Source organism: Pseudoalteromonas sp. SG43-6 (genome assembly GCF_014164365.1).
Taxonomy (GTDB): Bacteria; Pseudomonadota; Gammaproteobacteria; order Enterobacterales; family Alteromonadaceae; genus Pseudoalteromonas; species Pseudoalteromonas rhizosphaerae.
In genome coordinates this window covers 1-57,671 of record NZ_JACJEZ010000024.1, presented here as the reverse complement: position 1 = coordinate 57,671, position 57,671 = coordinate 1, and the positions used below count along the sequence as shown (strand labels likewise).

General features: G+C 40.4%; 59 protein-coding genes (1 of these 59 running past the window's edge). 31 read left to right on the top strand and 28 right to left on the bottom strand.

The genetic code is table 11. The features are described from left to right. The 17 genes from atpA to rpmH form a co-directional block, all read right to left on the bottom strand. On the bottom strand, positions 1-585 hold the 5' portion of the coding sequence (gene atpA, locus H5201_RS12020; RefSeq protein ID WP_145241685.1) for a F0F1 ATP synthase subunit alpha. 957 nt of this gene lie to the left of the window's left edge; 585 of the gene's 1,542 nt are visible here — the first part of the coding sequence; the start codon lies at positions 583-585; its stop codon lies beyond the left edge, outside the window. Between the two features lie 14 nt (positions 586-599). Next, positions 600-1,133 carry a F0F1 ATP synthase subunit delta gene (gene atpH / locus H5201_RS12015; RefSeq protein ID WP_145241687.1) on the bottom strand — a complete coding sequence of 178 codons (534 nt, stop codon included), beginning with the start codon at positions 1,131-1,133 and terminating at the stop codon, positions 600-602. A 15-nt stretch (positions 1,134-1,148) separates the two neighbouring features. Continuing rightward, on the bottom strand, positions 1,149-1,619 hold the full coding sequence (gene atpF / locus H5201_RS12010; RefSeq protein WP_145241689.1) for a F0F1 ATP synthase subunit B: 471 nt from the start codon (positions 1,617-1,619) through the stop codon (positions 1,149-1,151). A 52-nt stretch (positions 1,620-1,671) separates the two neighbouring features. Continuing rightward, positions 1,672-1,905 (bottom strand): F0F1 ATP synthase subunit C, encoded by a 234-nt coding sequence (atpE, locus tag H5201_RS12005; RefSeq protein ID WP_009838908.1) that lies wholly within the window; start codon positions 1,903-1,905, stop codon positions 1,672-1,674. 68 nt (positions 1,906-1,973) lie between these two features. Continuing rightward, a complete protein-coding gene (atpB, locus tag H5201_RS12000; protein ID WP_145241691.1) occupies positions 1,974-2,816 on the bottom strand; it encodes a F0F1 ATP synthase subunit A in 843 nt (280 codons plus the stop codon). Between the two features lie 15 nt (positions 2,817-2,831). Beyond that, positions 2,832-3,212 (bottom strand): ATP synthase subunit I, encoded by a 381-nt coding sequence (locus tag H5201_RS11995; protein ID WP_145241693.1) that lies wholly within the window; start codon positions 3,210-3,212, stop codon positions 2,832-2,834. Positions 3,213-3,354: 142 nt separating this feature from the next. Further along, complete coding sequence (locus tag H5201_RS11990; RefSeq protein ID WP_182784643.1) at positions 3,355-4,272, bottom strand: ParB/RepB/Spo0J family partition protein; 918 nt, start codon at positions 4,270-4,272, stop codon at positions 3,355-3,357. Between the two features lie 17 nt (positions 4,273-4,289). Beyond that, the gene (locus tag H5201_RS11985; RefSeq protein ID WP_145241697.1) at positions 4,290-5,075 is read right to left on the bottom strand and encodes a ParA family protein; all 786 of its coding nucleotides are present in this window, start codon (positions 5,073-5,075) and stop codon (positions 4,290-4,292) included. Positions 5,076-5,089: 14 nt separating this feature from the next. After that, the gene (rsmG, locus tag H5201_RS11980) at positions 5,090-5,710 is read right to left on the bottom strand and encodes a 16S rRNA (guanine(527)-N(7))-methyltransferase RsmG (protein WP_149983167.1); all 621 of its coding nucleotides are present in this window, start codon (positions 5,708-5,710) and stop codon (positions 5,090-5,092) included. 15 nt (positions 5,711-5,725) lie between these two features. After that, a complete protein-coding gene (gene mnmG, locus H5201_RS11975) occupies positions 5,726-7,615 on the bottom strand; it encodes a tRNA uridine-5-carboxymethylaminomethyl(34) synthesis enzyme MnmG (RefSeq protein WP_182784641.1) in 1,890 nt (629 codons plus the stop codon). A 428-nt stretch (positions 7,616-8,043) separates the two neighbouring features. Next, a complete protein-coding gene (locus H5201_RS11970; protein ID WP_182778859.1) occupies positions 8,044-8,493 on the bottom strand; it encodes a flavodoxin domain-containing protein in 450 nt (149 codons plus the stop codon). 637 nt (positions 8,494-9,130) lie between these two features. Further along, on the bottom strand, positions 9,131-9,919 hold the full coding sequence (locus tag H5201_RS11965; RefSeq protein WP_182784639.1) for an isocitrate lyase/phosphoenolpyruvate mutase family protein: 789 nt from the start codon (positions 9,917-9,919) through the stop codon (positions 9,131-9,133). A gap of 403 nt (positions 9,920-10,322) precedes the next feature. After that, positions 10,323-11,687 carry a tRNA uridine-5-carboxymethylaminomethyl(34) synthesis GTPase MnmE gene (gene mnmE / locus H5201_RS11960; RefSeq protein ID WP_145241707.1) on the bottom strand — a complete coding sequence of 455 codons (1,365 nt, stop codon included), beginning with the start codon at positions 11,685-11,687 and terminating at the stop codon, positions 10,323-10,325. A 126-nt stretch (positions 11,688-11,813) separates the two neighbouring features. After that, a complete protein-coding gene (yidC, locus tag H5201_RS11955; protein WP_182740441.1) occupies positions 11,814-13,448 on the bottom strand; it encodes a membrane protein insertase YidC in 1,635 nt (544 codons plus the stop codon). An 8-nt stretch (positions 13,449-13,456) separates the two neighbouring features. Continuing rightward, complete coding sequence (yidD, locus tag H5201_RS11950; protein WP_064668255.1) at positions 13,457-13,732, bottom strand: membrane protein insertion efficiency factor YidD; 276 nt, start codon at positions 13,730-13,732, stop codon at positions 13,457-13,459. Positions 13,733-13,858: 126 nt separating this feature from the next. Next, positions 13,859-14,284: a ribonuclease P protein component gene (gene rnpA / locus H5201_RS11945; protein WP_145241711.1), complete on the bottom strand. Its 426-nt coding sequence runs from the start codon at positions 14,282-14,284 to the stop codon at positions 13,859-13,861. Between the two features lie 7 nt (positions 14,285-14,291). Then, positions 14,292-14,426 (bottom strand): 50S ribosomal protein L34, encoded by a 135-nt coding sequence (rpmH, locus tag H5201_RS11940; protein WP_004335215.1) that lies wholly within the window; start codon positions 14,424-14,426, stop codon positions 14,292-14,294. Positions 14,427-14,933: 507 nt separating this feature from the next. On the opposite strand from rpmH, the gene dnaA reads away from it, so the two are divergent. From dnaA to H5201_RS11895, 9 genes are all read left to right on the top strand, one after another. Beyond that, positions 14,934-16,325 (top strand): chromosomal replication initiator protein DnaA, encoded by a 1,392-nt coding sequence (dnaA, locus tag H5201_RS11935; RefSeq protein ID WP_145241713.1) that lies wholly within the window; start codon positions 14,934-14,936, stop codon positions 16,323-16,325. A 13-nt stretch (positions 16,326-16,338) separates the two neighbouring features. After that, a complete protein-coding gene (dnaN, locus tag H5201_RS11930; RefSeq protein ID WP_149983170.1) occupies positions 16,339-17,442 on the top strand; it encodes a DNA polymerase III subunit beta in 1,104 nt (367 codons plus the stop codon). Between the two features lie 6 nt (positions 17,443-17,448). Beyond that, the gene (recF, locus tag H5201_RS11925) at positions 17,449-18,543 is read left to right on the top strand and encodes a DNA replication/repair protein RecF (RefSeq protein ID WP_145241717.1); all 1,095 of its coding nucleotides are present in this window, start codon (positions 17,449-17,451) and stop codon (positions 18,541-18,543) included. Between the two features lie 12 nt (positions 18,544-18,555). Further along, positions 18,556-20,982, top strand: coding sequence for a DNA topoisomerase (ATP-hydrolyzing) subunit B (gene gyrB, locus H5201_RS11920; RefSeq protein ID WP_149983171.1), 2,427 nt, complete (start codon positions 18,556-18,558; stop codon positions 20,980-20,982). A gap of 143 nt (positions 20,983-21,125) precedes the next feature. Continuing rightward, positions 21,126-22,028 (top strand): glycine--tRNA ligase subunit alpha, encoded by a 903-nt coding sequence (gene glyQ, locus H5201_RS11915; RefSeq protein WP_145241722.1) that lies wholly within the window; start codon positions 21,126-21,128, stop codon positions 22,026-22,028. 2 nt (positions 22,029-22,030) lie between these two features. Next, positions 22,031-24,100 (top strand): glycine--tRNA ligase subunit beta, encoded by a 2,070-nt coding sequence (gene glyS, locus H5201_RS11910; protein WP_182767839.1) that lies wholly within the window; start codon positions 22,031-22,033, stop codon positions 24,098-24,100. Positions 24,101-24,161: 61 nt separating this feature from the next. Continuing rightward, positions 24,162-24,611 carry a hypothetical protein gene (locus H5201_RS11905; RefSeq protein ID WP_182718510.1) on the top strand — a complete coding sequence of 150 codons (450 nt, stop codon included), beginning with the start codon at positions 24,162-24,164 and terminating at the stop codon, positions 24,609-24,611. Positions 24,612-24,813: 202 nt separating this feature from the next. Beyond that, positions 24,814-25,281: a DUF3015 family protein gene (locus tag H5201_RS11900; protein WP_149983174.1), complete on the top strand. Its 468-nt coding sequence runs from the start codon at positions 24,814-24,816 to the stop codon at positions 25,279-25,281. A gap of 37 nt (positions 25,282-25,318) precedes the next feature. Next, entirely contained in the window at positions 25,319-27,130 is a 1,812-nt protein-coding gene (locus H5201_RS11895; RefSeq protein WP_182718509.1) for a DUF4105 domain-containing protein, read from the top strand. Between the two features lie 30 nt (positions 27,131-27,160). On the opposite strand, the gene tusA is transcribed toward H5201_RS11895, so the two are convergent. From tusA to fadB, 3 genes are all read right to left on the bottom strand, one after another. Beyond that, positions 27,161-27,400, bottom strand: coding sequence for a sulfurtransferase TusA (gene tusA / locus H5201_RS11890; protein ID WP_182718508.1), 240 nt, complete (start codon positions 27,398-27,400; stop codon positions 27,161-27,163). A gap of 200 nt (positions 27,401-27,600) precedes the next feature. Continuing rightward, on the bottom strand, positions 27,601-28,770 hold the full coding sequence (gene fadA / locus H5201_RS11885; protein ID WP_149983177.1) for an acetyl-CoA C-acyltransferase FadA: 1,170 nt from the start codon (positions 28,768-28,770) through the stop codon (positions 27,601-27,603). 4 nt (positions 28,771-28,774) lie between these two features. Further along, the gene (gene fadB, locus H5201_RS11880) at positions 28,775-30,934 is read right to left on the bottom strand and encodes a fatty acid oxidation complex subunit alpha FadB (protein WP_182740622.1); all 2,160 of its coding nucleotides are present in this window, start codon (positions 30,932-30,934) and stop codon (positions 28,775-28,777) included. A 194-nt stretch (positions 30,935-31,128) separates the two neighbouring features. On the opposite strand from fadB, the gene H5201_RS11875 reads away from it, so the two are divergent. The 14 genes from H5201_RS11875 to H5201_RS11810 all read left to right on the top strand — a co-directional run bounded on the left by H5201_RS11875 (position 31,129) and on the right by H5201_RS11810 (position 41,737). Continuing rightward, positions 31,129-33,015 (top strand): transglycosylase SLT domain-containing protein, encoded by a 1,887-nt coding sequence (locus H5201_RS11875; protein WP_182784637.1) that lies wholly within the window; start codon positions 31,129-31,131, stop codon positions 33,013-33,015. 88 nt (positions 33,016-33,103) lie between these two features. Next, positions 33,104-34,426, top strand: coding sequence for a Xaa-Pro dipeptidase (gene pepQ / locus H5201_RS11870; protein WP_182740624.1), 1,323 nt, complete (start codon positions 33,104-33,106; stop codon positions 34,424-34,426). Between the two features lie 68 nt (positions 34,427-34,494). After that, a complete protein-coding gene (locus H5201_RS11865; RefSeq protein WP_182740625.1) occupies positions 34,495-35,109 on the top strand; it encodes a YigZ family protein in 615 nt (204 codons plus the stop codon). Between the two features lie 51 nt (positions 35,110-35,160). Further along, positions 35,161-36,612, top strand: coding sequence for a TrkH family potassium uptake protein (locus H5201_RS11860; RefSeq protein ID WP_182718503.1), 1,452 nt, complete (start codon positions 35,161-35,163; stop codon positions 36,610-36,612). A gap of 54 nt (positions 36,613-36,666) precedes the next feature. Then, entirely contained in the window at positions 36,667-37,347 is a 681-nt protein-coding gene (locus H5201_RS11855) for a flagellar brake protein (RefSeq protein ID WP_182740626.1), read from the top strand. Between the two features lie 452 nt (positions 37,348-37,799). Next, positions 37,800-38,012, top strand: a complete 213-nt coding sequence (locus H5201_RS11850; RefSeq protein ID WP_182718501.1) for a calmodulin — start codon at positions 37,800-37,802, stop codon at positions 38,010-38,012. A 77-nt stretch (positions 38,013-38,089) separates the two neighbouring features. After that, positions 38,090-38,308, top strand: a complete 219-nt coding sequence (locus H5201_RS11845; protein WP_145241750.1) for a calmodulin — start codon at positions 38,090-38,092, stop codon at positions 38,306-38,308. A 148-nt stretch (positions 38,309-38,456) separates the two neighbouring features. Further along, positions 38,457-38,669 (top strand): calmodulin, encoded by a 213-nt coding sequence (locus tag H5201_RS11840; protein ID WP_145241754.1) that lies wholly within the window; start codon positions 38,457-38,459, stop codon positions 38,667-38,669. 182 nt (positions 38,670-38,851) lie between these two features. Then, positions 38,852-39,445: a DUF998 domain-containing protein gene (locus H5201_RS11835; protein ID WP_182740627.1), complete on the top strand. Its 594-nt coding sequence runs from the start codon at positions 38,852-38,854 to the stop codon at positions 39,443-39,445. An 88-nt stretch (positions 39,446-39,533) separates the two neighbouring features. Continuing rightward, positions 39,534-39,953: a GNAT family N-acetyltransferase gene (locus H5201_RS11830; RefSeq protein WP_310736237.1), complete on the top strand. Its 420-nt coding sequence runs from the start codon at positions 39,534-39,536 to the stop codon at positions 39,951-39,953. A gap of 14 nt (positions 39,954-39,967) precedes the next feature. Then, positions 39,968-40,438: an OsmC family protein gene (locus tag H5201_RS11825; protein ID WP_182718499.1), complete on the top strand. Its 471-nt coding sequence runs from the start codon at positions 39,968-39,970 to the stop codon at positions 40,436-40,438. A gap of 506 nt (positions 40,439-40,944) precedes the next feature. Continuing rightward, positions 40,945-41,157 (top strand): calmodulin, encoded by a 213-nt coding sequence (locus H5201_RS11820; protein WP_145241758.1) that lies wholly within the window; start codon positions 40,945-40,947, stop codon positions 41,155-41,157. A gap of 84 nt (positions 41,158-41,241) precedes the next feature. Further along, the gene (locus H5201_RS11815; protein ID WP_145241760.1) at positions 41,242-41,454 is read left to right on the top strand and encodes a calmodulin; all 213 of its coding nucleotides are present in this window, start codon (positions 41,242-41,244) and stop codon (positions 41,452-41,454) included. A 67-nt stretch (positions 41,455-41,521) separates the two neighbouring features. Next, positions 41,522-41,737, top strand: a complete 216-nt coding sequence (locus tag H5201_RS11810) for an EF-hand domain-containing protein (protein ID WP_182740628.1) — start codon at positions 41,522-41,524, stop codon at positions 41,735-41,737. A gap of 63 nt (positions 41,738-41,800) precedes the next feature. Here the strand turns inward: H5201_RS11810 and H5201_RS11805 are convergent, their stop codons facing one another. The 5 genes from H5201_RS11805 to def all read right to left on the bottom strand — a co-directional run bounded on the left by H5201_RS11805 (position 41,801) and on the right by def (position 48,312). Then, positions 41,801-43,951, bottom strand: coding sequence for a TonB-dependent siderophore receptor (locus H5201_RS11805; RefSeq protein WP_259399464.1), 2,151 nt, complete (start codon positions 43,949-43,951; stop codon positions 41,801-41,803). A gap of 198 nt (positions 43,952-44,149) precedes the next feature. After that, on the bottom strand, positions 44,150-45,526 hold the full coding sequence (gene trkA, locus H5201_RS11800) for a Trk system potassium transporter TrkA (protein ID WP_064668279.1): 1,377 nt from the start codon (positions 45,524-45,526) through the stop codon (positions 44,150-44,152). 17 nt (positions 45,527-45,543) lie between these two features. Then, positions 45,544-46,833: a 16S rRNA (cytosine(967)-C(5))-methyltransferase RsmB gene (gene rsmB / locus H5201_RS11795; RefSeq protein WP_182740629.1), complete on the bottom strand. Its 1,290-nt coding sequence runs from the start codon at positions 46,831-46,833 to the stop codon at positions 45,544-45,546. Then, a complete protein-coding gene (fmt, locus tag H5201_RS11790) occupies positions 46,826-47,779 on the bottom strand; it encodes a methionyl-tRNA formyltransferase (RefSeq protein ID WP_182740630.1) in 954 nt (317 codons plus the stop codon). Before fmt ends, rsmB begins: the two co-directional genes overlap by 8 nt. 26 nt (positions 47,780-47,805) lie before the next feature. Then, positions 47,806-48,312: a peptide deformylase gene (def, locus tag H5201_RS11785; protein WP_145241766.1), complete on the bottom strand. Its 507-nt coding sequence runs from the start codon at positions 48,310-48,312 to the stop codon at positions 47,806-47,808. Between the two features lie 118 nt (positions 48,313-48,430). On the opposite strand from def, the gene H5201_RS11780 reads away from it, so the two are divergent. From H5201_RS11780 to hemF, 6 genes are all read left to right on the top strand, one after another. Continuing rightward, entirely contained in the window at positions 48,431-49,552 is a 1,122-nt protein-coding gene (locus H5201_RS11780) for a LysM peptidoglycan-binding domain-containing protein (protein WP_182718497.1), read from the top strand. Positions 49,553-49,581: 29 nt separating this feature from the next. Continuing rightward, positions 49,582-50,664 carry a DNA-processing protein DprA gene (gene dprA, locus H5201_RS11775; RefSeq protein WP_182740631.1) on the top strand — a complete coding sequence of 361 codons (1,083 nt, stop codon included), beginning with the start codon at positions 49,582-49,584 and terminating at the stop codon, positions 50,662-50,664. Positions 50,665-50,686: 22 nt separating this feature from the next. Further along, entirely contained in the window at positions 50,687-51,160 is a 474-nt protein-coding gene (locus H5201_RS11770) for a DUF494 family protein (protein WP_149983187.1), read from the top strand. A gap of 73 nt (positions 51,161-51,233) precedes the next feature. Then, positions 51,234-51,806: a type I DNA topoisomerase gene (locus H5201_RS11765; RefSeq protein ID WP_182718494.1), complete on the top strand. Its 573-nt coding sequence runs from the start codon at positions 51,234-51,236 to the stop codon at positions 51,804-51,806. Positions 51,807-51,843: 37 nt separating this feature from the next. Beyond that, entirely contained in the window at positions 51,844-52,410 is a 567-nt protein-coding gene (locus H5201_RS11760) for an L-threonylcarbamoyladenylate synthase (protein WP_182718493.1), read from the top strand. Positions 52,411-52,412: 2 nt separating this feature from the next. Continuing rightward, positions 52,413-53,330, top strand: coding sequence for an oxygen-dependent coproporphyrinogen oxidase (hemF, locus tag H5201_RS11755; RefSeq protein ID WP_182718492.1), 918 nt, complete (start codon positions 52,413-52,415; stop codon positions 53,328-53,330). A gap of 50 nt (positions 53,331-53,380) precedes the next feature. Here the strand turns inward: hemF and H5201_RS11750 are convergent, their stop codons facing one another. Both H5201_RS11750 and H5201_RS11745 read right to left on the bottom strand, forming a co-directional pair. Next, positions 53,381-54,982, bottom strand: a complete 1,602-nt coding sequence (locus H5201_RS11750) for a methyl-accepting chemotaxis protein (protein WP_182784635.1) — start codon at positions 54,980-54,982, stop codon at positions 53,381-53,383. Positions 54,983-55,081: 99 nt separating this feature from the next. Further along, entirely contained in the window at positions 55,082-55,519 is a 438-nt protein-coding gene (locus H5201_RS11745) for a group II truncated hemoglobin (RefSeq protein WP_145241782.1), read from the bottom strand. A 67-nt stretch (positions 55,520-55,586) separates the two neighbouring features. On the opposite strand from H5201_RS11745, the gene aroE reads away from it, so the two are divergent. Further along, positions 55,587-56,411, top strand: a complete 825-nt coding sequence (gene aroE / locus H5201_RS11740) for a shikimate dehydrogenase (protein ID WP_145241784.1) — start codon at positions 55,587-55,589, stop codon at positions 56,409-56,411. Continuing rightward, positions 56,408-56,662, top strand: a complete 255-nt coding sequence (locus tag H5201_RS11735) for a DUF1488 domain-containing protein (protein WP_182761701.1) — start codon at positions 56,408-56,410, stop codon at positions 56,660-56,662. Before aroE ends, H5201_RS11735 begins: the two co-directional genes overlap by 4 nt. Here H5201_RS11735 and H5201_RS11730 read toward each other — a convergent pair. After that, positions 56,659-57,192, bottom strand: coding sequence for a gamma carbonic anhydrase family protein (locus tag H5201_RS11730; RefSeq protein WP_182740636.1), 534 nt, complete (start codon positions 57,190-57,192; stop codon positions 56,659-56,661). The two genes, H5201_RS11735 and H5201_RS11730, sit on opposite strands and share 4 nt — an antisense overlap. Positions 57,193-57,671 lie beyond the last annotated feature (479 nt).

The following is a 57,671-nucleotide window of genomic DNA, read 5'->3' as shown; positions in this document are numbered from 1 at the left end:
GTACACACACTTAACGCCTGTGTCTTTTTGATTGATGATTGCATCGATTGCTAGTGCAGTTTTACCTGTTTGGCGGTCACCGATCACAAGTTCACGTTGACCACGACCCACTGGGATCATCGCATCGATAGATTTATAACCAGTTTGTACTGGCTCATCTACTGATTTACGTTCGATTACACCCGGTGCAATTTTTTCTACAGGTTCAAAACCGTCGTTATCTAAAGCGCCTTTACCGTCGATAGGTGCACCTAGTGTGTTTACAACACGACCAAGTAAACCAGCACCAACAGGAACTTCTAAGATACGACCAGTTGTGTATACTTTTACGCCTTCTGTAAGGTCAGCGTATGGACCCATTACTACTGCACCAATTGAGTCACGCTCAAGGTTTAGTGCGATAGCATAACGGTTGCCTGGAAGCTCAATCATTTCACCTTGCATACAGTCAGCAAGACCGTGGATGCGAATGATACCGTCAGTAACAGATACAATTGTACCTTCGTTACGAGCTTCACTTACAACTTCGAACTTCTCAATACGTTGTTTGATCAGATCAGAAATTTCAGTGGAATTAAGTTGCATGCTCTTCTTCCCAATTACGATTGTAGTGTAGTGGCTAAACGGTTTAATTTACCGCGAACAGTGCCGTCGATTACTGTGTCTCCAGCCTTAATCATAAGGCCACCAACAAGTGATTCGTCAACACTACAATTCAGCTTAACTTTGCGTGCGAAACGTTTTTCAAGTGCCGCTACCAGTGTTTCTTGCTGCGTTGCAGCAAGGGTTGTTGCAGAGGTGATGTCAACATCAATCTCTTTATCGTAATCTGCTTTAAAAGCAGAGAACAATTGTGCAACAGCTGGTAGGGCGGTCAAACGTCCATTTTCAGCCATAACCTTTACAAGGTTTTGACCGTATTCGTTGAGTTGCTCTGCACAAACAGAAATAACAATTTCTGATTGCTTATCAGCAGAGGCGCTTCCAGTTAGGAATTGAGCGACTTGTTCATTTTTCGCCACTTCTGAAGCAAAAAACAACATATCATTCCAACTCTCAACTACGCCTTTTTCAACGGCAAATTCAAAGGCCGCTTTAGCGTATGGGCGAGCGATTGTAGTCAATTCAGACATGCTCAGACCCTCCTATTAAAGCTCAGCTACAAGTTTTTCAACAATGTCGCTGTGCGCGGCTTCATTGATTTCGCGCTCTAGAATCTTCTGTGCGCCGATAACCGCTAAAGTAGCAACTTGCTTACGCAGTTCTTCTTTAACACGGTTACGCTCGGCTTCAATTTCAGAATGACCTTGAGCAATGATGTTTTCGCGCTCGTCGTGACCACGAGATGTCTCTTCGTCTACGATTTGCGTTGCACGCTTCTTAGCTTGCTCGATGATTTCAGCAGCTTGTGATTTAGCTTCTTTAAGTTCTGCAGTTGCTTTTTTACGAGCAAGTTCAAGATCTTTTTCAGCTTTATCAGAGGCCGCTAAACCATCTTCAATTTTTTTCTGGCGAGCTTCAATAGCACCGTTAAGTGGTGGCCACACAAACTTCATGCAGAACCAAACAAAAACGATAAATGCTATTAATTCGCCGAGTAGAGTAAGGTTTAAACTCACAACCACTCCTCCTTAGTCAATAGTTGATCGCGGATAAAGTATTTTTTCAATATTAAAGTGCGAACAACATGTATAGACCAATACCTACACCGATCATCGCGATAGCATCGATAAGACCCGCTACGATGAACATTTTAACTTGTAGTTGTGGTGCAAGCTCAGGTTGACGAGCAGCAGACTCAAGGAATTTACCACCTAAGTTACCAAAACCGATAGCAGTACCTAAAGCACCAAAACCGATAAGTAACGCTACAGCGATATATTTAAGACCTAGTACGATTTCCATTGTTTTCTCCGATTAATTTTCAAAGTTTAAAGTTTAAGTAAAAAAATCTTTATTGAACTGACGTCTGATTAATGATCAGTTGACGCCATGCTCAGGTATACAATTGTTAGCATCATGAAAATGAATGCTTGCAATACGATTACGAGAATGTGGAACACAGCCCATACGAAATGCAGTGGTAATTGGAATAAGCCAATCGCTGCAATCAGAATGAAGATCAATTCACCTGCGTATAAGTTACCAAATAAACGTAGTGCCAATGAGATTGGCTTAGCAAACAAGGTTACTAGCTCTAGTAACAAGTTTACTGGAATAAATAGTGCTTGAACCACTGGGTTCTTAACGTTAAACGGTTGTAATGTAAGTTCTTTAACAAAACCCATAACGCCTTTAACGCGAATCGAATAAAAGATGATAAGTGCGAATACACCTAAACCCATTGCTAACGTTAAGTTAAGATCGGTTGTAGGTACCACTTTCATATAAGTATGCGATTGACCGCTTGAAATAACATCCCAAGACTCACCACTAATCAATGCCGCAGCAGTTGGTAGGAAGTCAACAGGTATTAAATCCATTAAGTTCATCAAGAATACCCAGACAAAAATTGTCAGAGCAAGAGGGGCAATTAGTTTACTTTTACCGTGAAAGGTATCTTTCACGTTAGAGTCAACGAATTCTACGACCATCTCGATAAAGCACTGAAATTTACCAGGAACACCAAGCGTTGCTTTATTCGCAGCGCGCTTGAAGATCCATAGAAAGATCAATCCTAAACCGATAGACCATGCGAGGGTATCGACATTAAGTACCATCCACCAATTGTTAGGGTCGTCGGATAGACGCACCTGACCGTTGGTTAGGTGGTGCTTGATGTAACCCGTTAGAGTTAGCTCTTCACCTGCAGCCATGTTATATCCCAAAAGTTAATGATTAAAAAAAACTGGCGCGAACAATCCAACGAACATCACTAATATAAAACTACAAAAAAATGGCAAAAAGATTACCGGATACAGTTTAAATATCAGCGCAAACAAAAAGATTGTTAGCAAAAATTTTAATCCGTTGCCGCGTTTAAACGAGGCAAACACTTGTTTTGCTTTACTAGCACCCATATAACGGAATGCATAGATAACAAATACAAAATTAGGGAGCACCGCTACAGTGCCTCCAGCGATAGCTGAAAGGCCGGCATCTACTCCCCAACCAACAAAAATGATTACAGCAGCAACTAATGCTACAACACCCTGAAGACATATTAATTTTAATGCGGCAAGCCGATATGGCCTCGCTAACTTATTTGTCACGTTTAGTTAACCTTAGTGGCAATCTAATTGTCAGGGCATGAAAACTGGCGAAATTATACTGATTCCTACCAGTTTTGCAACTTGAGTCGGTGTATTGTGGTGCAAATTTGCGACGAATGTCTCTTTTTGGACATGATATTTATTAATGCTCGGAATTCTCTGCATTTATACGGCTTAAAATTCCATCTAACTCTTCTAAGTTAGTATACGAAATAACTAAGTTTCCTTTGCCTTTTTTGTTGTAGTTAATTTCAACTTTAGCACCCAAGTTTTCGGCTAATTGTTGTTCTAACTGTTTGACATCTGGATCTTTTTCGAAAGTTTCTTTTTTAGGGTCAGGTTCAATAATTGAACGAACTAATTTTTCTGTTTCGCGTACAGTTAAAGCCTTTGCTACAGCCAGTCGAGCAGCATCAGATTGTGCTTCACCTTCAAGGGCTAATAAACAACGCGCATGACCCATTTCAATATCGCCATGTTCCAACAATATTTTAACATCATCATTAAGGTTATTCAGTCGTAATAAATTAGTTACTGTCGTGCGTGATTTGCCTACGGCATCTGCCACTTGTTGGTGAGTTAATTCAAACTCAGTTAACAAACGGTGCAATGCAACCGCTTCTTCCATGGCATTTAGATCTTCGCGTTGAATATTTTCAATCAATGCGATGGCCACCGCAGCTTCATCAGGCACATCTTTAATGATACATGGTACTACGTCTAGCTTAGCTATTTGTGCAGCACGCCAGCGACGTTCACCAGCAATTATCTCATAACTGTTTTCTGCTACTGGACGAACTACAATTGGCTGAATAATCCCTTGCGATCGAATTGAGCTTGCTAGCTCTTCAAGCGCTTCTTCGGACATGTCTTTACGTGGCTGATATTTACCTGAGTGTAAAAACTCAATCGGTAGCTTTTGCAGTTCACTACTGGTTGGCTGAACAATTACATCCTGCTCACTCACGTTGGGTTGTTCAGTGCGGGCACTCGGTGCTGGTTTTGACGAGCTTAATAAAGCATCGAGTCCTCGGCCTAAACCGCGTTTTTTAGCAGACATGTTCTTTTTACCTCAAGTTAGGCGACGATTGGGGATATTTTTTCTTTTCTGCGTAACATTTCACCGGCAAGTGCTAAATACGCTTTAGCACCACTTGATGCCCGATCATAATACATTGCGGGTGCACCAAAACTCGGCGCTTCAGCTAAACGTACATTACGTGGGATCACGGTGCGGTATACTTTATCGCCAAAATGTTGTTTAAGCTGCTCAGATACATCATTGGCCAAACGATTACGCGGATCGTACATAGTACGTAAAATCCCTTCAATCTGTAGTTTTGGATTAACTAACTTGGCTAATTGCGTAATTGTGTCCATTAATGCGGTTAAACCTTCAAGCGCATAATATTCACATTGCATAGGCACTAAAATTGAATCCGCGGCCGCCATTGCATTCACCGTAAGCATGTTCAGTGATGGTGGGCAGTCGATAAAAATAAATTCATATTGATCAGATATTTTTTCAAGCGCATTGCGTAGTCGTACTTCTCGAGCATAAAGCTCCATCAGTTTAACTTCGGCGGCGGTAACATCACCATTGGCAGCAATTAAATGATATTCACCAGAGGTTTCTTTAGTAACAACTTCTTCAATTGGTTTATCTTCGATTAATAAATCATAAATTGTTGCCACATCGCCGTATTTGTCTACGCCGCTACCCATGGTTGCATTGCCTTGCGGATCGAGATCAATAAGCAACACTTTACGTTTAGTTGCAGCCATTGATGCCGCGAGATTAACTGCTGTGGTGGTTTTACCCACACCACCTTTTTGGTTTGCTATTGCGATGACTTTTGCCACAGTATCTCTGATCCCTAGTCTTTAGAAAGAATAATTAAATGTCTTTGCGCATCTAATTTTGGTACTTCCAAGGTGATTTTTTGCTCGAACTTAACACCTGCTGGTAAAGATTCTAGCTCTTCACTTGGAAATACGCCTTTTAAGGCAATAAACTTACCTGAATGATCAATCAAGTGCGAACACCAGTCAACCATATCTTGTAAAGATGCAAAAGCACGACTCAATACACCATCTAATTTAACACTTGGTTGATAATCTTCAACTCTAGACTGCACTGGGGTTACATTTTTCAGACCTAGCTCATGTTTTACCTGCATTAAAAAACGCACGCGTTTACCTAAACTATCTAATAAAATAAATTGTGTCTCAGGTAATGCAATAGCTAATACGATACCCGGAAGACCAGGACCCGTACCAACATCAATATAATGATGACCGGGTAGGTGAGGTGCAACAACTAAGCTATCCATAATATGCTTAATCATCATATCCTCAGGTAAACGCACTGAGGTTAAATTATAAGCTTTGTTCCATTTGTTGAGTAACTCAACATATTGAACCAATTGTTGCTGCTGTTTTTCAGTTAGCGCAATATCAGTTTGCGCTAACAAAGTAGTTAATTGTTGCTGTAACACAGTATTCCTTAATGACTACGCAATTTTACGTAGTAAGCCTTGCTTCTTCAGATAAACTAATAATAGCGAAATAGCAGCAGGCGTGATACCTGAAATACGTGATGCTTGACCGATTGTATCAGGACGCGCCTCAGTTAATTTAACAACCACTTCATTTGATAGACCCGATACGATCGAGTAATCATAATCTTTAGGCAAAATAGTTAACTCATGACGAAGTTGCTTATTGATCTCTTCTTGCTGACGAGCAATATAACCTGCGTACTTAGTGTGGATCTCAACTTGCTCTAACGCTGTTGCATGATCAAACTCAGATCCTAATCCTTCGATCGCCATTAGATCGTTATAACGGATCTCAGGGCGACGTAATAATTCTTCTAAACTTGCCTCTCGGGTTAATGGTGTTTTAAGTAAGCCATTAACTTGATCAATTACAGCGTGATCTTTATGGATCCAAGTTTCTTTGATCCGTTGAGATTCTTTTGCAATGATATCCATTTTTTCATTAAATGCTTGCCAGCGTTCATCGTTAACTAAACCAAGTTCACGACCTTTTGCTGTTAAACGAATATCAGCGTTGTCTTCACGTAGTAACAAACGGTATTCAGCACGACTAGTAAACATACGGTACGGTTCTTTGGTACCTAGTGTAGTTAAATCGTCGATTAATACACCGACATAAGCTTCATCACGGCGCGGTGTCCAAGGCTCTTTACCTTGTACTTGCAATGCTGCATTCATACCGGCAATTAAGCCTTGTGCACCGGCTTCTTCATAGCCTGTAGTGCCATTGATCTGTCCAGCAAAGAACAAACCATCAATAAATTTGGTCTCTAATGATTTCTTTAAATCGCGTGGATCAAAAAAGTCGTACTCGATAGCATAGCCTGGACGGCAAATATGTGCATTTTCAAAGCCAGTGATTGATTGCACAATCTCTAATTGCACATCAAATGGCAAACTAGTTGAAATACCATTTGGATAAAGCTCATAAGATGTTAGGCCTTCAGGCTCAACAAAAATTTGATGTTTGTCTTTATCTGCAAAGCGAACAATTTTATCTTCAATAGAAGGACAGTAACGTGGACCAATCCCTTCAATAACACCTGAGTACATAGGTGAACGATGTAAATTATTGCGGATCACATCATGAGTTTTTTCATTGGTGTATGTGATGAAGCAAGAAATTTGTTGTGGATGATCTAACTGCTTACCCATAAATGAAAACACCGGTGTTATAGCATCACCAGGTTGTTGTTCCATTTTACTAAAATCAACTGTACGGGCATCAATACGTGGTGGCGTTCCAGTTTTTAAGCGATCAACACGAAATGGTAATTCACGTAAACGATTTGCTAATGCGATTGAAGGTGGATCACCAGCGCGACCACCTTTGAAGTTTTCTAAGCCAATGTGAATTTGGCCACCAAGGAATGTGCCTACGGTTAATACAACAGAAGGTGCGCTAAAACGCAGTCCCATTTGAGTAACAACACCTGTTACTTTATTATTTTCAACAATCAGATCATCACATGATTGCTGAAAGATCTTCAGGTTATCTTGGTGTTGTAAAATATCTTGAATAGCAGCTTTATATAAAGCGCGATCTGCTTGTGCACGAGTAGCTCTTACTGCAGGTCCCTTTGAAGAATTTAAAGTACGGAATTGAATACCGCCTTTATCAATTGCTTGGGCCATTGCACCACCTAGTGCATCAATTTCTTTAACCAAATGACCTTTGCCAATACCACCAATTGCTGGGTTACATGACATCTGACCAAGGGTATCCATATTGTGAGTCAGCAGTAGGGTATTCATACCCATACGTGCAGCAGCTAACGCAGCTTCTGTACCTGCATGTCCACCACCAACAACAATAACATCAAAATTTTCGTGAAAAATCATTTCGGGATCCTACTTAATCAACCAGCAAACTTTCAAGGGGGAGCGTATTCTACCTATAAATTTACAGAAGATAAATGATTAAACTGTGGCCAAGATCTAAGTAAATGATCTCTAATAATATAAAGGATCTTTTAAAGAGATCTTTTATTACTGTTACTACTACTGAGCATGATTTCTGTTGATAAGGTTTAGTTTACTTATTAAAACATAAAGTTAGATCGGATCTAAAGGTGTTGATATGATCGGATCTAACTGATTATAAGCTCTGATCAAAAAGGCTCTTTATGCACAGGGGGTATTGGATCAGATCTTATCCAATGGATAACATAGTCTTAAAACGCAGTTAGATCATAGCTTATCCACAATTTGATATAAATACTCAGTAAATTGTGGGTAACTTTAAATTTGGATCTAAACTGTGATCTTAATTAAATACGGTTTATTTGCTCGATCCAGCTTGGTAACCAAGCTAATGCGGTGTCTTCTGGTAGTTCTTCATCAAGAATATTCAACTCTAAGCGCTCTGCTATACAGTGCGCGCCTTTACTTACTAAAAGTTGTTCTAGATTACGGCCTGCGAGGTTATAGGTATCATAACTGGTGTCACCTAAACCAATAACACTAAAATTTAATCCTTTTAAATCATTAACTTGATTAATATCTTCAACAAAGGATAAAAGGTTCTCAGGATAATCACCAGCACCATAAGTAGAAGTACACAATAACCAGATAGTATTTTCTTGGTTTATCTGTGAAAAGTTAGGTTGATCATGAACTTCTGTAGTGATCCCTTGAGTAACTAATTGCTCTGCTAGTTGCTCACCTACATACTCAGCAGATCCCATTTGGCTGCCTATAATGATATTAACGGAGTTCATAATTCTATTTGATCACACAACTGCTTACTTATAGGCTTATGATAACTGAGTTTACTCAGCAGTAAAGCCTTGAATGGAAGTTTGTATAAGTATTTAAAGTACGATTTTTGATGTTTCTTATTTTTAATTCGTAATTATTTGATATATATAAATAAAATAAAGTATTCCAATATGTAATCTTCTGATCAAGCTGTTGATAAAAAGTGGGAAAGCTGGGTAGTAACAACATAAGATCTTATTTTTATTTTACTAAGATATTGATTTTACGTTTTATGAGTGGTGAATTTTCGTTTCATTAAGAGTTTTAAAACGAGTGATCAGAATGTGGATAGATCGCCTGTTGATAACGATCGTTTTGGCTATAAATTAATTTATGAAATGCCAAAAAATATTTCAAGTAGGGTGCTAAATAAGTAATTAATGGCAATTAAAGTTGATTTAGTGGGTTTATTGCTCGATTTATACTGTTTTAGCTAATAAATTGAGTACTTTTTATATGCCTCTCAGTTAAAAATGATCAAAAAAGCCCAAATTGTGGATAACAATTTGAGCTTGTGCTGATCAATTTCTAAATTAGTTACTATTTTTATCACTAATTATGATTTTAATTTTGTATAAATAGCTTTTAAAACTCCGATTAGAATAAATGATCGCTACTTTTTGTGCTATTAAAAGTACTGCTAGCGGTAAAAATATAGGCTTTTGTGGCATCAAATAGTGCATTACCAAGCGTATATCTTTGCACGCCATGTGCAAATAATGAACTGCTATTACTACTATTATCGCAAAGAAAATCACTTTTTAATGGCTGTGCCATCACGTTAAGTGGCACCTTAAGTGTCGTTGTTATTTGCTTTATTGCTGTTAAATCGGATAATCCAGGGATAAAAATACCATCAACGCCAGCGTCTTGATAAGCCAAAGATCGAGTTATTACATGTTCAAGAGAAGCCATATTTTGGCTGTAGCAATCAGTTCTAGCATTGATAAATAGCTGTGAAAAACCATACTTTTTAAGTGTATTTTTAATCGCTTTAAGGATCTCTACTTGGTGTTCTAGGGAGCGTAACTGAGCTGTTTTTTTATCTGAATCCTCAATATTAATACCGACAGCACCTAATTTGGCTACGGCCAAAACATGCTGACAAATAGTGCTTACGTCATTACTGTAACCTGATTCAATATCCACGGAAACAGCAATATTAACAGCATCGATTATTGGTTTTAGCTGACTTATAAACTCCTCAAATGAGCATTGTTCGCCATCTTCTTGACCTCGAGATTGGGCCATCCCCCAACTTGTTGTGGCGATAGCAGCAAAACCAGCATCAGCTAATATACGAGCGCTTAATGGATCCCACGCATTTGGTAATAAAAATAATTGCTCTTGTTTATGTAATTGATGAAAGGTTTGGTATTTATTCATAATGATCTCAAAAGTGAATTTCATTATGACTATAAAAAGATTACGGTGACTACGCTGGCCAAGTTCGGCACTGAACGTAAATTTTAAGCTCGTTGTAAAAACCTAAAAGGCAGTGATAGCGACGGATAATTTAGAGCGGTTGGTTAAATAACGACTTGTATTTTTTATTGAATACAGCTAATACCAATCGTGTAAAGTTACTGACCATTTATAGCGACAGATAAATACAGTGATAACAAGGCGTAAATTTTGACATGTAGTTGTTCTAATTGAAAAAATTATAACGCAGTTAGCGCTTTATGTAGCTCGCTAGAATGGTTAAATATTTAAGTCGATTGGTATAATAATATACTGGTTTTTGAAGGGGATTAAGAGTGCTTATATAAGCACCCTTAGTTTTTAATTATTTACCGATACAAAATGAGCTGAAAATTTTGCCAAGTAGATCGTCAGAGGTAAATTCACCGGTGATCTCGTTTAAGTAGTTTTGTGTTAAACGTAGTTCTTCAGCTAGGATCTCACCGGCAATATGCATCTCTAATTGGTCTTTGCCAGTTTGTAAATGATGAGCTGCGCTATCGAGTGCATCCAAGTGACGACGACGGGCCATAAAGCCGCCTTCGGTAGCTCCCTGAAAACCTATACATGCCTTTAAGTGAGTACGAACTAACTCTATACCATCAGCATTTTTAGCACTTAAGCTGATCACTGGATATTGCTGGTTTTCGCTCATACCGACTTCGTCACCCGATAAATCGGCTTTATTTCGGATCACGGTTACGCCCATACCGGCAGGTAGTTTGGCCATAAACTCTGGCCAAATAGCATGTGGGTCAGTGTCTTTGGTATCAGTGCCATCAAGCATAAACAACACGCGGTCGGCTTGTTTTATTTCATCCCATGCGCGTTCAATGCCTATTTGCTCAACGCGGTCTGGGCTTTCGCGCAGGCCTGCAGTATCTATAATATGTAGCGGCATGCCATCAATGTGAATGTGTTCTCGTAGTACGTCACGGGTGGTGCCGGCAATTTCAGTAACAATAGCGGCTTCACGCCCTGCAAGTGCATTTAGTAAACTAGATTTGCCTGCGTTAGGGCGCCCAGCAATCACCACGCGCATACCTTCACGCATAATGCTGCCTTGTTTTGCTTGATTGGTCACATTGCTTAGCTGGGTGATAATGGCATTTAGATCACCAGAGACTTTACCGTCAGATAAAAAGTCTATTTCCTCATCGGGAAAATCAATGGCCGCTTCAACGTACATACGCAAGTGAATGACTTTTTCAACTAAGGTATCAATGTGCTTAGAGAACTCGCCCTGGAGTGATTGTAAGGCGCTTTTGGCTGCTTGTTCTGAAGTGGCATTAATTAAGTCAGCAATTGCTTCTGCTTGGGTTAAGTCCATTTTGTCGTTCATAAAGGCGCGCTCAGAAAACTCGCCTGGCTTTGCTAATCGTACACCTTCAATTTGGCTAATTTCTTTAAGTAGCATATCCAGTACTACAGGACCGCCATGGCCTTGTAGTTCAAGTACATCTTCGCCAGTGAAAGAGTTTGGCCCGGCAAAATAAATAGCAATACCTTGATCAAGTTGCTCGCCAGCAAGACTGTTAAATGGCACGTAATCGGCGTAACGCACCTTAGGGCAACGACCAATAATCTGTTCGGCGACGGTTTTTACTAAACTGCCAGAAACGCGAATAATACCAACGCCACCACGACCAGGTGCGGTTGCTTGTGCTGCAATTGTGTCTTGATTGATCATGCTAATAGTTTGCCAACTTAAAGAGTAATGGTATGGGCGTATTGTAACCTATGCAGTTATGACTGGCGAATAGCGGGCAATAAAAAAGGCGACCAATGGTCGCCTTAATTTAAGTAACTGAGCAAATTAGCCCCTGACTTTTATTCCTTGCTTTTCCATACCGCGATAGATGATCAGCATCTGTGCGATAGAGATAAGGTTTGATACTAACCAGTAAAGTACTAGACCAGATGGGAACCAAAGGAAGAACACTGAGAAGATAACCGGCATAAAGGTCATCATCTTTTGTTGCATCGGATCAGTTACCGTCATTGGTTGTAGCTTCTGAGTAATAAACATACTGGCACCAAATAAGATTGGTAGTACGTAGTATGGGTCTTTCGCAGATAAGTCAGTTAACCAAAAAATAAACTCAGCATGACGCAGTTCTGTTGATTCTAAGAATACATAAAATAGCGCTAAGAAAATTGGCATTTGCAGCAAAATAGGGAAACAGCCACCCATAGGGTTTACTTTCTCTTTGCGGTACATTTCCATGGTTGCTTGGCCGAATTTTTGACGGTCATCACCAAACTTTTCTTTTAATGCAGCCATTTTAGGCTGTAGGGCACGCATCTTAGCCATTGACGTATATTGCGCTTTGGTAAGTGGGTACATTGCTGATTTAACAATCACAGTAATGGCGATAATTGCCACACCCCAGTTACCTAGTATGCTATGTAGCCATTTTAATAGTATAAATAACGGCTGTGAGATAAACCATAACCAACCGTAATCGACAGTTAAATCTAAGTTCGGATGAATAGCTTCAAGTATATCCGACTCTTTCGGGCCCATATAGTAAGTTGCACCAAGAGTTGCTTGTTGGTTTGCTTGTACATTTATCGGCTCACCTTTAGCACCAATAATTGCTGCGTTGCCTTTAGCAATTAAGCTGTAAAGGGTATTTTGCTGTTCTTGCGAAGGAACCCACGCACTTACAAAGTAGTGCTGAATAAAAGCAATATAACCACCTTGGGTATTTATGCTAAGGTTTTTGTCGGCCATATCAGAAAAGCTATATTTCTCGTACTTTTCCTCAGCTGAACCATAGGCAGCACCTAAGTAGTTTTGGTCAACTAAGCTGCCTTTATCTTGTACTGTGCGTTTTACTTGCGTATACAGCTGTACTTGAATTGGCTCTGCGGTGGTGTTATTTACTGAGTATTCTAAAGCAACATCGTATTGACCTTTTTTGAATACATACGTTTTAGTAAAACTAACACCTTTGCTATCAGTAAATGTAAGTGGTACGCGAAGTTCGTCACCTGTTAAAGCAAATGTTTTTTGCTCCGTGTGATAAACCGGGCGACCTTCTGCAGATGCATCTGGGCCATTTAAGCCTATTAAACCACTCTGAGAGAAGTATTGTTTACCATCAAACTCACCAAGTAACATATAAGGCGTTTCGCTACCTTTTGTTTCTTCGTATTGCAGTAAGTCAGCTTCAACAATATCACCACCACGGGTGTCAATTTTAACTTTGAATACGTCAGTCGTAATTTCAATAACTGAACGTTTCGCGGTTGTTGCTGCAGTAGGTAATTCACCATCGGTTGATGATGGAACATAATCATCAGAGTCAGGGGAATTAGTTTGTAGTGTTTGTGTGTTGGCACTAGGATCGACTTTTGGTGCGTTGTAGTCTTTATTCCACTCTTGGAACAATAAAAACGATACAAGCATCAGGCCGATGAATAAAAACGTGCGTTGCGATTCCATAACAGCTCTTATTTCTCGTGTTGGTGGTTAATATGGGTTAATTTTTCAGGTACGGGATCATCCCCACCTGAATGTAAAGGATGACATTTTAATATGCGTTTAACCGCTAACCAACTCCCTTTTACAGATCCATGCAAATTAATTGCTTGAATAGCATAACTAGAGCAGGTTGGATTAAAGCGACAATGCGGACCTAACAGCGGACTAATCCACTTTTGATAACCACGAATTAATAACACTAAACAGCGCTTAGGAAAAGCAACAAGTGGTTTTAGTAACCTCATGATGTTCAAGCCTCTGCGTAATATTTAGTGAATGGATACCATGAATTTAAACGCCCAAAATGGAATTTTAAATGCATGATTAAAAGGTGAGCTAAAGATACCTTAATTAACCATGTAATTCTATTGCTATTGGCTCTGTTTATTGGATTTAGCCGATTTGTTGGGGCGTTTTTTAAACGGCGGTGGTTTTGGTGCACCAGGTTTACAGCGTTCGTTAATCTTGCGCCATAATTTAGTGAGTTGTTTAGTTAGCTCTTCATTTGACTGTTCATCAATACCACTTTTAACCATCAGCACAATATCGACATTATCAATAGTGTGTTGGTTTAAACGAAAACTTTCGCGAGCAAGACGTTTAATACGGTTTCGTTGGCAAGCTTTTTTAACCCGTTTTTTAGCGACAGTGAGTCCTAAGCGAGGTTTTGCTTGGTCATTGGGTTTTGCTAATAAGGTAAAGAAAGGAGTTGCGGCCCGAGCGGGTTCATTAAAGATGCGAGAGTAATGCGAGGGAGTTAACAGACGTAACTCCCTGCCAAAGTTAAAGTCTTCCACTTATATATTAAGCAGAAAGAACTTTGCGGCCTTTAGCGCGGCGACGAGCTAATACTTTACGGCCATTTACAGTTGCCATGCGAGCACGGAAACCGTGTGCACGTTTGCGTTTTAAAACGCTAGGTTGAAAAGTTCTTTTCATAACAATTCCATCCGATCGGTTAAAGGTTAAAACATCCTATGCAGGTCGCGATCCTGGCACAGGTGCCATTGCGAGCGCGAGATATTATCGATGAAGTGCCTTAAAGTCAACCATAATCGCATTTATAATAGAGGGGTGATAATAGATCTGTTGGCAGGATCTGCTAGGATCCTTATATTAAAGAAGTTTTCCACAGGCTCTGTATAAAAAGTGCATAAAAGCTTGGGGTAAGTAAAATAGATCACATAATTTGATCGCGATCCAAGCCCTTTTTTGCTATGATCATACTTTGAAGTTAAAAATAATTGCTATTAAAAATCAACGTCTTGCTTGTTTTTTTTAGCCAGATCATATTTTTCAAAAAAATCAATCTTGTACTTGTGGATAAAGTGCATTCATAATACTCGGTCTTGGGTTAATAAATTGCCTAAATAATAGTAATAAATGTATGATTTCCGGCCACTAAAGATGACCGGGAATAAATACTAAGTCTTTGGGAGTTTAACTGTGTATCTGTCGGTTTGGCAAAGTTGTTTATATGTATTGCAAGATGAACTGCCTTCGCAGCAGTTCAGTATGTGGGTAAGACCACTACAAGCAGAAAGTACCGAAGATACCCTGACGATTTATGCACCTAATCGCTTTGTGCTTGATTGGGTAAGAGAAAAGTACTTAAACCGAATTAATGAATTACTTGTTGAGATTTGTAAGGATGAAGCGCCAGAGTTACGCTTTGATGTAGGTAGTAAGCCAATCCACAATGCGCAAGTGATCGCGCCTGCAACAACTGGCTCTGCGACCCCGATGAATCAGCCGGCGGCAAAGCAGCAACCAAAAGCAGCTAAAGCTGTGGTTGAGCCTGCTCCTAAGTCTGGTTACAAATCAAACATTAAAGAAAACTACACCTTTGATAGTTTTGTTGAAGGTAAATCTAACCAGTTAGCAAAAGCTGCTGCGACGCAAGTTGCGGATAATCCTGGTGCAGCCTTTAACCCGGTATTTATATATGGTGGAACGGGTTTAGGTAAAACGCATTTATTACATGCGGTTGGCAATGGTATTATGGCAAATAAGCCAGATGCAAAAATTGTTTATATGCACTCCGAACGCTTTGTGCAAGATATGGTTAAAGCCCTGCAAAATAATGCTATTGAAGAATTTAAGCGTTATTACCGCAGTGTTGATGCTTTAATGATCGATGATATTCAGTTTTTTGCTAACAAAGAACGCTCTCAAGAAGAATTCTTTCATACTTTCAATGCATTACTTGAAGGTAACCAACAAATTATTTTAACCTCAGATCGTTATCCAAAAGAGATTGAAGGGGTTGAAGATCGCCTTAAATCACGTTTTGGTTGGGGTTTAACCATCGCGATTGAGCCGCCAGAGCTTGAAACGCGAGTGGCTATTTTGATGAAAAAAGCCCAGCAGAGTAAAATAAATTTACCTCACGAAGTGGCCTTTTTTATCGCTAAAAAATTACGTTCAAATGTGCGTGAGTTAGAGGGCGCGCTTAATCGTGTGATTGCTAATGCAAACTTTACTGGTCGACCAATTTCGATCGACTTTGTAAAAGAAGCATTACGTGACTTGCTCGCTTTGCAGGACAAACTGGTCACGATAGACAATATTCAACGTACGGTTGCTGAATATTATCGTATTCGCGTCTCAGACCTGCTATCTAAGCGCCGCAGCCGCTCTATCGCAAGACCTCGTCAAGTTGCTATGGCATTGTCTAAAGAACTTACCAATCACAGCTTACCTGAGATTGGTGATGCCTTTGGTGGCCGCGACCACACTACAGTATTGCATGCGTGCAGAAAGATTAAATCACTACGTGATGAAAGCCACGAAGTGAAAGAAGATTATCAAAACCTAATAAGAACATTGTCATCTTAGGGCTGACTTTATTATGCAAATAACTATATCAAGAGAACAATTTTTAAAACCTTTGGTGCAAGTATCTGGCGCAATTGAGCGCAAGCATACCTTGCCTATCTTATCTAACGTTTTGTTAGAGGTTGAAAATGGCGAACTTTCAATGACAGGCACAGACCTTGAAATTGAACTTGTCGCAAAGGTTTTTGTTGGCGATGATACCGCTGATGCAAAATTGACTTTGCCAGCTAAAAAATTACTCGATATTTGTAAAAGTCTGCCAGACGGTTCAGATTTAACGTTGAGCAGTCAAGATCACCAACTATTACTGACCAGTGGAAAAAGCCGCTTTTCATTAACTACACTCGCTGCGGAAGACTTTCCTAATCTTGAGCAGTGGGATGGTGAAGTTGAATTTCAACTAACGCGCTTAGAACTGCGAAAGTTACTTGAAAGCACCCACTTTTCGATGGCCAATCAAGACGTACGCTATTACTTAAATGGTATGTCGTTTGAAGTAGATAATACTGATATAAAAACAGTGGCTACTGATGGTCACCGTTTAGCAATTGCGCAAAAACAATTAACGCAATCGTTAAATACTCAACGTCAGCTAATAATTCCGCGTAAAGGCGTACAAGAAATTATGCGTCTAATGGTTGCTGATGATGAGTTGGTTACAATTCAATTTGGTGCAAATCATATTCGTATTTTAGATACAGAGTTTACTTTTACGAGTAAATTAGTTGATGGACGTTTTCCTGATTACCGCCGAGTATTGCCACGTGGTGGTGATAAAGTGATTACCGCAAACCGTGAATGGTTACGCAGTGCGTTTCAACGGGTATCTATTTTATCGAACGAGAAGTTTAGAGGTGTACGGTTAAACTTATCGAATGGACTATTAAAAATTACCGCCAACAACCCAGAGCAAGAGCAAGCTGAGGAAGTGGTTGAAGTGAGCTATCAAGGCGATGACTTAGAAATTGGCTTTAACGTATCGTATGTTTTAGATGTATTAAATACATTAAAAACAGAAGACGTTTTATTTACGCTTGCTGATTCAAATAGTAGTGCATTGATAGAAGGTGCTGGCGATGAAGAAGCCATGTACGTTGTTATGCCAATGCGCTTATAAGGCACTATGAGTTTAAGTCATTTGAGCCTCAATAATTTTCGGAATATTGAGGCGCTCACTGTAGAGCCAGTGAATGGTATTAACATAATTTATGGTGAAAATGGCAGTGGCAAAACCAGCCTTCTTGAGGCTATTTATTACCTTTCTCATGGCAAGTCTTTCCGCACCCCAAAACACAAAAGTATCATTACGCACCATAAAGAAAAATTCACCATTCATGGTCGTAAATCACTTTATAACTTATCAATTCCAATCGGTATTAGTAAGACTTTAAGTGGTGAGACAGAATTAAAAATACAGGGTAAGTCTAGTCGTCGAGTGTCTGAACTTGCCCAATTAATGCCAGTACAAGTGATCACCCCAGAAAGCTATTCGTTGTTTTTTGGAGGTCCAAAAGAGCGCCGAAAATTTTTAGATTTAGGATTGTTCCACGTGGAACAAGACTTTTTTTATTTGTGGCAATCTTTCAATAAAGTATTAAAGCAACGTAATGCATTATTGAAAAGTAAGCCTAAGAATTATTTTGATCAAATCAAGTTTTGGGATAAAGAATTTGTTAGACTGGCAGACCAAATAAATAATTTACGAATTGCGTATATAAGTAGGTTTAAGCAGCAATTTTTTGATAAAATGTGTGCAGAATTAACGCTTATACGCGATTTAGAAATAAGTTTTTATGCTGGTTGGAAAGAAAATGAATCTCTAGCCGACGCTCTCGAACAAAGCTTTGAGCGTGATAGTCGCCAAGGTTTTACAAATAAAGGGCCGCATAAAGCTGATTTCAGTTTTAGTGTCGCTGGCAATAGTGTGGAAAACACCTTTTCACGCGGTCAATTGAAGCTATTGCTTTATGCGTTAAAAGTAACGCAAAATAGTTTGATTGAGTCAGAGACAGAAAAGCAATCAATATTGCTAATAGATGATCTACCTTCAGAGTTAGGGGAAGATACGAAAGAGAAAGTAGGACAGTTATTGTCGCACTGTAGCTCTCAAATATTTATCTCTACAATTCAATCTGAAAGTATTTCTGCTGTGGTGGAACCCATGCAACGAGAACTACAAATGTTCCACGTGAAACATGGCAACCTAATAACAAGATAAGTGGGATTAACCATGTCTGAGAATTACGATTCGTCGAGTATTAAAGTACTAAAAGGATTAGACGCAGTAAGAAAGCGTCCTGGAATGTATATAGGGGACACCGATGATGGCACAGGCTTACACCATATGGTGTTTGAGGTCGTTGATAACTCTATCGATGAAGCCTTAGCAGGTCACTGTGATGACATCTATGTCACAATTCATTTAGATGGTTCTGTCTCTGTTCGAGATAACGGCCGTGGTATTCCAACTTCAATTCATGAAGAAGAAGGCGTGTCAGCTGCTGAAGTAATTATGACTGTACTACATGCTGGTGGTAAGTTTGATGATAACTCATATAAAGTATCAGGCGGCTTACACGGTGTTGGTGTTTCAGTAGTAAATGCGCTTTCAGAAAAATTAAAGCTAACGGTTCGTCGTGAAGGCAAGCTACATGAGCAATTTTACACTATGGGTGTTCCTGATGCGCCACTAGCTGTAATTGGCGAATCAGAAACCACAGGTACTGAACTTCGTTTTTGGCCAAGTGGTGAGACTTTCACAAACTTAGATTTCCATTACGATATTTTAGCTAAGCGCTTACGCGAGTTATCATTCCTGAATTCAGGTGTGAGTATTATTTTAAATGATGAACGCGAAGAAAATAAAACTGACCACTTTAAATATGAAGGGGGTATTCGTGCCTTCGTTGAGTATTTAAACCGTAATAAAACACCTATTCATAAAGGTGTATTCCACTTTACTCATGAACGTGAAGAAGATGGTATTAGCGTTGAAGTATCAATGCAGTGGAATGATGCTTACCAAGAAAACATTTACTGTTTTACAAACAACATTCCACAACGTGATGGTGGTACTCACTTAGCCGGTTTTAGATCTGCGCTAACTCGTACACTTAACAACTATATGGAAAAAGAAGGCTTTAACAAAAAAGCTAAAACAACCAGTAATGCAACAGGCGATGATGCCCGTGAAGGCTTAACTGCAGTTGTTAGTGTTAAAGTTCCTGATCCTAAGTTCTCATCACAAACCAAAGATAAGCTAGTTTCAAGCGAAGTTAAATCAGCTGTAGAACAAGCAATGGCTGAGAAATTCACTGAATTCTTATTAGAAAATCCAGTAGATGCAAAAATAGTTGTTGGTAAAATCATTGATGCTTCTCGTGCTCGTGAAGCGGCGCGTAAAGCCCGTGAAATGACTCGTCGTAAAGGCGCAATGGACTTAGCAGGTTTACCTGGTAAGTTAGCGGATTGCCAAGAAAAAGATCCAGCCCTGTCTGAACTATATATAGTGGAAGGGGACTCTGCTGGCGGATCAGCTAAGCAGGGTCGTAACCGTAAGAATCAAGCGATTCTTCCGCTTAAAGGTAAAATACTAAACGTAGAGAAAGCGCGTTTTGATAAGATGTTATCTTCACAAGAAGTTGCCACGTTAATTACAGCCCTTGGTTGTGGTATTGGTCGCGATGAGTATAACCCTGAAAAATTACGCTATCACCGCATCATTATCATGACCGATGCTGACGTCGATGGTTCGCACATTCGTACGTTACTATTGACCTTTTTCTACCGTCAAATGCCAGAAATAGTTGAACGTGGTTATATCTATATTGCTCAACCACCACTTTATAAAGTGAAAAAAGGTAAACAAGAGCGCTATATTAAAGATGATCCAGCACTTGTCGAATACCTAACTTCATTAGCATTAAATGGTGCCGCACTTTATACCGGTGCTGATGCATCTGCACTTGAAGGTGAAGCTTTAGAGGCTATCGTTCATGATTATCAAAACACCGTTAAAGTTATTGAACGCTTAAAACGTAAATACCCGAATACGGTGATGGAACGTTTGATCTATCAAACAGAGCTAAACGAAACTGATTTAGCCGATGAAGCTAAAGTAATCGAGTGGACCAAAACGTTAGTCGATGACTTAGTCGCACGTGATGAAGATGCAACTATCTTCGCTGCTGCAACAGAGCATGATACTGAGCGTAACTTATATTACCCAGTTATCAATATTCGCCAACACGGTGTTGATAAGGCACACGTACTGAGCCATGATTTTATCTCTTCACGTGATTATAAACGCATCGCAGTAACTGGTACTAACATTGCCAATATCTTAAGTGAAGGTGCTTATATTCAACGTGGTGAGAAGACACTAGCTGTTGATAACTTTGTGGATGCATTGGAATGGTTGATCGCAGAATCTAAGCGTGGGCTATATATCCAGCGCTATAAAGGGCTAGGTGAGATGAATCCAAGTCAGCTGTGGGAAACTACCATGGATCCTTCAGCGCGTCGCATGTTACAAGTAACCATTGAAGATGCTGTTGGTGCAGACCAATTATTCGCAACCTTGATGGGTGACCAAGTTGAGCCGCGTCGTGAGTTCATAGAAACGAATGCACTACGTGTAGTTAACTTAGACGTATAATTAAATTATAGTAATTACAAAAAAGGAGCCTTAGGCTCCTTTTTTATTTTCTCAATTGCACAAACTGCTTAAAACATGACTACGCACAAGGTATACTGAAGGTAATTTTCACGCTACATCACAGCAGATACTAAAAGCCAAATATGCAAAAATATGACGTTAAAACCTTTCAAGGTTTGATCCTGGCTTTACAGGATTACTGGGCACAGCAAGGCTGTGTCATTATTCAGCCACTTGATATGGAAGTTGGTGCAGGCACATTTCATCCGCAAACATTTTTAAAGTCTATTGGTCCTGAACCAATGTCGAGCGCGTATGTGCAACCATGTCGTCGTCCTACCGATGGCCGTTATGGTGAGAATCCAAATCGCCTGCAACATTACTACCAGTTCCAAGTCGTATTAAAACCATCACCAGATAACATCCAGGAGCTATATTTAGGCTCATTAGCGGCTGTTGGCATTGATACCCTTACTGACGAAGTACGCTTCGTTGAAGACAACTGGGAATCACCTACGCTAGGCGCATGGGGTCTTGGTTGGGAGATCTGGTTAAACGGTATGGAAGTAACCCAGTTTACCTACTTCCAACAAGTAGGGGGCTTAGAGTGCTCTCCTGTTACTGGTGAGATCACTTATGGTCTTGAGCGTTTAGCTATGTACATTCAAGGCGTAGATAGCATCTACGATCTAGTATGGGCTGATGGCCCAATGGGCCGTGTTACTTACGGTGATGTATTCCATCAGAACGAAGTTGAGCAATCAACTTATAACTTTGAGCATGCAAATGTTGACGATTTATTTGCCCAGTTTGATAAATGCGAAGCTGAGAGCCAAAAGCTAATTGAAGCAAGCTTACCATTACCTGCTTATGAGCAAGTAATGAAAGCATCACACGCATTTAACTTATTGGATGCACGTCATGCTATTTCGGTGACAGAGCGCCAGCGTTATATCTTGCGCGTTCGTGCATTATCTAAAGCGTGTGCACAAAGTTATTATGACAAACGCGAAGCGCTTGGTTTCCCGTTGTGTAAGGATAAGTAAGCATGTCAGCACAAAATTTATTAGTAGAAATTGGCACCGAAGAGTTGCCACCAAAATCATTACGTAAACTTGCCGAAGCATTTGCTGCAAATCTAACTGCAGAGCTTGAGAGCCTAGAGCTTAATCACCAAGGCGTAAGCTGGTATGCATCTCCTCGTCGTTTAGGTTTACAAGTAACAGCACTTGAAGCTCAGCAACAAGACAAAGAAGTAGAAAAACGTGGCCCTGCAACGAAGGCTGCATTTGATGCCGATGGCAAGCCGACCAAAGCTGCAATGGGTTGGGCTCGTGGTTGTGGTATTGAAGTAAGTGAAGCGCAAACACTCGAGACCGATAAAGGTGCATGGTTGTTACACATTGCTAAAGTAGCAGGCAAAGAAACCACAGCCTTGATGGCTGATGCGGTAAATAAAGCGTTAGCTAAACTTCCGATTCCTAAACCAATGCGTTGGGGGGCGAATAAAACACAATTTATTCGTCCTGTTCATACCGCAACTATTTTGTTTGGCGATCAGCTAATTGAAGGCGAAGTCCTTGGTAAAGCAGTGGGTAACCAACTGCAAGGCCATCGTTTTCATCATCCAGAAAAAATCACAATCAAACACGCTGATGATGTTTTTGAGGTGCTTAAGTCTGCACATGTTGTTGCTGATTACCAGCAGCGTAAAGCACAAATTCGTAGCCAAATCGAAGCTGCAGCAACAGCCGTTAATGCAGTAGTAGCTATGGATGAAGATTTACTTGAAGAAGTAACTTCATTGGTTGAATGGCCAGTAACACTTACTGCAACATTTGAAGAAGCGTTTTTAGATGTACCAGCCGAAGCGCTGATCTACACTATGAAAGACGATCAAAAATACTTCCCATTACTTGATCAAGACGGCAAGCTACTTAATAAGTTTTTGTTTGTTTCAAACATCGAAAGTAAAAACCCAAGCGTAGTTATTGCTGGTAACGAGAAAGTAGTGCGCCCGCGTTTAGCTGATGCGCAGTTCTTCTTTGAAACAGATAAAAAGAAAACTCTTGAAAGCCGTTTAGAATCACTTAATAGCGTATTGTTCCAACAGCAATTGGGTACGCTTAAAGATAAGTCAGAGCGTATTAGTGAACTTGCTGGTTACATTGCTGAGCAATTAGGTGCAGATAAAACACTTGCTAAGCGTGCTGGTTTATTAAGTAAAACCGATCTAATGACCGAAATGGTAATGGAGTTTACTGACGTACAAGGTGTGATGGGGATGCACTATGCACGCCATGACGGTGAAGCCGAAGATGTTGCCATTGCCCAAAACGAGCAATACATGCCGCGTTTTGCCGGTGATAATTTACCTACAAACTTAATTAGCTGCGCGGTAGCGATTGCCGATAAGTTCGATACACTAGTAGGTATTTTTGGTATTGGCCAAGCACCAAAAGGTGATAAAGATCCGTTTGCGCTTCGTCGTGCAGCCATTGGTGCGCTGCGTATCATGGTAGAAAAAGAACTACCACTTGATATTTTAGATCTAGTCGCAAAATCACAAACCCTGTTTGGCGATAAGCTAACTAACTTAAATGTATCAGCCGATGTATTTGAATTTATGCTAGGGCGCTTCCGCGCTTGGTATCAAGACGAAGGCATTGAAGTAGACGTTATTCAAGCAGTACTAGTGCGTCGCCCAACTAAGCCTGTTGATTTTGACCGTCGTGTTAAAGCGGTTAGTCACTTCCGTACATTAGACGCCGCAGAAGCGCTTGCAGCAGCTAATAAACGGGTAAGTAATATTCTGGCTAAAAATGATATTACAACGCAAGGCACTGTTGACGAGAGCTTATTAAACGATGATGCCGAAAAGGCATTAGCGGCACAAGTTGCTAAGTTTGCCACTGAATTAGCGCCGTTATACGCCGCTGGCGACTATCAAGAAGCGCTTGCCCAGCTTGCTGGTATTCGTGAAAGTGTTGATAACTTCTTCGACAACGTGATGGTAATGGCAGACGATGAAGCCGTTAAGCAAAACCGTTTAGCATTACTAAGTCAACTGAGTGGTCTATTTTTAGATATTGCTGATATTTCTGTATTACAGAAATAAATTCAGCTTCGCTTAAAAAGCCAGCAGCTATGCTGGCTTTTTAGTATTAGAGGGAATACCTATGAAACGTATATTAACAGTGGCTCTAGTTACTTTATTGAGTGCTTGTTCGAGCCAAATACAAATGCCAGATCTTAGCGATGTACTGCCAGGCCAAGAACTTGACCGTACAATGTACCTCCGCGGCGACTTCAATTTATGGGATGCAGAAAAGCAATATGAATTTACTCAAGTCGCGCCTGCGCTTTATCAAGCACAAGTAAAGTTTTCAACACCGGGTAAAGTGTATGAATTTAAAATTGCCGATATGGATTGGAGCGCAGGTTATAATTGCGGATTCAGTGAACAAGATCCAACCGGTCAATCTCTGACGTTAGGGCAAAGCGTCAAAGCAGATTGCAATACTACCTATAATTACTTTAGCTTCACTCCTGCAATTAAAGGCAGCTACATCGTTAGTATCGATTATCATAATAACGATCAGCCAAAAGTAACAATAACAAAGAAGTGAGAGTAGAGATTTAGGTTTGAGTACACTGATTATATTTACAAAAGTAATTACATCCTGTTAATATTGTTATTGATTTTTTGCGTTAATCGTAGTCAATCATTTTTGAGTATTATATCAAAACTTCTTTTAAATCTATAAAGAGCTCGATATCACTATACTCTGCTCGTTTATATGAATAAAAAAAATTAAAATAGGATTACAGATGTTAAAAACTACAGTAACAGCAGTTGTTTTAGCGGGGGCTTTTATAGCTGCTCCATTACAGGCTAAAGAGGGCGTTAACCCTTGGCAGGATTGTGGTATCGGCGCAATGATATTCCCAGAGAATGGAACCGCAGCAGCAATTTCAAATATTATTTGGGATTTAGGTACTACAGCAGTATCTTCAAATATATCATCTGTAGGTAGCTGTGAAGGCGCAGGTGCAAAAACAGCTCTATTTATTCAACAAACATTCCCTGTACTTGAGCAAGAAATTGCTGAAGGTGAAGGTGAGTATGTTACTGCAATGTTAAATGTGCGTGGTTGTGACGCTAGTTCTCATGGTCAAATTGTAAATGCTATCCGTAGCGATTTTGCGACTAAACCTGCTCAAGACCCTCAAGCATTATATGCAATTGTTGAAAGCAAAGTGACAACACAGTTTGCAGCTACTTGCCCAGTTATTTAACTGTTAATAGAGTAGGTGTCAGCACCTACTCATACTTATGACTACAATCAAATACTTACCAGCACTAGCACTGTTTGCTACGTTTTCATCTTATTCATCTAGCTCACTTTCCGAGCATCCAACCTGGTTGAAATTAGGGCATTATAAAAACGCATCAGCTCCTCAAAGTTATATTGAGAGTGATTCATTTTTTATCTCAAAAAATGGCAAAAATAACCCTTCATCCGAGTTAAAAGCAACGATTGATGCATTTAATAAAGACGCACAAATGCAATGCAAATATCCTGCTAGATATCAGTGGTTACTATCACAAGGGCTTGAATTCTCAGAGCCAAAGGTTGAATGCATCGAACTTATAGAGTGGAGAGATAAACAACCGATTCACTCTGTAAGTTTAGTCTTTGCTTCAGGGTATATGAGTAATCCGGCTTCGCTTTATGGTCATATGCTTTTAAAGCTAAATAGATCAACGCCAGAGCACAATAAGTTACTAGATTATAGCTTAAATTATGGCGCACTAGTTCCTGATAATGAAAACGGTTTGGTCTATATTACGAAAGGGCTATTTGGCGGTTACGAGGCCGGTTTTTCTGATCAACTATTTTACCGTCATCAACATAACTATGGTGAAATAGAGCTGAGAGATATATGGGAATATAAGCTTAACTTTAGCCAAGAAGACGTCCTCTTTTTAACTAATCATTTATGGGAAATTATGGGGGCTAAGTATTCTTACTATTTTGCGGATGAAAACTGTGCATTTCATATCGCAAGGGTTGTTGAATTAATTATAGGGGAGCAGTTAACGAATGAGCTTTCGCCTTGGGTTATTCCTGCGACTATTTTTTCTCGCTTAAATAGTGCTCAATATAATAACGAAAAGCTAGTAAAACAGATTGAGTTTACTCCTTCAAGAAGTAGTGTTTTTCATCAATATGAAAACAATCTTTCAGCGAAAGACTCCAAGCTGGCTTTAGCTATTTATCATTCGCAAAATATACTTTTTGAGCCGACATTTACAAATCTAGATGTGGTAACTAAAAAACGAATTATTGAAACTCTTTTTGAGTTTGTTCAGTTGCAACAAATAAAAAAATATGATGTTGAACACATTGAAAAGTTAAAAAAAGCTCTTATTAAAGCTCGTTTAGTCCTACCTCCAGGTAAAGAAACCTCTTTTATTAATTATGATAAACATGCACCGCATTCAGCTCAGAAACCCTCAAATATATCTATTTCTTCGACTGTGTATAAAAATGAACAAAGTCTAAATTTAGGTTTCAGATTAAGTTATTTTGATTCATTAGCTTCTGATATTGCCAGAGTTCCTTACTCTAATTTAGAGATGTTGGATGTTGAAGTTGCTTTATTTGATTCGCAGTTATATCTAGAAAAATTACATCTTTTAGATCTAGAATCATTTAACCCAGCCTATAGCCAGTGGCCAAATGAAGGCGGTTGGGCATGGCAGATAAATGTAGGTTATGAAAGAAATCGCAGCCAGTGCTTTAGTTGCTCAAGTACATTTGCCATGGCAGGAGTTGGAAAGTCATGGTTATTAAATGCTAATCAGTCGCTAGTGTACGGTATGATTAATGGTTATGCTGGTGAATTACAAAGCACCCAACAATGGCTGGATACTTCAATAGAGCTAGGATTTTTAACGACTGTAACTTCTAATTTAAAACTAAGAACATCAATTGAGAAGTTTTATCACCAACAGTTAAGCGGTATTGCAACTAACATCGAGCTATCAGTGCCTATCAATCAAGATTTCGATATACGATTTGGTTATAAACATGCAACAGAGTTTCAGTGGCAGCTGAAAATAAACTTTTACTGGGATTAATGAATGTTTTAATTATGGTTAATTATTGATTTATAGCCCTTTTTTCACTAAATATCGATACGGTACTGCATCCACTTCCTTTTCTAACAATGTGTGATCCATAAAGCGGCAGAAACTGGGGATATCACGGGTGGTGGATGGGTCGTCGGCAATAATTAATAAAGTTTCGCCATTTTCCATTTTACGTACCGCGCTTCTGATCATCATTACAGGCTCCGGACAGCGTAGGCCAATGGCATCTAATTGGTGATCGGGATTCTCAAAACTCATTGCATAACCTTTACTGTTTATTTAGCGCTTAACGATTAGTTTAAGGCTGCTAGTTTAACGACCTCAGCCTGATAAATAAAGTCACTTCACTTGTGCTTATAAAGCGACATAACTTAGCTGCAAAAAATTAATTATAAAAAAGCCGCGTTGATTTAATCAACGCGGCTTTTTATCACCAAGGTATTACTTAATACATTTTATTAATCTTGCACACGTTCAAATACCGTTGCGATGCCTTGGCCTAAACCAATACACATAGTGGCTAAACCATAGCGTGCATTTTTATCTTCCATCAAGTGGATTAACGAGGTGCTAATACGTGAACCAGAACAACCCAAAGGATGACCCAGAGCGATAGCGCCGCCGTTTAAATTCACTTTTTCATCAACTACATCAGCAAGACCTAGGTCTTTTAATACTGGTAGTGATTGTGCTGCGAATGCTTCGTTAAGCTCGGCAACATCGATATCATCAATAGTGATACCGGCTTGTGCTAATGCTTTTTTACTTGCTGGTACTGGGCCGTAACCCATGATTGATGGATCGCAACCTGCAACCGCCATGGCTTTAACACGTGCACGAATTGGTAAGCCTAGAGCTTTGGCTTTTTCTTCGCTCATTACTAACATAGCAGATGCGCCGTCAGAAAGAGCTGAAGACGTACCGGCAGTGACTGAGCCAGATGCAGGGTTAAATACTGGGCGAAGCTGTGATAAGCCTTCTACAGTTGTTTCTGGACGAATTACTTCGTCATCTTCAACTAAAATCAGTGAACCATCTGCGTCATGACCTTCCATTGCGAGGATTTCGCGGCGGAAACGTCCTTCAACCGTTGCTGCATGAGCTCGTTGATGTGAGCGGTATGCAAATTGGTCTTGCTGCTCACGGGTAATACCGTGAATAGTTGCAAGGTACTCTGCGGTTAAGCCCATTGAGCCAGATGCTTGTGCAATTGAAGTTGCTAAGCCTGGGTGAAAGTCGTTACCGTGGGTCATTGGCACATGACCCATGTGCTCAACACCACCAATGATGTAGGTATCACCAGCGCCAGTCATGATTGCGCGAGCAGCATCGTGTAATGCTTGCATTGATGATCCACATAAGCGGTTTACTGTTACCGCTGGCACTGTGTGAGGAATGCCGGCAAGTAATGCGGCATTACGAGCAACGTTAAAACCTTGCTCTAAAGTTTGTTGTACACAACCCCAATAGATATCGTCAATCGATGCTGGATCAACGGCTGGGTTGCGATCAAGTAAGCCCTTCATTAAGTGGGCGCTTAAATCTTCGGCACGCTTATGTTTAAATACACCGTTTTTTGAACGGCCCATTGGCGTGCGGATACAATCTACAATTACTGGAGTATTCATGGTCTTATCCTTCCACCTTATAGAAAATACGGCCTTCTTCAGCCCATTTGCGAGTTTGTTCAGATACTTGGTAAATCGCACCTAGATGAGCGTATTTGTCAGCTGTTGCAACAAAGTTAGCTAGTCCAGTTTGATCTAAGTAACGGAACGCGCCGCCTCTAAATGGAGGGAAACCAATACCATAAATAAGTGCCATATCAGCTTCTTGTGGAGAAGCAACAATGTTTTCTTGTAAACACAGTAGCACTTCGTTGATCATTGGTATCATACAACGGTCGATAATTTCTTGTTTATCAAACTCTTTCGGTGCATCAGTGATTGCACTAAGTAGCTCAACTGCTTGTGGATCTTGAGCTTTTTTCAAGCGACCGCGACGATCCGGAGCATACTGGTAGAAACCCGCCTTGTTCTTTTGACCAAAACGCTTTTCGTTAGCGAATATTGTTACCGGATCTTTTTCGGCACGTGACATGCGCTCAGGGAAACCATCTGCCATCACGCCAGTACAGTGGTAAGCCGTATCAATACCAACAACATCAAGTAAGTATGCAGGACCCATAGGCCAGCCAAATACGTTTTCCATTACTTTATCTACTTTGGCAAAATCAGCGCCTTCAACAACTAACTTACTAAAGCCGGCAAAGTATGGGAATAATACACGGTTTACAAAGAATCCTGGGCAATCGTTAACAACGATAGGTGATTTACCTAACTTTAAGGCGTAATCAACAACAGCGTTAATAGTTTGCTCTGAGGTTTTCTCACCGCGAATAATTTCTACCAGTGGCATTTTTGGTACTGGGTTAAAGAAGTGCATACCACAGAAATTTTCAGGTTTTTCAAGAGCCGTGGCTAATTCATCAATACGAATAGTTGATGTGTTAGACGTTAGGATAGTGCCTGCAGGCATGTCTTTTTCAAGACCGGCTAAAACGGCTTGTTTAACTTTAGGGTTTTCGACAACTGCTTCAACAATGATATCAGCGCTTTGTAAATCGCTATCATTAAGAGTTGGTTTGATTTTACCTAACGTTGCTACCATTTTGTCCATCGCCATATGGCCGCGTTGAACTTTTTGACCTAATAGCTTAGATGCTTCACCCATACCTAAATCAAGCGCATCCTGTTGGATGTCTTTCATTATAATAGGTGTTCCTTTATAAGCTGACTGGTAAGCGATACCGCCACCCATAATGCCAGCACCAAGTACTGCAGCTTGTTTAATTACTACATCACTAGTTTTAGCTTGCTTGCGCGCTTTACCTTTGATGTATTGATCTGCTAAGAAAATACCCGTTTGGGCTGCCGCTTCTGGGGTGCGTGCTAATTTAGCAAAGTTGGCATTTTCAATCGCCATTGCTTCGGCGCGTTCACAGTTTGCTGCTGCTTTAATAGTGCGAACTGCCATAATAGGAGCAGGATAGTGGCCTTTGGTTTTACCCATAACCATACCTTCAGCCATTGCAAAGCTCATACCTTGCTCAACACGGTTCAATTTAAGTGGTTGTAATTTTACTTGTCGCTTAGCTTGCCAATCTAGTTTTCCAGAGATAGCTAATTCAAGCGTTGAAATTCCTGACTCTATAAGTTTGTCAGCACTAACTACAGCGTCAACAGCACCTACTTTTAAAGCATCAGCTGCGCGGTTTTCGGCACCAGAGGTGATCCAAAGCATCGCATTATCAGCACCAACAATGCGTGGTAAGCGAACTGTGCCGCCAAATCCAGGCATGATGCCAAGTTTTACTTCTGGTAGGCCAATTTTAGCATCAGTGCTAGCAACACGATAATCGGTAGCGAGTACCCACTCACAACCACCACCAAGTGCTAAGCCATTGATAGCGCTTAAAGTTGGGAATGGTAAATCTTCTAGCGCGTCAAAAACATCAGTGGCATCTTTGATCCACGTTACTAATTCAGCTTCTGGTTTAGTAAAGGTAGGTAAAAACTCGAAAATATCGGCGCCAATAATAAAGTGTTCTTTATCACTGGTAAAAATCATGCCTTTGATATCACTGTTTGCGGCTAATTCTTTTAATGCAGAGGCGCAATCTTTCAAGGTTTGCTGAGACAAAGTGTTTACAGAACCTGCAACACAAAATTTGAACTCGGCGATATTATCCTTGATGAAAGCAACTTCAAAGGAATCGCTTTTATATAACATTATTATTCTCCCTAGTTAGTGAACTAAGACTGGTACGATGAGTTTGCATTTCAATCAGTGTGCTTGCTTTAAATTAAAAATGCAACGAAAAATTTACTGTGGTGTCTTACTACTGGTTAAAATATAGCTTGTTTGGTGCTAAGGTGTAGGCGAAGTGTTTGTCTTTTATTTACCTTTGAATATTTAAGGTCATCATGAAAAAACAATTTTTAAGTGTAACGGCAGCAGCATTATTATTTCCTTTATTTTCTGCCTACGCTAATACGGAGCATGACGCATTTTTAGATGCTGAAAAAAAAGTCAAATATGCTAGTTATCAAGAGTTTAAGGAAGTCGTTGCACAGCTAGACCATCCATTAAAGCCTTATGTAGAGCAACTCTATTGGCAGCGCCATCCTGATATTGAGCATCAATCTGAAATAGAGCGTTATTTAACTATTTATCAAAGTACGCCTTTAGAGTGGCCGGTGCGCAAAGCATGGCTGCAGAATTTACAAAAGCAAAACCGCAAAGCTGCTTTTATTAATAATTATCGCGAGACTACAAATAGTGAGCTGACTTGCACTTACCTGCAGTATCAGCTTGATTTAGGGGCGCCGGAACAAGCGATAATGAGTCAAGTAACAAATTTATGGACTGTCGGGAAATCACAGCCAGAAGAATGCGATTCACTATTTAATGTTTGGCGTAAAAAAGGTTATATGAGCCAAGAGCAAATATGGCAACGCATTACGTTATCGGCACAAGGTGGCTCGCAAAGTTTACTGCCATACTTAAAAACCTTATTACCGAAAAATGAGCAATACTTGGCTGACTTTTACCGAAAAGTTCGCAGTGATCCCAGTGCAGTAGCAGGAATGTACCGCTATAAGCATAAAACAGTTAAAGAAAGTGAAATTGCACACTATGGAATTAAACGCTTAATTTGGCGAGATAAAACCTTGGCACTTAAGGCGTGGGAAAAGTTAGACAAAATGTTTAACTATTCTGACGAGCAAAAGGCTGATGTTTACTATAGTTTTGCTTTAGCGCTGGCATCAAGTGGCCACCCTGAGGCGCGTTTTTGGTTGAGTAAAGTGCCCAAAGATCGCCAAGATCGTAAATTAATGCAATGGCAGTTAGGCAATATGCTAAAAACCCAAGATTGGTCGGGCATTGTGGCGTTTTTTACAGGTAAAGAAAATCTTAGTCTGGGTCAGCAATATTGGTTAGCGTATAGTTTAGAACAACGAGGTGATACACAGCGTGCTAAAGCTATTTGGCAAATAGTCGCAAAAGAGCGTGATTATTATGGATTTTTGGCTGCTGCGCGGTTGGGTTTACCTATTGAGCTCAATAATCAACCATTGTTAGTGAGCGACAAATTAATGCATGAGGTGGCTAATGCCCCTGGTTTTAAACGTGCTAAAGCGATGTATGAACTTGAGCGGTTTACTTCTGCTCGTCGCGAATGGAATTATTTAACAAGCACTTCTAGTGATGAAGAAAAGCTCGCGGCTTCAAAACTCGCAGCAGAATTAGATTGGTACGACAGTACTATTTATACTTTAGCGCAAATTAAGGCATGGGATTATGTAGAGTTACGTTTCCCATTTGCTTTTCAAGATTTATTTGAACGTTATAGTAAACGTAATCATATAGATGTTACTTGGAGCATTGCTATTTCGCGCCGTGAAAGCTCTTTTGCACCTGATGCACGTTCTCATGCTAATGCGCGTGGCTTAATGCAGCTATTACCAAGTACAGCAAAGTATGTCAATAAAAGTACTGTTTCAGGAAACCGTTTAAGTCAACCTAAGACCAATATACGTTTAGGTACAGAGTATTTAGAATACTTAAAAAAGAAAAACCATGGCAACGAAATACTAGCAACTGCCTCGTATAACGCCGGTTACCATAGAATCAGAAAGTGGCTACCAGATGAAGCCATACCTGCTGAATTATGGATCGAGCTTATCCCGTATCGTGAAACTCGGGAGTACGTAAAAAATGTGTTTGCATATCGTCAGGTTTATCACACGCGTTTAGGGCGCGAAGGAAATATATTGGCACCAATTTTGGATATGAAGATGGGTGGCTAAGGCACAAATGCTTTAGCGCATCTGCATTGGGGTTAAACAGGGTCTATGTTAGACTTGAAATAAGTTAAATTTAACAGATGGGTTTTCTATGGATAAATTAGCCGTTTTATATGCCGAACATATTGCAACACTGCAGCAGCGTACTCGTACTATTATTGAACGTGAAGGATTAGAAGGTTTAGTGATCCATTCTGGACAAGCTAAACGTCAGTTTTTAGACGATATGTATTATCCGTTTAAAGTTAACCCGCATTTTAAAGCTTGGTTACCGGTCATCGATAATCCACATTGTTGGATTGTTGTAAATGGCAGTGATAAGCCAAAACTAATTTTTTATCGCCCAGTCGACTTTTGGCACAAAGTGCCAGATGAGCCACGAGATTTTTGGGCTGATTACTTTGATATCGAGCTATTATTACAGCCTGATCAAGTTGAAAAACTATTACCGTACGATAAAGCGAAGTACGCTTATATCGGTGAATACCTAGAAGTAGCCCAAGCGCTAGGCTTTAGCATTATGAATCCAGAGCCGGTGCTCAATTACTTTAATTACCACCGCGCTTATAAAACTCAATACGAACTTGAATGCTTGCGCCAAGCTAACCGTATTGCGGTTGATGGTCATAAAGCGGCGCGTGATACCTTTTTTAACGGTGGCTCTGAATTTGATATTCAGCAAGCGTATTTAATGGCTACTCGCCAAAGCGAAAACGAAATGCCGTATGGCAATATTGTTGCGCTTAACGAAAATTGCGCTATTTTGCACTACACTCATTTTGAGCCTCAAGCCCCAAAGGCACATCATTCGTTCTTAATTGATGCTGGCGCTAACTTTCATGGCTATGCTGCAGATATAACTCGTACTTATGATTTTAAAAAGTCGGGCGAGTTTGCCGAATTAATTGCCGCAATGACACAACATCAAATTGCATTGGGTAAAGCATTGAAACCAGGCTTGTTATACGGTGAACTGCACTTAGATTGCCATCAACGTATTGCTCAGGTGCTTAGTGATTTTAATATTGTTAAGTTACCAGCTGCTGAGATCGTTGAGCGCGGTATTACGTCTACTTTCTTCCCGCATGGACTTGGTCATCATCTTGGTTTACAAGTACATGATATGGGTGGTTTTATGGCTGATGAAAAGGGTACGCATCAAGCCCCACCTGAAGGTCATCCATTCTTGCGTTGTACGCGCTTGATTGAGAAAAACCAAGTATTCACGATTGAACCTGGTTTGTACTTTATCGACTCATTACTTGGCGATTTAGCGCAAACTGACAACAAACAGTTTATTAACTGGGAAAAGGTTGAAGCGTTTAAACCATTTGGTGGTATTCGTATCGAGGACAATATTATTGTTCACGAAGATAGCTTAGAAAATATGACCCGTGATTTATCGTTAGATTAATTATCAGGTGTTAAAAGTTGGGGCCATATGGCCCCATTTTTTGCTTCATTATTTGGGTTTATCAAAGAATGTCAGAATATAAGTACCCAGCAGCAACCGTTTTTCATCAAGAAGAAATAAAAAAAAGCACCTTTATTGTGCATATCGCTCATACGCCAGATTTAGCCTCGGCAAAAGCGTTTATCCGTGAGATTGAAAGTAAATACAGTGATGCTCGTCATAACTGTTGGGCGCATGTTGCAGGCAATCCAGGTGGTAGTCATGTGTATGGTTTCTCTGATGATGGTGAACCAAATGGTACGGCAGGAAAGCCTATGCTTAATGTGTTAATGGGCTCTGGGCTTGGAGAAATCACTGCTGTGGTTACTCGTTACTTTGGCGGTATAAAATTAGGCACTGGCGGATTAGTCAGAGCATATGGTGGCTCGCTAAATAATGCCTTGGCACATTTAACAACCACATTAAAAGTTCCTAGTGTTGAGCTGGTGGGCTGTAGTGATTACAGCACGCAAGGAGCGATAGAGCAGTTACTAAAAACGCAATATCAAGTACTTAACATAGAAAAGCAATTTACTGCTAATATTGAATGGGTTATCACTATAGATAGCCGCCAAGCCACACAAGCCATAAAAGATATTTATGATTTGAGTCATGGCGCGGTTGAGTTAAGTATTAAAGAGTAAGACAATAGCATTCACGCACTAATCATTACTTAATAAAAAAGCGATAGCTCAATGCAATTTCGTACCATCATAAAAATTCTCGGCCAATTGGTTGTACTGTTTAGTATCACTATGGTGCCGCCGGCAATTGTATCGCTCATTTATAAAGATGGTGGTGGTGTGCCATTTGTCCTCGCATTTATATTCAGTGTAATTATTGGCTTAATTGCTTACTACCCTAACCGCCATGAGCATGGGGATTTGAAAGCACGCGAAGGCTTTTTAATTGTGGTGCTATTTTGGTTAGTTCTAGGGGCATTCGCATCCTTACCGCTGATTTTTTTACAAGAACCTAATTTATCTTTAGCGGATGCGGTATTTGAAGCGTTCTCAGGTTTAACGACTACAGGGGCAACTGTGCTCACGGGCATTGAGTATCTTCCTAAATCGGTATTATTTTATCGTCAGCAATTACAATGGTTTGGCGGTATGGGGATAATCGTACTTGCGGTTGCGATACTACCAATGCTTGGTGTGGGTGGTATGCAGCTGTATCGAGCTGAAATTCCCGGGCCTGTTAAAGACTCCAAAATGACGCCACGTATTGCCGATACCGCAAAACATCTTTGGTATATTTATGTGTCGTTAACTACGGCGTGTACTTTGGCATATTGGGCTGCCGGAATGAATTGGTTTGATGCCATTTGTCATTCATTTTCTACAGTTGCAATAGGCGGATTCTCTACTTACGATGCTTCTATGGGACACTTTGACAGTCCATTAATCAACTTTATTTGCGTGATATTTCTAATCATCGCTGCCGTTAATTTCACCTTGCATTACGCGGCTGTTTCGAGTCGAAATCTCAGGGTGTATATCCGCGACCCTGAGTTTAAAGTGTTTTTGTTTATTCAACTAGCGCTGGTGATTGTGTGTTTTACGGTACTGTCGTCCAATAATATATATGCAAACGGTGACGAAACGCTCGATCAGGCATTATTTCAAGCGGTATCAATTAGTACTACTGCGGGTTTTGCCACCGATAATTTTTCAGCATGGCCGTTGTTCTTGCCTATTTTACTGATATTTTCGAGCTTTATTGGTGGTTGTGCGGGTTCAACCGGCGGCGGTATGAAAGTAGTTCGGGTGTTTTTGCTTTATCTGCAAGGAATACGTGAGCTTAATCGATTAGTGCATCCTCGTGCTATTTACTCTATTAAACTTGGTCGTAAGGCATTACCAGATAAAGTAGTTGAAGCCGTATGGGGATTTTTCTCTGCTTATGCGTTGGTATTTGTCATTATTATGTTAGCGTTAATGGGGACCGGTATGGATAACATAACGGCGTTCTCAGCCACCGCAGCTTGCTTAAATAACCTCGGCCCTGGTTTGGGGGATGTTGCGTCGCATTATGGCGCTATTAGTGATGGCGCTAAATGGCTATTAACCATTGCGATGGTGTTTGGGCGATTAGAGATATTCACCTTATTAGTGTTGTTTACACCGACCTTCTGGCGTGGTTAATTTGTATAAAAGCGATTACTTGTACAAGATGATTTATTTGTAGTTGGAAAGGAAATGGCAAAAACAAGACAACAATTAAACTTAGAAAACCTTGCCTATATTAGTGCTGGTAGCATTGTTGATGTCGAAATCTTAACACCCACAGCCAGCAAACGAGTTAAAACTGAATTTGTTGGTTTATTGCATGAGCGTTTTGTGATCTTAAATTACCCCTCAGCAAAGCGTTTAGGTAACGCGGGGGAATATTTAAAAGATGGTGTTGTGGTGATCGTCAGAGCGGTGCTTGAAAGCGGTGGTGGGCAAGTTATAGCATTTCGTCAGCAGGTTATGTCAGTGTCGTCGCACCCGGCACGGCTTATTTATTTAAACTTCCCAACTGAAGTGCAATTATTTAGTTTACGATCACAAACTCGTATTCCCACATTATTAGCTGCAAAAATAAAGTTTAATGACGAACGCGAGATGCAAGGAGTTATTAAAGATATCTCAGTAACTGGGGTGATGTTTGATGTAAAAAGCAAAGCTGATCTCAGTGAATTAAAGAATACTCAGTGTCATATTATGCTCGATAAAAATAATAAAGGTGTTACTGAGTTTAGCGGACAAATATGCAGTGTTAAAAGCCATGCCACTAGCGCGCAGTTTGGTATTCAACTAACGGCAAGTGAAGACGAGATGAAAACTTTCATGAAAGACCACTTTATTGACCTTTCAGTGCTTGAGCCGCTGGTGTAAATTTGTGCATATTCGCTATTTTGCGACAAAATAGCGGATATACCGTAACCTACCTTAAAGAACTCTAAATTTATTTTTATTGTTATTAATTATCAGTAACATAGATTTTTTATTTATTTCAGTTGCTAGTTTTCAGCTGGTTAATTTCAGCGCCTGTCACTTTTCTTGCCTATAAAAATATAAATACGAACACTGTAAGTACTGATCTGTGTCTTTTCTATTAAACCTAATCAATTGATTTTTATAAACTATATTTTATAGGTGGTTTACGTGTTGCTAAAAAGCAACAAAAAACACCGTAAATAGCCAGTCAAAAGTAAAATTTATTTTTAACGATTTGATTTTAAAGGTTTTTTAAAATGTGGCACCGAAGTTGTAATAGTCTAGTTGTACAGAACGAAAATGTGATTAGCACATCGTTCGAAACCATAAACATTGAAGGAATATTTATTATGAACACATTAAATAAAACGTTGGCACTTATTGCTCTAGCATCTTCTTCAGCCGCATTTGCTGCAACAGACTTTGACACATTAGATGTTGATGGTAATGGCGCAATTAGCCAAAGTGAAGCTTCAGTTGATGCTGAGCTTATGAGCCAATTTGCAGAGCTTGATAGCGACGGTAACGGCGAGCTTTCAAAAGCAGAGTTTTCAAAAGCTTAATGTCGCTTTTTGACAGGGAAAAATGAAAAGGACTTCGTAACACACTATTAATCATCTCAGGTGAAAGGAGATAACCAATGAACATACTAAATAAAGCGATAGTACTTATTGCATTAACCTCTTCATCAGCAGCATTTGCCTTTGAGGCGTTAGACTTCGATACCCTTGATGTTGATGAAAATGGTGTGATCAGTCAAGTTGAAGCCGCAGAAGATGCTGAGCTTTTAAATAGATTTGCAGAGCGTGATACTGACCAAAACGGTGAGTTATCAAAAGAAGAGTTTTCAAAAGCTTAATAACCTAATACTGAGTTTATCCTGAGTTGCCAAAGACAACCTAAGTGGGCAGGGAACCCATGATAAAGGATAACAAGGAAGACTTTACTCGCATTGAAAACCAGTATTGAGACAAATTTTTTGATAGTACATTGAAGGAATATTAATTATGAACACATTAAATAAAACATTAGCACTTATCGCACTGGCATCTTCATCAGCGGCGTTTGCTGCTACCGATTTTGATACGCTAGATGTTGATGGCAACGGCGCAATCAGCCAAAGTGAAGCATCGGTTGATGCTGAGCTTATGAGTAAATTTGCAGAGCTTGATACAGACGGTAACGGTGAGCTCTCAAAAGCTGAGTTCGCAAAGGCCTAATTATAGCTTCCGCCTACAAGGAATTTTAAAAGGACTTTTACATTGATTACGTTCAAAAGCAGCCAATACCCCCGGGCTGCTTTTTTTATGCCTGTGTGCTTCCTGTGCGGTTAAGTATATTATTTACAACATAAATACATCAGCTTATTATCGTGGTATTAATTTATACATGGAAGTTGCTAATGTTAGAGATTATTAGTTTATATTCAGCACTAAGCGCGAGTATATGGATTGTTGCTGGGGTGTATATCGCTGGTAGGTGTTATCCAAACTATAGTCATGCAAAGCAATTTTGCAGCGAGCTCGGTGCTGCTGGCAGTCCCACGGAAAAACTATCCCCGCTTATTAATAACTATCCTCTTGGATTACTATTTTGTTTATTTGGTTGGTATGTCGTACAACTGGAAAATACCGCTATATTAATTACGTTGGTCGGTTGGCTTGTCATGATTCATGGTGTGGGTACCTGGATTGCTGGTTACTTCCCTATGGATGCGGATCCTAATACTAAAAACCCTACTTTGAGTTGCCAAATACATTCTTGGGCTGGCTTGGTAATGCTGCTGTCTTTGCTGATTGCGCCAATTTTTGTTGCTGTAAGTTCATATACCAGTATTTCATTTCGGCTTTTTTCAATTTTGTGTGTGTGTATTGCCTGTTACTTTTTAGTTTTGTTGACGCAAGCATTTAAGCAAAAAGGCAGTGTAGGCACTTATCAACGATTAGCTTATGGTGTGCAGTTGTTGTGGTTGAGTGCATTTTCGTTGGTGCTGTAATTTAATTTTAGATTTCAACAGTAAGTGTTGCTTTGTAAAACGCTTAAGCAAAGATGAATTAGATATTGAATGACGGAGATTAGGCTTAGTGAAAAGTGTTAGCTATACCGTGGAACTGAGCTGTCCATCTTTAGAAGAATTTTGTTTATTAAGAGAGAAAGTCGGTTGGGGTAAAGTTAACGCTGATCTGGCGAATACTAGTTTAAACAACTCGTTATTTCATGTAGTGATCCGACAGGAGGGGCTACTTGTTGGTATGGGTCGTGTAATAGGTGATGGTGGTTTATTTTTTTATATCCAAGATGTTGTTGTCGATCCTGACTTTCAAAGGCAAGGTATTGGTGCGTTGATTAAGGATAATATAGAAATGTATTTGGCTGGGGCAGCAAAAAAAGATGCAACCATCGGACTGCTCTCAGCCAAAGGTAAAGAATCTTTTTATGCTCGTTACGGATATTTTAGTAGGCCGGATAAAATTCTGGGCTGTGGGATGTGTAAATTTACTTAGGATGAAAAATTTCAATGTCTGAATATGTAGCAAGTGTTGTGTGGTCTCGCCAAGCAGAAGAGTTGTTTATCGATAATAAATATAGCCGAGGTCACTTGTGGCAATTTGATGGTGGGGCAACTATTGCTGCATCCTCCTCACCGCATATCGTGCCACTGCCATATTCTGTGGCAGAAAGTGTCGACCCCGAAGAGGCATTTATTGCGTCATTGTCGAGCTGCCATATGTTATTTTTCTTATCTATTGCGGCAAAAAATAAGTTTATAGTTGATAGCTATCAAGATGATGCCGTTGGTTTGATGCAGCGCGCTAGTGATGGGCGTATGTCGATGACTCAAGTAACTTTAAAACCATGTGTGAAGTTTGCCGAAAATGAGCAACCTAGTGCAGAGCAATTAGAAGAAATGCATCACCAGGCTCATGAGTTATGTTTTATCGCCAATTCGGTGAAAACACATATTGTGATTGAAATTGTTGGTGCTTAATTAAATTGTAAGAATACCTAGAGCAGTTAAAACTGCAATATCGTTGCTATTGTTTCGCATAATGGCAACAAAACACGAATTTTCATAAACTAACTGCGTTTTTATTTTTTACTTACCAAAATAAATTTAATTTCTCCTTACAATTCAGATTGTTAATTTATGAAAAAAATTTAATTTTTATCAGTTAAAGTTGCTGTTCAGTTGCGGTTAGGGTACTCATCTTTGAAAAAAACACTATTATCAGCATAGTTTCTCGAGTTGTGTCATTTTTATAACTATTAACCATTTGATTTGTATGGTTTTATAGGTTAACGCATAAATCTTGTTGCTAAACTGCAACAGAATAGTCCTTCTAAATTCCACGAAAACATCAAAATAAAATATAACCTCATGATTTTTAATGATAATAAATTGTTGGCACCGAAGTTGTAATACTCTAGTTGTCTTGAACGAAACGGTGATTATCACTTAAGTTCACAACCATAAACTTTGAAGGAATATTTATTATGAACACATTAAATAAAACATTAGCACTTATCGCATTAGCTTCTTCATCAGCAGCATTTGCAGGTACTGACTTTGACACCTTAGATGTTGATGGTAGCGGCACGATCAGCCAAAGCGAAGCGGCAGTTGATGCAAAATTAATGAGCCAGTTTGCTGAGTTAGATACTGATGGTAATGGTGAGCTTTCAAAAGCTGAGTTTTCTGAAGCGTAATCGCTTATTTTCACACAAGGATCTTTGCAAAGGACCTGCGCATTTGATTAAGCAAGCACACTAAATTTTGGAAGGAAGATAATTATGAACACATTAAATAAAACATTAGCACTTATCGCGTTGGCATCATCATCAGCTGCTTTTGCAGCAACTGACTTCGATACTCTTGATGTTGATGGCAATGGTGTAATCAGCCAACAAGAAGCATCTGCTGATGCGACTATTTCAGCTAAGTTTGCTGAGCTTGATACTGACCAAAACGGTGAGTTATCAAAAGAAGAATTTTCAAAAGCGTAATTTCAGTTTCCACAAACAGGGATCTCTGAAAAGGATTTCTTTCTTTTAAATTATTAGGAATAACACTATGAAACATATTAATACAGCACTTGCTATTTTTGCCTTAGCGGCTTCATCAACTGCGTTTGCAGCAGTTAGTTTTGACACATTTGATACTGATGGAGACGGCGTGATCAGCCAAAAAGAAGCATCAGTAAATGCACAATTAGTTGAAATTTTCTCTGATTTAGATACTGATAGCAATGGTGAATTGTCAAAAGAAGAGTTTGCCAGAGTACAATAAAACGTACAGCACAGTACCAAAAAAGCAGCTTCATTAAGCTGCTTTTTTGGTTAACTTGAATGGTTATAAGCTGTAGTCAAATTGCAGTGAAAATTTTCGCGGGTTACCATAGCGGTATTGATTATAAAAACCGATTTGGTTGTAATAAGTTTTATCAAATAAGTTATCAATATTTACGCTAACAGACACTTGTGAGTTAATTTGATAACTACTCATAAGGCTTGCGATGCCATAACTTGATTGCTCTACTTCAACTTGACCGTGAACTGGGTTTTTTACTTCATCATAGCTGCGACTTTGCCAGCGATAACCGCCACCGACTTTCAACCCTGTTAACAGGTGATCTAATTTATAAGTGGTAAATAACTTAAATTGATTTTTTGGGTTTGTGCTATTGAGGATGTCACCTTCGGGCGTTTCACCTTCGCTATAAGTGTAGCCAAAATAGCCATTCCAACTATCAGTAAATGCACCATTAAGTTCAAACTCAAGCCCTTGGGTGACCGTACCATCAATTGGTTGATAAATTGCCTGAAGAGTGTCTGGAATTGTTTCGCCAGTGTATTCGCCCACATTGTCTTGCTGAATTTCAAAACCCGATAGTGCAATGTCTAAACGCTCGTCCAATAATGAGGCCTTGATACCTAGCTCATAATTTTGACCTTGAATTGGGTCAAGGTAATTACCATTTTTATCGACGCGGCTTTGCGGGGTAAATATATCGGTGTAGTTAGCATAAAGTGCCCAATTATCTGCCAAGCTATAAGTAGCACCTAAATAATTGGTCAGCTCGTTATCTAATTTATAATCATGTTGGCTGCCAAAGTTATCTTGATTTGTTTGCCATTGATTTAATCGGCTTCCTAAAACCAATGAGAGTGAATTTGTTAGATTAAGTTGTGAAGCAAAGTACAAAGCATTTTGCTCTGTTGTGCCATAAGAGCCAAAGGCGGGTGTAGCTTGCCAAGTTGGTTTTGGGTAGTCATAGTTTGGGGCTGTAAAATCGCCGATGATTTCTGCCTCTTCTTGCCCCGGGAAGTAGGGGGTTGTAAAGTCTTGCTCTTGGCTATTGTAACCAAACATGACTTGGTGGCTTTGATTTAACCAGTTAAATCTACCGGTAAGCTCTATCTCGTAGGTGCGCTGAATCCGCTTGGCATCAATATAATTTACTGAACCGGGCATCATGCCTATATTCGTTTGTGAGTCAGGGTTACCTGTCGCCCAAAAAACATCGTAATGTAGGTCATTATTACCATATATATAGCTCGCACTTAGCTGCCAATTAGCATTGAAGTAATGATCAATACTCATAAAGCTATTCAATGCTTTAGTTTTTGAAGATGACCAATTTGGCGCTGTGGATGTTTCTCTATCATAGTTTGTTCGGGTGCCATCGCTATAAAAAATAGGTAGTCCACCCGACATCGTGCCTTTTGGGTCTGTGGTTTGCGTATCAACAGCAAAAGTTAATAGGGTACTATCAGTTAGGTCAGCTTCGATAATACCGTATAATGTGGTTTTTTCTTGGCTGAACCTGTCTTGATATGATTGCTGATCTTGATAGGCGAGTACGGCACGCGCACGCACGGTTTCACTGCTATTTAAACTACCCGATGCATCAACCACACCACGATAGTTTTGCCAAGAACCAACCGTTGCAGAAATATTTACTTGGTTATGCACAGTAGGGCGCTTACGTATTAAGTTAATTGCTGCTGATGGATTACCTGCACCGAGCATTAACCCTGTGGCACCACGGACAACTTCAATCCGCTCATAAATAGCAGTATCTGTTAAGTTATCGCCGTAATTAAATCGGGTATCATAAGTAGTTGCTATGCCATCATATAAAATACTGGTAACACTGATACCGCGCGCTGAAATTGAATATTTACCATTATCGGCCTCTCTTGCATTGATGCCGGTTACGCTGGTGATGGCTTCAATAGCACTATTTAATTGTTGATCGGCCATAAATTCACTGGTGATAGCGATAGCTGATTGCGGAGTTTGCAAGTGGCTGAGATCAAGCCCTGTTGCTGAGTTCATTGCACTGACTTTGTAGCCGCTATCTTGCTGGCCCACTATGGTTAGTTTTTCAATGTCGTTTTTAGCTTCGGCATTTGCATTTGTTGATAGTCCACACACAAGAATACCAATAACACTGCAATATGTAACACAAAGAGGGGTGTTTAAAGTTGGGTGTATCATTTGAAGAAATCCATTTATATTAAAAAATGTGAAATTAACTTCTCACAGAAAGAGAAAACGCTTGATTATCAAACAGCGTGAGAGTAATGGATTTGGGTACGGAAGTAAATGCTTTTGAGATTGATTTTCATTTGTGTTTATTGGGGTGGAAATTCACCTTTCGATACAGTTGCTTTGTGTCGAAAGGTGAGGAGTAATTTAGAGAAAGATAGCGCTAACTTGGAACAGTTTTTCAACTACGTTGATATGCTTTTTATCGATCAAGAACATAATGACGTGATCGCCTGAGTGAATTATCGTGTCGTCGTGGGCAATGAGTACATCATCATTACGGACAATCGCGCCAATCGTGGTACCTGCAGGCAGCTTAATATCAGCAATTGCACGGCCGACAACTTTAGAGGTATGTTCGTCGCCATGGGCCACAGCCTCAATGGCTTCTGCTGCGCCTTTACGTAATGAATACACATTAACAATATCACCGCGGCGAACATGGGTAAGCAGGGCAGAAATCGTGGCTTGCTGTGGTGAAATGGCAATATCAATTTCGCCACCTTGCACTAAATCAACATATGCGCCGCGCTGAATAAGCACCATGGTTTTTTGCGCACCCATGCGTTTAGCGAGCATGGCTGACATAATATTAGCTTCATCATCATTAGTTACCGCGATGAATACATCAACTTGTTCGATGTGTTCTTCTGATAACAACTCCTGATCTGACGCATCACCACAAAACACCACTGTATTATCAAGCATTTCTGATAACTGCTCAGCACGTTCTTTATTTCGTTCAAGCAATTTTACGCTATGATTCTTTTCCAGAGAGCGAGCAAGCCCAGCGCCAATATTACCGCCACCAGCAATCATAATTTTTTTGTATGAACGCTCTAATTTCTGTAGTTCATTCATTACTGCACGAATATGTTTGGTGGCAGCGAGGAAGAACACTTCATCATCCGCTTCAATTACTGTAGTACCCAGTGGTTTGATTGCTTTACCTTGGCGGTAAATCGCAGCAACACGAGTTTCAACATTAGGAATATGCTCTTTTAATGCTGACAATGCATAACCGACTAACAATCCGCCGTAGTAAGCTTTTACCGCCACCAGCGAGAGCATGCCATCGCCAAACTCTAAAACTTGTAACGCGCCAGGATAATCAATCAAGCGACGAATATACTTAGTCACTAGTTGCTCTGGAGCAATATAGTGGTCAACAGGTAAATCATCGTTTTGAAAGAGCTTTTCGCGGTACTTTAAGTATTGCTCAGAACGGATCCGAGCAATTTTAGTCGGCGTATTAAAAATACTATACGCGACTTGGCAAGCGACCATGTTCACTTCATCTGAACTGGTTACTGCGATGATCATATCGGCGTCTTCCGCACCGGCGCGGCGTAATACATCAGGGTGGGCACTATGACCTGTAACACCCTGTAGATCGTATTTATCTTGTAACTCACGTAATCGGTTGCCATCAATATCAACAACCGTGATTTCGTTTTGTTCACCTACCAGGTTTTCAGCGAGTGTACCGCCTACTTGTCCTGCACCGAGTATGATTATTTTCATGGTTTACTAAAAGCTTCTTATGAGTGTGTTTTTATAAGCTTGGCATAATAAAATCCGTCACTCTCACCAGGCTGTAACTGCAGCCCAGGGTTGCTTGGGGTATCGTTATCATGTAGCGGGATATGTTCAACATCGTTATTATTTGCTAAAAATTTAGCGACTTGCTGTTGGTTCTCTTGTGGTAATACTGAGCAGGTTGCATAAATTAGCGTGCCACCTGGTTTCAATAATGGCCAAATGCTATTGAGAATATCGCCTTGGAGTGTCGCCAGATCATTGATATCTGATGCACGACGTAGCCATTTGATATCTGGGTGACGACGAATAACACCCGTTGCAGAGCAAGGAACGTCTAATAGAATACGGTCAAACTGTTGCTCATCCCACCATTTGTGTGGTTGCGAAGCATCGGCACATTGTAAATCAGCGCCTAAGCCAATTCTTTCAAGGTTTTGCTTTACACGTTCAAGGCGGGTGGCATCGCTATCAAGTGCCAGTACATCAGCATCTGCGAGTTCTAGAATGTGACAGGTTTTACCACCGGGTGCTGCGCAGGCATCTAAAATATGCTCGTCAGCTTTTGGATCTAACAAGCGTGCCGCAAGCTGTGCTGCTGCATCTTGTACTGAACATGCGCCGGTGTCGAATTCAGGCAACGAAAACACATCGCGCGGTTTATCCAGCTTAATACCATCAGGGAAATCAGGATTGAGTGTATGTTCAATGTCATTAGCAGTGAGCATTTCGCTATATTCAGCGGTGCTATATTGCGCTTGGTTAACACGCAACCACATTGGTGCTTGCTGCTGGTTCGCTTCTAGTAGAGCTTGCCAAGAGTCAGGGTAAGCTTCAGTTACTTGTTTGATAAACCAGTTTGGGTGGTTGTATAAACACACTGGTATTTGCTTGGCTTTTTCTTCAAGCTCTACTTGCTGGCGCTGAAAGCTGCGTAAAATAGCGTTGATCAAGCCTTTTAAACCCAATGCGCGCAGTTGTTCTAATGCATTAACCGTTTCGCTAATTGCTGCATGCGGTGGAACCCGCATATGTTGTAGTTGGTAAATGCCCACATACAGTAAGAACTGGAATATACGGCGCTTACCTTTAAGTGGCTGCTCAACTAAATGTTGACAATAATTTTCTAAACTTGGTAAATAACGCAGTACGCCGTAACAAATTTGCTGTAATAACGCTTTATCTTTAGGTGGTAAACCTTGGCTGGCAAAAGGCAGCTCTTGATTTAATGAGGCGCCTTTATCAACCACGTTATATAAAGTTTCGGCTGCAATCGCCCTGACATTACTCATTGTGTTCGCCTATTCGTGTGCCAGGAGTTACCCAGTCTGCTCGACCATTTAAAAAGTCAGTAATGGCCATTGGCTTTTTACCTTGTGGTTGTACTTGAGTGATATTAAGTGCGTTAGTACCACAGGCAATCACAATGCCGTGTTTATCGCTTTGTAATACCGTTCCTGCCGTGCCTTGCTGGTCAACAACATTAGCTTGATAAACTTTTACAGTGTGTTCACCCATTTGAGTAAAACAGACCGGCCATGGATTGAATGAGCGGATATTACGCTCTATTTGCGCTGCGTCCATCGACCAATCAATATTTGCTTCGTCTTTAGATAGCTTTTTAGCGTAATTGGCAAGCTCGTCATTTTGTACTTGCGGGGTAATTTCGCCATTAGCTAACTTAGTAATGGTGTCTATTAGTGCGCTTGGGCCTAAATCGGCAAGCTTAGCGTATAAACTTGCACTTGTTTCAGTGGCGGTAATAGGGCAGCGGCTAATATGCAGCATGTCGCCGGTATCTAGGCCTTCATCCATTTGCATTATGGTGACGCCAGTCTCTTCATCGCCGGCCCAGATAGCGCGTTGAATCGGCGCGGCACCACGCCAGCGCGGTAAAATTGAGCCGTGTACATTTAAACAACCAAGCCGTGGCGCCTCTAAAATTGCTTTTGGTAACAGTAATCCATAAGCGACCACGATCATAAGGTCAGCATCTAAGCTGCTTAGTTCAGCCAGAGCGTCGTCACTTTTTAATGAGGCAGGTTGGAACACTGCTAACTCATTTGCCAGTGCTAGCTCTTTCACTTCACTGGCTTTGAGTTTTTTACCGCGCCCTGCTGGACGGTCGGGTTGGCTATACACGCCAACAATTTGATGCTCTGAGTCGATAAGAGCTTGTAAATGGCGCGCAGCAAAGTCTGGCGTACCGGCAAAAATAATGCGTAATGGTTGTGTCACTGAACTTCCTAATTATTACTAAGGTATTATTGCGCTGCTAACTTAGCTTCTTTTTCAAGTTTTTTACGAATACGTTGGCGCTTTAACGGTGATAAGTAATCGATAAATAGTTTACCCTGTAAATGGTCAAGCTCATGCTGGATGCAAATTGCTAATAGCTCATCAGCATCTAAACTAAACTCTTCGCCATTTTCGTTTAATGCGGTCACTGTTACAGTTTCTGCGCGGTCAACTTTTGCATAAGAGTGTGGCACAGATAAACAGCCTTCTTCACTTACCGTGGTGCCATCTTGTTTAGTGATTGTCGGGTTGATCAATACTAACGGTTCATCACGTTCTTCTGATACGTCAATGACCACAATACGTTGATGAATATCGACTTGAGTCGCAGCTAATCCAATGCCGTTTTCATCATACATAGTTTCCAGCATGTCTTTTACAATTTGGCGAATTTGGTCGTCAACTTGCACCACTTCTTTTGCTATTGTACGTAAACGCTCATCTGGAAATCTTAAAACTTCTAACCTAGCCATAGTAACCTTTTTCACTTGTGCTTAATTTAGGGTATTGTATGCTCTTATTTTAGCCATTCGCGTTCACCTTTAACAGGTTTTGGTTGATAATAATGAAAAAACACCACAAGGAAGCTCAATGAAATACCCATTACTCGCGGCAATGTTGGCATTAAGTGCTACTTTCCCATCCTTAGCAGATGTATTAACTATAAAAAAAGATGCGCCTAAACAATACGTTGTGAAAAAGGGCGATACACTTTGGGATATTTCAGGAGTTTATTTGCAAGAGCCTTGGCAGTGGCCGGAACTTTGGCAAATGAATCCACAAATTAATAATCCACACCTAATTTACCCAGGGGATGCACTGTCTTTAATCTACGATGAGCACGGTAATCCACGTTTGGTGATTAATCAGGGTTATAAAAAGCTTTCTCCACATGGTCGAATTGTGCAAAAAGGTAAAAATGCGATCCCTACGTTACCTCTTGAGCTGCTGCGTCCTTACCTAACCTATGAGCAAGCACTAAATGCTGAAGACATTGCCGATAAACCTTATATTTTAGGTGCCAATGTCAACACTAAAATGAATACCGAAGGCCATATAGTTTATGTTAAAGGTGAGCTGAAATTACACGAGTCATACGCTATTTACCGCAACGGCGAAGCATATGTTGATCCGCAAACGAACGAAGTGTTGGCTAATAAAGCACAATTAGTGGCGGTGGGTCGTGTATTTAGAAAAGGTGATATTGCCAATGGTGTACCTGCTTCAGTTAAAGTTGAACAGGTAAAGAGAGAAATCAAAGCGGGTGATTTTTTAATGCCTGCGATAGAAGGTCAGCTATTACCTGCGTATTTTAATATTCACCGTCCTGAGCAGCCAGTGCAAGGTGAAATCATCGCATCAGTGAGTGGATTACGAGAATTCAGCACAATGGATATTGTAGTGCTAAACTTAGGGTCAGAGCAGCAAATTAAAGAAGGCCATATTTTAGATATTGAGCGTCAATCACCGACTGTTTTTGATGGTCGCAATGGCCCACGCTACAAAGAAGATTCAAATAGCCTTGAAAAGTTAGTAACAAACGCCAACGAATTTTTTGGCGTTGAGGCAGATGCCGACACGACTGTGTGGCATATGCCAAAAGAACAGGTCGGTCAGCTAATGGTGTTTAAAGTTTATAAAAACGTTAGTTATGCCTTAATCGTAAAAAACCAGCACCCAATCCGAGTCGGTGATTTTGCAGTTATAAATTAATTCAGGTTTGAGTGCTCTAAGGAGGGAGCATGAAAGATTCATCAGGCAAGCTAACCCATTGGCTTGCCTTTTATTTATGTAAAGGCTTAGGTGTTAAAACCTTATTGGCATTGGCACAAAAACTGCCATTAGATGATTTGTTTGAGCTGACTCACGATCAGCTTACCGGTCATGGTTTAAGCCCGCAGGTCGCCACTAATTTACTAGCAACCGATTGGCAGCAAGTTGACTATTATCAACAGATAATTGTTAACTCACAGATAACCGCAATTGATTACTTCGATCCTCACTATCCACCATTATTAAAAGAAATTGCTAGCGCGCCTTTATTGCTATTTTGCCGAGGCAATTTAGAGTTATTGACCAGTCCGCAAATCGCTATTGTTGGAAGCCGCAATGCCACGCCAATCGGTTTAGAGATCGCCGCTGAATTTGCTCATCAACTCACTGTGGCAGGATTAACGGTAACTTCCGGAATGGCGCTTGGTATTGATGGTGCTGCCCACAAAGGAGCGCTGGCGGGCAATGGTAAAACCATTGCAGTGCTTGGTACTGGAGTGGATGTTTATTATCCTAAACGGCATAAGTTACTCACCGATCAAGTATCTGAACGGGGGATGTTGGTGAGCGAGTTTTTACCCGGTACAGCCGCTAATGCTAATAACTTCCCAAGACGTAATCGTATAATATCTGGTTTGTCATTAGGTGTGTTGATTGTCGAGGCTGAAATAAAAAGCGGTTCGCTTATCACCGTGCGTTATGCGCTGGAGCAAAACAAAGAAGTTTTTGCAGTGCCTGGTTCAATTAAAAATCCACTCTCTGAAGCCAGTCACTTTTTAATTAAACAAGGTGCAAAGCTGGTGGAAAATGTCAGTGATATTCTCGACGAAGTGAGCTTTTTCTGCGAAAACAGTCTATATACTATAGAAGAAGCAACGGTTGATGAACCTGCCTGCGAAATACTAAACAGTGTTGGTTTTGAGGTAACAGCTGTTGATTTAATTGCTCAGCGTAGCCAGTGGCCAATAGATAAAGTGCAAGCACGTTTACTTGATCTTGAATTGGAAGATAGAGTAGAGCGTGTATTAGATGGCTATATTAGAGTTCGATAAGCTTAGTGTGGAGGAAAGTAACATGTTCGATATCCTCATGTATCTGTTTGAAAACTACATTCACAGCGAAGCCGAAGTCTTTGTTGAGCATAATGAACTCACTGACGAATTATTACGTGCCGGCTTTAATAAGCCCGAAATATACAAAGCACTTGATTGGCTTGAGCAGCTTGCTGACTTGCAGCACAGTGATGAATTCCCTTATTTAAACCGCCTCCCACAACATGCGATACGTATTTTTACCGATAGTGAATGCCACATGTTGAGCGTAGAGTGTCGGGGCTTTTTAATGTTTGTAGAACAAGTCGGAGTGATCAACAGCGCAACGCGTGAAATGGTTATGGATCGTTTGTTCGCATTAGATAAAGCTTATATATCACTTGATGATTTAAAATGGGTGGTACTTATGGTGTTGTTTAATGTGCCAGGCTCAGAGCAAGCTTATGCACAAATGGAAGAACTTATTTTTGATGAGCCGGCAGAGGTACTACATTAAGCAAGTGCTGCGCTTGTATCTTTAATTAGTTTGGGTATATTAGGCGAAAATTAGTCAGCTGCTTAGGGAACACATGAGTAAAATCGACCAATCGCTTTTTTCTGCAAATCAACATGCCTTAGAAAAAGAATACGAAGTGTGCCCTAAATGCGGTTCAGAGCTTGTTATCCGCAACAGTAAATCAGGTCCTTTCCTTGGCTGTGCGAGTTATCCCGAATGTGATTTTATTCGCTCGCTTGCTCAACATGATACTCAACAAATCAAAGTACTTGATGATAGCCCTTGTCCAGAGTGTGGTAATCCGCTAGTAGTGAAGAATGGCCGCTATGGTATGTTTATTGGCTGTACGGGTTATCCTGAGTGTCACTATATTGCTCATGATGAGCCTGAGCCAAATGAAGAAGTTTTACCTGCTTGCCCTAAGTGTAAAAAAGGCCAGTTAGTGGCGCGTAGTAATAAATTTGGTAAAACATTTTATTCATGTAATAGCTATCCAAGTTGTAAATACACACTCAATCACAAACCAGTTAGCCATATCTGCCCCGCGTGCCAATGGCCAGTAATGATGCAAAAGCAAATGACCAATAGTGTTGTGCTACAATGCCCTCAGAAAAGTTGCTCGCATAAATTCACGGTGAGCGAATAATTACCGGCTTTAATTTTATTGTATTTGGAGATTTTCAGTGACTGATACTACCTCAGTTCCTTTAACAGCCCTTGCTGCTGTGTCGCAAGGCGGGGTTATTGTTTACCCAACCGAAGCTGTTTATGGCTTAGGCTGTGACCCCGATAATCAGCAAGCTGTGGAGCGCTTACTTGCAATAAAGCAGCGGCCCGTTGAGAAAGGCTTAATTTTAATTGCCGATAATTATGGGCAATTATTAAAGTATGTTGATGATGCAAAAATTCCGATGGATAAACGCGCTGATATTTTTTCCAGCTGGCCCGGCGCAATTACTTGGGTTATGCCAGCGGCTAAAGGTACGCCTAAATGGTTAACAGGACAATTTGATAGTATTGCTGTGCGTGTAACTAATCACCCAACAGTAAAGCGCTTATGCCAAGAATTAGGCAAACCTCTTGTGTCTACTAGTGCTAACTTATCAGGACATGATACGGTCACTAGTATTGCAATGGCTAAAAGTGAGTTTGGCGAGCTGGTGGCATTTTATGTAGATGAACCACTCGGTGGTAACACGCAGCCTAGCACTATTAAAGATGTAATGACCGGCAAAGTATTTAGAGGATAACCATGCACAGCAATTTACTCGAACAAGTAAAAACCTACCTGATGGCCTTGCAAGACACAATTTGCCAAGGTTTAGAGCAAGCTGATGGCCAAGCCAAGTTTGTAGAAGACAGTTGGCAGCGCGAAGAAGGCGGTGGTGGCCGAACTCGTGTTATTCGTGGTGGCAATGTGATCGAGCAAGGTGGGGTGAACTACTCGCATGTGTTTGGTGCTTCAATGCCGGCATCGGCAACTGCGCATCGTCCAGAACTTGCTGGTCGTAGCTTCCATGCCTGTGGTGTCTCGCTAGTGATCCACCCAAACAATCCACATATTCCAACGAGCCATGCTAACGTACGCTTTTTCATTGCAGAAAAGCAAGGTGAGGAGCCTATTTGGTGGTTTGGTGGTGGTTTTGACTTAACGCCATTTTATCCTGAGCTTGAAGATGTTCAACATTGGCATCAAGTCGCGCATGATTTATGTGCGCCGTTTGGAGATGAGGTTTACCCTAAATATAAAAAATGGTGTGACGAGTATTTTTACCTAAAACATCGCGATGAAACGCGCGGTGTCGGCGGTTTATTCTTTGATGATTTGAATGAAGCCGGGTTTGAGCAAAGCTTTGCCTTTATGCAAGCAGTAGGCAATGGCTTTTTAGGTGCTTATTTACCTATTATTGAACGTAGAAAAGCAACCCTATTTACTGAGCAGCAACGAGACTTCCAACTTTATCGTCGTGGCCGTTATGTTGAGTTTAACTTAGTGTGGGATCGTGGCACTTTATTTGGCTTGCAAAGTGGCGGACGTACAGAATCAATATTAATGTCGATGCCGCCGCTAGCGCGTTGGGAATATAACTATACACCCGAAGAAGGCAGTGCTGAAAATAAGCTATACGCTGACTTTTTAAAACCAAGAGACTGGTTAGGGCTAGCATAGTAAGCAGGCTGCCAGTCAATATCTGGTTTATTGACTGGCAACTTTAAGTATTACATCAATTTAAAGCTTCTTACTTGCTCATCCAGTGAACGCGCTAGATTTAACAGCTCCTCACTTACTTTTTGGTTATCGTTAGCATCCACTAATGACCGCTCAGCGTTATCACTAATACCAATAACACTCCTATTTATTTCCTCTGCGGCTAAGTTTTGTTGTTCTGTCGCGTCGGCTATTTGAATATTAAGTTGATTTATTTCATTCATCTGCATAGAAATATCTTTTAAAGCTTGAGCAACATTTTTTACTTGTTGCGCTCTAGCATCAGCCTCCTCACACGATTCACCCATGGTTTTAACCGTTTGCGCCGCTTCGGATTGCAGTTTGTCGATTGTGCGACGAATTTCATCGGTGGATGCATGAGTACGAGTTGCCAATGTACGTACTTCATCAGCCACCACAGCAAAGCCCCGCCCAGCTTTACCTGCACGTGCGGCTTCAATCGCAGCATTAAGAGCTAACAAATTGGTCTGTTCAGCAATACTGCTAATCACTTCGAGTACTTTTCCTACCTCAAGTGTTTGTACTTGTAGTTGACTTACTTGCGCTGCAGCTTGGCGAACATCGTCTGCTAATTGATTAATACTGAGTTCTGTTTGTTCAGCAACATGCATACTTTGTTGTGCCAGTTCATTACTGTTTTCTGATTTTTCAGAGGCAAAGTGAGTGGTGTTTTTTACTTCATTAGAGGAGCTCTCTAGTTCGTTTATAGCAGCTGCCACGGAGTCTGTATTTTTCTTTTGCTCTAAAATAGCGCGCTCAGTAGTATCCGCTGAGGTATAAATTTTTTCTGCTGAGTGGATCAATATTTTTGATGAATGAGATACTTGAGCAATATTATCTTTAAAGGTAGCGATCATCTTATTAAAGCTGGTGGCGAGCCAACCCAGTTCATCTTCAGCGCTATCGTCAATTCGCAGGCTTAAATCTTTGTTGGTTGTAGCTAAATGCATAGCATGACCTAGCTTTTTAAGGCGTACAATAAAAATTTGTCTAAACATAATGCCCAGTAATACAAAGGCAATAATAAAAATAATAGAGAGTAATGCGGTATTTACTAGGGTGTTGTAAGTCACCGCATTATCAATATCAGCTAATGAGTAACTAATTTTAACTACGCCGAGTACATCACCTTCTTGTGCTTGATGACAGCCAAGGCAATTAGTGCCTTTATAATCGCTACTGGCAAACATAGGGCGCAGAAAAGTTATACTGCGGCTATTATTTTGCTGATCAATTAGCAATGTTTCCTTGCCTTTTAAAGCCTCGCGTTCGATATCGTTGCTCGGCGCTTGATTTTTATTGCCCGGCCCATAAAGTTTATTAACAATTGGGGAGCGAATAATATGCGCATCTTCAATATTTGGGTGCTTGCGTAGTTTTTGGCTTAATAGCTCTCTATTTGCCATGGTGCCTGTGATCATCAAAGTATTGATAGAGTCAAAGTAGTTATCAGCAAGAAGCTTAATATTTTCTGCAACAGTGTCTTGCGCAAGCGTTCGTTGTTGGCTTGAGCTACTAAGAATACTGGCAATTAACACAATAATGCCTGTTAGGGCCAATAGGGCATAAATTTTATGTTGGATTGATTTCACACGCACGACGCTTTTTCTAAATATTTGATCACGTATTATCTATATTTAAAAAAAGGCCGTTTTGACTTAGCGCAAATAACGTGCAGTTAAAGAGAAGTGCTAGTGCTGATTAATCATATGACTGGCAAGTTGTGCCAAAGATTTACGTAACCCTTCTCGTAATAAGGGATTATCAATTTCCGCGTCTAACGCTTTATTCATGCAATACATCCATTGATCTCGTAAATCTTGATCAATTGGAAAAGGCATATGGCGTTTACGCAGCATAGGGTGACCATGCTTTTCAACAAACAAGTCTGGGCCGCCTAACCACCCTGATAAAAACTCAAAAAACACTTGGCGAATACGGTCCAATGGTTGAGGATGCATATCATATAACGGTTTAGCGTATTCATCGCTGGCCATAATGTCGTAGAATCGATTCGCAAGTGCTAAAGCACCAGCTTCTCCACCCATCAGTTGATAAGGTGTTTTTTCTGGCGTTGGTGCTTGCTGTTGTTCTGGTGGTTTCGATTTTGAAAAGAATCGTTTAATCATAGTTTTATCATCATTAATTAGCAGTAAGTTACGAGGTAATGTTACTGCACAAAGAGGTTGCTCAAATATGGACAAATATGCAGTTTTTGGAAATCCTATTAAACACTCAAAATCCCCTGCGATACATCAGCAATTTGCAACCTCATTGGGCGAACAAATCGAATACAGCGCAATATTAGCACCGATTGATGGTTTTAAAAAAGCCGTGGCCGATTTTTTTGCCACAGGCGGTAAAGGAGCTAATGTTACAGTGCCATTTAAAGAGCAAGCATTTGCGCTAGTTGATGAGCGAACTGAATTGGCAACCATTGTCGGAGCAGTAAATACTATTAAGTTATTAGATGATGGGCGCTTGCTAGGTGACAACACCGATGGCATTGGTTTTGTGAACGATCTGCTTGCGAATCAGGTTACCATTAAAGATAAACGGGTCTTACTTATAGGTGCCGGAGGCGCTGCACGTGGCGTGGTTTTACCGTTATTGGCACAACAGCCGAGTGAAATCATTATAGTCAATCGTACGGCAGCAAAAGCTAAGGAACTAGCTGAATTATTTGCCCAATACGGTAATGTAACTGGCTATGGTTTTGATGATTTGCCAGTAAGTGATTACTCGCTAATTGTAAACTCTACATCTAGCAGTATGCTTGGTGAATTGCCTGCGCTTGATAAAAAACACCTTGATGGCTGTGAACATGTTTATGATATGTTTTATTCACAGCAAAATACGCTGTTTATGCAATGGGCTCAGGGCTATAAGGCTAATATTAACGTACTTGATGGAAGTGGCATGCTAGTAGGGCAAGCTGCACAAGCCTATTTTGTGTGGCGCAATAATATGCCTGAAATACTCCCTGTTGTTCGAGCATTAAAAACCGGAGAGCTTGCATGAACCAAGCAATCCAATTTATCGACCGATTTGAATTTAACGTACAATCCCAGCAGTTAACGTTTTTTGCTCAAGTAAGTGGCTTAATGGTTGAATGTGTCATTGACACACACACGCTAACATTGGCAGACCAACAAGCTGCAAAGTTACATTTTGAACAGGCGCGTTTTGACTATGAAGATATAGCCGAGCAACTAATCGAGAATGAAGAATATAACTCGGCAGGACAAATCATTGTTTCAGTGCTGAGTTAATCCTCAGCTAGATACTCATCTTTAAGCTCAACATAATTAGTTGCTGATATTTTTAAAAAACTCAGCTCTTGCTCGGTTAAAGGGCGCGCCTGCTTTACTGGACTACCCACATAGAGAAAGCCCGATTCCAAGCGCTTGTTTGGTGGAACTAATGAACCGCCACCAATTATCACATCATCTTCAATAATGGCATTATCCATTACAATCGCGCCCATGCCGACTAAAATACGATTACCCAAACAACAGCCGTGCAACATAACCTTGTGACCAACGGTAACATCATCACCAATAATTAATGGATAACCATCTGGGTTACTTTTACTGGCACGCGTTAGATGTAACACGCTGCCGTCTTGCACGTTAGTACGTTCACCAATGCGTATATAGTTAACGTCCCCTCGTGCTGCTACTAACGGCCATACACTACTATCTTCACCTAATGTGATATCACCAACTAAAACAGCCGACTCATCTATATAAACAGACTGGTTAAAACGAGGAGTAATTCCTTTATAAGAACGGATTGCCATAAAACACCTAATAAATTAAGAATAAGTTCAATAGTAAGAGGTAAATAGTGTAGCAGTAGAGCCTATAAAATGGCCAGCTAGGATCTGTGCTGTATACTAAACTAGCACTTTTGAGCTGTTTAGCGCGTAAATTGAACGAACAGCACTTTATTTCAAGTTTTCTTTAAAAAACGCTTGCGTAAAATTCGCCGCGCCCTATAATGCGACCCCACTGAGACGGCAGCAGGCAACGCTTAAGCTGCAAGAGTTAATCAGTTAGTCGAGTAAAACTTAAGTTTAGATTTTTAAGAAAGTTTAAAGTTAAGTGTTGACAAAAAAATAGGAAAGCGTAATATGCGCAGCCCTAGCGAGATGAAGTTTAACTTTAACCGCAACGTTCTTTAACAATATAAAGCAATCATCTGTGTGGGCACTCGTACAGATTGAGTTCTAACAGCCGAGCTTAACTTTCTTTTAGATAGCTAAGCAAGGCAAAAAAT

Coding starts and splice junctions, on each gene's coding strand:
- atpH (WP_145241687.1), bottom strand. CDS start 1,133: ATGTCTGAATTGACTACAATCGCTCGCCCATACGCTAAAGCGGCCTTT.
- atpE (WP_009838908.1), bottom strand. CDS start 1,905: ATGGAAATCGTACTAGGTCTTAAATATATCGCTGTAGCGTTACTTATC.
- atpB (WP_145241691.1), bottom strand. CDS start 2,816: ATGGCTGCAGGTGAAGAGCTAACTCTAACGGGTTACATCAAGCACCAC.
- H5201_RS11990 (WP_182784643.1), bottom strand. CDS start 4,272: ATGTCTGCTAAAAAACGCGGTTTAGGCCGAGGACTCGATGCTTTATTA.
- mnmG (WP_182784641.1), bottom strand. CDS start 7,615: ATGATTTTTCACGAAAATTTTGATGTTATTGTTGTTGGTGGTGGACAT.
- H5201_RS11970 (WP_182778859.1), bottom strand. CDS start 8,493: ATGAACTCCGTTAATATCATTATAGGCAGCCAAATGGGATCTGCTGAG.
- H5201_RS11965 (WP_182784639.1), bottom strand. CDS start 9,919: ATGAATAAATACCAAACCTTTCATCAATTACATAAACAAGAGCAATTA.
- mnmE (WP_145241707.1), bottom strand. CDS start 11,687: ATGATCAATCAAGACACAATTGCAGCACAAGCAACCGCACCTGGTCGT.
- yidC (WP_182740441.1), bottom strand. CDS start 13,448: ATGGAATCGCAACGCACGTTTTTATTCATCGGCCTGATGCTTGTATCG.
- yidD (WP_064668255.1), bottom strand. CDS start 13,732: ATGAGGTTACTAAAACCACTTGTTGCTTTTCCTAAGCGCTGTTTAGTG.
- rpmH (WP_004335215.1), bottom strand. CDS start 14,426: ATGAAAAGAACTTTTCAACCTAGCGTTTTAAAACGCAAACGTGCACAC.
- dnaN (WP_149983170.1), top strand. CDS start 16,339: ATGCAAATAACTATATCAAGAGAACAATTTTTAAAACCTTTGGTGCAA.
- recF (WP_145241717.1), top strand. CDS start 17,449: ATGAGTTTAAGTCATTTGAGCCTCAATAATTTTCGGAATATTGAGGCG.
- gyrB (WP_149983171.1), top strand. CDS start 18,556: ATGTCTGAGAATTACGATTCGTCGAGTATTAAAGTACTAAAAGGATTA.
- glyQ (WP_145241722.1), top strand. CDS start 21,126: ATGCAAAAATATGACGTTAAAACCTTTCAAGGTTTGATCCTGGCTTTA.
- glyS (WP_182767839.1), top strand. CDS start 22,031: ATGTCAGCACAAAATTTATTAGTAGAAATTGGCACCGAAGAGTTGCCA.
- H5201_RS11905 (WP_182718510.1), top strand. CDS start 24,162: ATGAAACGTATATTAACAGTGGCTCTAGTTACTTTATTGAGTGCTTGT.
- H5201_RS11900 (WP_149983174.1), top strand. CDS start 24,814: ATGTTAAAAACTACAGTAACAGCAGTTGTTTTAGCGGGGGCTTTTATA.
- H5201_RS11895 (WP_182718509.1), top strand. CDS start 25,319: ATGACTACAATCAAATACTTACCAGCACTAGCACTGTTTGCTACGTTT.
- tusA (WP_182718508.1), bottom strand. CDS start 27,400: ATGAGTTTTGAGAATCCCGATCACCAATTAGATGCCATTGGCCTACGC.
- fadA (WP_149983177.1), bottom strand. CDS start 28,770: ATGAATACTCCAGTAATTGTAGATTGTATCCGCACGCCAATGGGCCGT.
- fadB (WP_182740622.1), bottom strand. CDS start 30,934: ATGTTATATAAAAGCGATTCCTTTGAAGTTGCTTTCATCAAGGATAAT.
- H5201_RS11875 (WP_182784637.1), top strand. CDS start 31,129: ATGAAAAAACAATTTTTAAGTGTAACGGCAGCAGCATTATTATTTCCT.
- pepQ (WP_182740624.1), top strand. CDS start 33,104: ATGGATAAATTAGCCGTTTTATATGCCGAACATATTGCAACACTGCAG.
- H5201_RS11865 (WP_182740625.1), top strand. CDS start 34,495: ATGTCAGAATATAAGTACCCAGCAGCAACCGTTTTTCATCAAGAAGAA.
- H5201_RS11860 (WP_182718503.1), top strand. CDS start 35,161: ATGCAATTTCGTACCATCATAAAAATTCTCGGCCAATTGGTTGTACTG.
- H5201_RS11855 (WP_182740626.1), top strand. CDS start 36,667: ATGGCAAAAACAAGACAACAATTAAACTTAGAAAACCTTGCCTATATT.
- H5201_RS11850 (WP_182718501.1), top strand. CDS start 37,800: ATGAACACATTAAATAAAACGTTGGCACTTATTGCTCTAGCATCTTCT.
- H5201_RS11845 (WP_145241750.1), top strand. CDS start 38,090: ATGAACATACTAAATAAAGCGATAGTACTTATTGCATTAACCTCTTCA.
- H5201_RS11840 (WP_145241754.1), top strand. CDS start 38,457: ATGAACACATTAAATAAAACATTAGCACTTATCGCACTGGCATCTTCA.
- H5201_RS11835 (WP_182740627.1), top strand. CDS start 38,852: ATGTTAGAGATTATTAGTTTATATTCAGCACTAAGCGCGAGTATATGG.
- H5201_RS11825 (WP_182718499.1), top strand. CDS start 39,968: ATGTCTGAATATGTAGCAAGTGTTGTGTGGTCTCGCCAAGCAGAAGAG.
- H5201_RS11820 (WP_145241758.1), top strand. CDS start 40,945: ATGAACACATTAAATAAAACATTAGCACTTATCGCATTAGCTTCTTCA.
- H5201_RS11815 (WP_145241760.1), top strand. CDS start 41,242: ATGAACACATTAAATAAAACATTAGCACTTATCGCGTTGGCATCATCA.
- H5201_RS11810 (WP_182740628.1), top strand. CDS start 41,522: ATGAAACATATTAATACAGCACTTGCTATTTTTGCCTTAGCGGCTTCA.
- H5201_RS11805 (WP_259399464.1), bottom strand. CDS start 43,951: ATGATACACCCAACTTTAAACACCCCTCTTTGTGTTACATATTGCAGT.
- trkA (WP_064668279.1), bottom strand. CDS start 45,526: ATGAAAATAATCATACTCGGTGCAGGACAAGTAGGCGGTACACTCGCT.
- rsmB (WP_182740629.1), bottom strand. CDS start 46,833: ATGAGTAATGTCAGGGCGATTGCAGCCGAAACTTTATATAACGTGGTT.
- def (WP_145241766.1), bottom strand. CDS start 48,312: ATGGCTAGGTTAGAAGTTTTAAGATTTCCAGATGAGCGTTTACGTACA.
- H5201_RS11780 (WP_182718497.1), top strand. CDS start 48,431: ATGAAATACCCATTACTCGCGGCAATGTTGGCATTAAGTGCTACTTTC.
- dprA (WP_182740631.1), top strand. CDS start 49,582: ATGAAAGATTCATCAGGCAAGCTAACCCATTGGCTTGCCTTTTATTTA.
- H5201_RS11770 (WP_149983187.1), top strand. CDS start 50,687: ATGTTCGATATCCTCATGTATCTGTTTGAAAACTACATTCACAGCGAA.
- H5201_RS11765 (WP_182718494.1), top strand. CDS start 51,234: ATGAGTAAAATCGACCAATCGCTTTTTTCTGCAAATCAACATGCCTTA.
- hemF (WP_182718492.1), top strand. CDS start 52,413: ATGCACAGCAATTTACTCGAACAAGTAAAAACCTACCTGATGGCCTTG.
- H5201_RS11745 (WP_145241782.1), bottom strand. CDS start 55,519: ATGATTAAACGATTCTTTTCAAAATCGAAACCACCAGAACAACAGCAA.
- aroE (WP_145241784.1), top strand. CDS start 55,587: ATGGACAAATATGCAGTTTTTGGAAATCCTATTAAACACTCAAAATCC.
- H5201_RS11735 (WP_182761701.1), top strand. CDS start 56,408: ATGAACCAAGCAATCCAATTTATCGACCGATTTGAATTTAACGTACAA.
- H5201_RS11730 (WP_182740636.1), bottom strand. CDS start 57,192: ATGGCAATCCGTTCTTATAAAGGAATTACTCCTCGTTTTAACCAGTCT.